At 69.6% G+C, this 57,671-nt stretch carries 45 protein-coding genes and 3 pseudogenes (1 of these 48 running past the window's edge); 30 read left to right on the plus strand and 18 right to left on the minus strand.

Going from position 1 to position 57,671, the window contains the following annotated elements:
- Positions 1 to 171 precede the first annotated feature (171 nt).
- Entirely contained in the window at positions 172 to 1,656 is a 1,485-nt protein-coding gene (locus tag ABT186_RS31900) for a sensor histidine kinase (protein WP_351229675.1), read from the minus strand.
- A 4-nt stretch (positions 1,657 to 1,660) separates the two neighbouring features.
- Entirely contained in the window at positions 1,661 to 2,389 is a 729-nt protein-coding gene (locus ABT186_RS31905; RefSeq protein ID WP_351229677.1) for a response regulator transcription factor, read from the minus strand.
- A 188-nt stretch (positions 2,390 to 2,577) separates the two neighbouring features.
- Between ABT186_RS31905 and ABT186_RS31910 the strand changes: the two genes are divergently transcribed.
- The 3 genes from ABT186_RS31910 to ABT186_RS31920 all read left to right on the plus strand — a co-directional run bounded on the left by ABT186_RS31910 (position 2,578) and on the right by ABT186_RS31920 (position 7,960).
- Entirely contained in the window at positions 2,578 to 3,801 is a 1,224-nt protein-coding gene (locus ABT186_RS31910) for a helix-turn-helix domain-containing protein (RefSeq protein ID WP_351928019.1), read from the plus strand.
- A 333-nt stretch (positions 3,802 to 4,134) separates the two neighbouring features.
- The gene (locus tag ABT186_RS31915) at positions 4,135 to 7,173 is read left to right on the plus strand and encodes an amino acid adenylation domain-containing protein (protein ID WP_351928021.1); all 3,039 of its coding nucleotides are present in this window, start codon (positions 4,135 to 4,137) and stop codon (positions 7,171 to 7,173) included.
- Between the two features lie 127 nt (positions 7,174 to 7,300).
- Positions 7,301 to 7,960: a zinc ribbon domain-containing protein gene (locus ABT186_RS31920; protein ID WP_351928023.1), complete on the plus strand. Its 660-nt coding sequence runs from the start codon at positions 7,301 to 7,303 to the stop codon at positions 7,958 to 7,960.
- A gap of 53 nt (positions 7,961 to 8,013) precedes the next feature.
- On the opposite strand, the gene ABT186_RS31925 is transcribed toward ABT186_RS31920, so the two are convergent.
- Genes ABT186_RS31925 through ABT186_RS31945 form a run of 5 tightly spaced genes read right to left on the minus strand, consistent with a single transcriptional unit; the run spans position 8,014 to position 12,948 of the window.
- Complete coding sequence (locus tag ABT186_RS31925) at positions 8,014 to 9,213, minus strand: XdhC family protein (protein WP_351928025.1); 1,200 nt, start codon at positions 9,211 to 9,213, stop codon at positions 8,014 to 8,016.
- On the minus strand, positions 9,206 to 11,344 hold the full coding sequence (locus ABT186_RS31930; protein ID WP_351928027.1) for a xanthine dehydrogenase family protein molybdopterin-binding subunit: 2,139 nt from the start codon (positions 11,342 to 11,344) through the stop codon (positions 9,206 to 9,208). Before ABT186_RS31930 ends, ABT186_RS31925 begins: the two co-directional genes overlap by 8 nt.
- On the minus strand, positions 11,341 to 12,333 hold the full coding sequence (locus ABT186_RS31935) for an FAD binding domain-containing protein (RefSeq protein ID WP_351229689.1): 993 nt from the start codon (positions 12,331 to 12,333) through the stop codon (positions 11,341 to 11,343). Before ABT186_RS31935 ends, ABT186_RS31930 begins: the two co-directional genes overlap by 4 nt.
- Positions 12,330 to 12,848 carry a 2Fe-2S iron-sulfur cluster-binding protein gene (locus tag ABT186_RS31940; RefSeq protein ID WP_351928063.1) on the minus strand — a complete coding sequence of 173 codons (519 nt, stop codon included), beginning with the start codon at positions 12,846 to 12,848 and terminating at the stop codon, positions 12,330 to 12,332. Before ABT186_RS31940 ends, ABT186_RS31935 begins: the two co-directional genes overlap by 4 nt.
- The gene (locus ABT186_RS31945) at positions 12,778 to 12,948 is read right to left on the minus strand and encodes an LCCL domain-containing protein (RefSeq protein ID WP_351229691.1); all 171 of its coding nucleotides are present in this window, start codon (positions 12,946 to 12,948) and stop codon (positions 12,778 to 12,780) included. The genes ABT186_RS31940 and ABT186_RS31945 overlap by 71 nt, the downstream gene beginning before the upstream one ends.
- A gap of 208 nt (positions 12,949 to 13,156) precedes the next feature.
- Here ABT186_RS31945 and ABT186_RS31950 point away from each other — a divergent pair, with 208 nt between their 5' ends.
- Positions 13,157 to 13,759: a TetR/AcrR family transcriptional regulator gene (locus ABT186_RS31950; RefSeq protein WP_351229693.1), complete on the plus strand. Its 603-nt coding sequence runs from the start codon at positions 13,157 to 13,159 to the stop codon at positions 13,757 to 13,759.
- 11 nt (positions 13,760 to 13,770) lie between these two features.
- On the opposite strand, the gene ABT186_RS31955 is transcribed toward ABT186_RS31950, so the two are convergent.
- Positions 13,771 to 15,228, minus strand: coding sequence for a purine-cytosine permease family protein (locus tag ABT186_RS31955; RefSeq protein ID WP_351229695.1), 1,458 nt, complete (start codon positions 15,226 to 15,228; stop codon positions 13,771 to 13,773).
- Between the two features lie 382 nt (positions 15,229 to 15,610).
- On the opposite strand from ABT186_RS31955, the gene ABT186_RS31965 reads away from it, so the two are divergent.
- From ABT186_RS31965 to ABT186_RS31985, 5 genes are all read left to right on the plus strand, one after another.
- Complete coding sequence (locus tag ABT186_RS31965; protein WP_351229697.1) at positions 15,611 to 16,696, plus strand: S-(hydroxymethyl)mycothiol dehydrogenase; 1,086 nt, start codon at positions 15,611 to 15,613, stop codon at positions 16,694 to 16,696.
- Complete coding sequence (locus ABT186_RS31970) at positions 16,696 to 17,328, plus strand: MBL fold metallo-hydrolase (RefSeq protein WP_351928029.1); 633 nt, start codon at positions 16,696 to 16,698, stop codon at positions 17,326 to 17,328. Before ABT186_RS31965 ends, ABT186_RS31970 begins: the two co-directional genes overlap by 1 nt.
- A 274-nt stretch (positions 17,329 to 17,602) precedes the next feature.
- Positions 17,603 to 17,965 (plus strand): bifunctional 3-phenylpropionate/cinnamic acid dioxygenase ferredoxin subunit, encoded by a 363-nt coding sequence (locus ABT186_RS31975; RefSeq protein WP_351229701.1) that lies wholly within the window; start codon positions 17,603 to 17,605, stop codon positions 17,963 to 17,965.
- On the plus strand, positions 17,962 to 19,125 hold the full coding sequence (locus ABT186_RS31980; protein ID WP_351229703.1) for an NAD(P)/FAD-dependent oxidoreductase: 1,164 nt from the start codon (positions 17,962 to 17,964) through the stop codon (positions 19,123 to 19,125). The genes ABT186_RS31975 and ABT186_RS31980 overlap by 4 nt, the downstream gene beginning before the upstream one ends.
- A 129-nt stretch (positions 19,126 to 19,254) precedes the next feature.
- Positions 19,255 to 20,385 (plus strand): aromatic ring-hydroxylating oxygenase subunit alpha, encoded by a 1,131-nt coding sequence (locus ABT186_RS31985; RefSeq protein WP_351229705.1) that lies wholly within the window; start codon positions 19,255 to 19,257, stop codon positions 20,383 to 20,385.
- 110 nt (positions 20,386 to 20,495) lie between these two features.
- On the opposite strand, the gene ABT186_RS31990 is transcribed toward ABT186_RS31985, so the two are convergent.
- Positions 20,496 to 21,293, minus strand: coding sequence for an IclR family transcriptional regulator (locus tag ABT186_RS31990; protein ID WP_351229707.1), 798 nt, complete (start codon positions 21,291 to 21,293; stop codon positions 20,496 to 20,498).
- Positions 21,294 to 21,444: 151 nt separating this feature from the next.
- Here ABT186_RS31990 and betA point away from each other — a divergent pair, with 151 nt between their 5' ends.
- Together betA and ABT186_RS32000 are read left to right on the plus strand one after the other, a co-directional pair.
- On the plus strand, positions 21,445 to 23,115 hold the full coding sequence (gene betA / locus ABT186_RS31995; RefSeq protein ID WP_351229709.1) for a choline dehydrogenase: 1,671 nt from the start codon (positions 21,445 to 21,447) through the stop codon (positions 23,113 to 23,115).
- 3 nt (positions 23,116 to 23,118) lie between these two features.
- Positions 23,119 to 23,952, plus strand: coding sequence for a methylenetetrahydrofolate reductase (locus ABT186_RS32000; RefSeq protein WP_351928031.1), 834 nt, complete (start codon positions 23,119 to 23,121; stop codon positions 23,950 to 23,952).
- A 105-nt stretch (positions 23,953 to 24,057) separates the two neighbouring features.
- Here the strand turns inward: ABT186_RS32000 and purU are convergent, their stop codons facing one another.
- Positions 24,058 to 24,930, minus strand: a complete 873-nt coding sequence (purU, locus tag ABT186_RS32005; RefSeq protein WP_351928033.1) for a formyltetrahydrofolate deformylase — start codon at positions 24,928 to 24,930, stop codon at positions 24,058 to 24,060.
- Between the two features lie 210 nt (positions 24,931 to 25,140).
- Between purU and ABT186_RS32010 the strand changes: the two genes are divergently transcribed.
- The 10 genes from ABT186_RS32010 (at position 25,141) to ABT186_RS32055 (ending at position 41,011) form a co-directional block, all read left to right on the plus strand.
- Entirely contained in the window at positions 25,141 to 26,610 is a 1,470-nt protein-coding gene (locus ABT186_RS32010; RefSeq protein ID WP_351229715.1) for an aldehyde dehydrogenase family protein, read from the plus strand.
- A gap of 20 nt (positions 26,611 to 26,630) precedes the next feature.
- Complete coding sequence (locus ABT186_RS32015; RefSeq protein ID WP_351229717.1) at positions 26,631 to 27,719, plus strand: quaternary amine ABC transporter ATP-binding protein; 1,089 nt, start codon at positions 26,631 to 26,633, stop codon at positions 27,717 to 27,719.
- Positions 27,719 to 29,695: an ABC transporter permease gene (locus tag ABT186_RS32020; RefSeq protein ID WP_351928035.1), complete on the plus strand. Its 1,977-nt coding sequence runs from the start codon at positions 27,719 to 27,721 to the stop codon at positions 29,693 to 29,695. The genes ABT186_RS32015 and ABT186_RS32020 overlap by 1 nt, the downstream gene beginning before the upstream one ends.
- A 13-nt stretch (positions 29,696 to 29,708) precedes the next feature.
- Complete coding sequence (locus tag ABT186_RS32025) at positions 29,709 to 30,680, plus strand: ABC transporter substrate-binding protein (protein WP_351229721.1); 972 nt, start codon at positions 29,709 to 29,711, stop codon at positions 30,678 to 30,680.
- Positions 30,681 to 31,265: 585 nt separating this feature from the next.
- Positions 31,266 to 33,704: a GcvT family protein gene (locus tag ABT186_RS32030; RefSeq protein WP_351928037.1), complete on the plus strand. Its 2,439-nt coding sequence runs from the start codon at positions 31,266 to 31,268 to the stop codon at positions 33,702 to 33,704.
- 36 nt (positions 33,705 to 33,740) lie between these two features.
- On the plus strand, positions 33,741 to 34,601 hold the full coding sequence (locus ABT186_RS32035) for a bifunctional methylenetetrahydrofolate dehydrogenase/methenyltetrahydrofolate cyclohydrolase (protein WP_351231400.1): 861 nt from the start codon (positions 33,741 to 33,743) through the stop codon (positions 34,599 to 34,601).
- A complete protein-coding gene (gene glyA / locus ABT186_RS32040; protein WP_351231402.1) occupies positions 34,598 to 35,881 on the plus strand; it encodes a serine hydroxymethyltransferase in 1,284 nt (427 codons plus the stop codon). Before ABT186_RS32035 ends, glyA begins: the two co-directional genes overlap by 4 nt.
- Positions 35,878 to 37,110 carry a sarcosine oxidase subunit beta family protein gene (locus ABT186_RS32045; protein WP_351928039.1) on the plus strand — a complete coding sequence of 411 codons (1,233 nt, stop codon included), beginning with the start codon at positions 35,878 to 35,880 and terminating at the stop codon, positions 37,108 to 37,110. The genes glyA and ABT186_RS32045 overlap by 4 nt, the downstream gene beginning before the upstream one ends.
- Before the next feature lie 12 nt (positions 37,111 to 37,122).
- A complete protein-coding gene (locus ABT186_RS32050; RefSeq protein ID WP_351928041.1) occupies positions 37,123 to 40,416 on the plus strand; it encodes a sarcosine oxidase subunit alpha family protein in 3,294 nt (1,097 codons plus the stop codon).
- Positions 40,409 to 41,011, plus strand: coding sequence for a sarcosine oxidase subunit gamma (locus ABT186_RS32055; protein ID WP_351231408.1), 603 nt, complete (start codon positions 40,409 to 40,411; stop codon positions 41,009 to 41,011). The genes ABT186_RS32050 and ABT186_RS32055 overlap by 8 nt, the downstream gene beginning before the upstream one ends.
- 70 nt (positions 41,012 to 41,081) lie before the next feature.
- Here the strand turns inward: ABT186_RS32055 and ABT186_RS32060 are convergent, their stop codons facing one another.
- The 5 genes from ABT186_RS32060 to ABT186_RS32080 all read right to left on the minus strand — a co-directional run bounded on the left by ABT186_RS32060 (position 41,082) and on the right by ABT186_RS32080 (position 45,974).
- A complete protein-coding gene (locus ABT186_RS32060; protein WP_351928043.1) occupies positions 41,082 to 41,387 on the minus strand; it encodes a WhiB family transcriptional regulator in 306 nt (101 codons plus the stop codon).
- Positions 41,388 to 41,405: 18 nt separating this feature from the next.
- A complete protein-coding gene (locus ABT186_RS32065; protein WP_351231410.1) occupies positions 41,406 to 42,380 on the minus strand; it encodes an alpha/beta hydrolase in 975 nt (324 codons plus the stop codon).
- A gap of 188 nt (positions 42,381 to 42,568) precedes the next feature.
- Positions 42,569 to 43,966: a dihydrolipoyl dehydrogenase gene (gene lpdA, locus ABT186_RS32070; RefSeq protein ID WP_351928045.1), complete on the minus strand. Its 1,398-nt coding sequence runs from the start codon at positions 43,964 to 43,966 to the stop codon at positions 42,569 to 42,571.
- A gap of 371 nt (positions 43,967 to 44,337) precedes the next feature.
- Positions 44,338 to 44,634: a Rossmann-fold NAD(P)-binding domain-containing protein gene (locus ABT186_RS32075; RefSeq protein ID WP_351231414.1), complete on the minus strand. Its 297-nt coding sequence runs from the start codon at positions 44,632 to 44,634 to the stop codon at positions 44,338 to 44,340.
- Positions 44,635 to 44,768: 134 nt separating this feature from the next.
- Positions 44,769 to 45,974: a PucR family transcriptional regulator gene (locus ABT186_RS32080; protein WP_351928047.1), complete on the minus strand. Its 1,206-nt coding sequence runs from the start codon at positions 45,972 to 45,974 to the stop codon at positions 44,769 to 44,771.
- 150 nt (positions 45,975 to 46,124) lie between these two features.
- On the opposite strand from ABT186_RS32080, the gene ABT186_RS32085 reads away from it, so the two are divergent.
- The 3 genes and pseudogenes from ABT186_RS32085 to ABT186_RS32095 all read left to right on the plus strand — a co-directional run.
- Positions 46,125 to 47,612, plus strand: coding sequence for a long-chain-fatty-acid--CoA ligase (locus tag ABT186_RS32085; RefSeq protein WP_351928049.1), 1,488 nt, complete (start codon positions 46,125 to 46,127; stop codon positions 47,610 to 47,612).
- Between the two features lie 132 nt (positions 47,613 to 47,744).
- Positions 47,745 to 48,326: pseudogene (locus ABT186_RS32090) on the plus strand (VOC family protein); the annotation flags it as partial.
- A 5-nt stretch (positions 48,327 to 48,331) separates the two neighbouring features.
- Positions 48,332 to 48,472 (plus strand): annotated as a pseudogene (locus ABT186_RS32095) (fumarylacetoacetate hydrolase family protein); the annotation flags it as partial.
- 222 nt (positions 48,473 to 48,694) lie between these two features.
- On the opposite strand, the gene ABT186_RS32100 reads toward ABT186_RS32095, so the two are convergent.
- On the minus strand, positions 48,695 to 49,162 hold the full coding sequence (locus tag ABT186_RS32100) for a winged helix-turn-helix transcriptional regulator (RefSeq protein ID WP_351231420.1): 468 nt from the start codon (positions 49,160 to 49,162) through the stop codon (positions 48,695 to 48,697).
- Positions 49,163 to 49,256: 94 nt separating this feature from the next.
- Here ABT186_RS32100 and ABT186_RS32105 point away from each other — a divergent pair, with 94 nt between their 5' ends.
- Positions 49,257 to 49,751 (plus strand): PaaI family thioesterase, encoded by a 495-nt coding sequence (locus tag ABT186_RS32105; protein WP_351928051.1) that lies wholly within the window; start codon positions 49,257 to 49,259, stop codon positions 49,749 to 49,751.
- Between the two features lie 287 nt (positions 49,752 to 50,038).
- On the opposite strand, the pseudogene ABT186_RS32110 reads toward ABT186_RS32105, so the two are convergent.
- A pseudogene (locus ABT186_RS32110) lies at positions 50,039 to 50,137 on the minus strand (F420-dependent oxidoreductase); the annotation flags it as partial.
- Positions 50,138 to 50,517: 380 nt separating this feature from the next.
- On the opposite strand from ABT186_RS32110, the gene ABT186_RS32115 reads away from it, so the two are divergent.
- The 3 genes from ABT186_RS32115 (at position 50,518) to ABT186_RS32125 (ending at position 56,200) form a co-directional block, all read left to right on the plus strand.
- Entirely contained in the window at positions 50,518 to 52,110 is a 1,593-nt protein-coding gene (locus ABT186_RS32115) for a cytochrome P450 (RefSeq protein WP_351928053.1), read from the plus strand.
- Positions 52,100 to 53,101, plus strand: a complete 1,002-nt coding sequence (locus ABT186_RS32120; RefSeq protein WP_351928055.1) for a (-)-alpha-amorphene synthase — start codon at positions 52,100 to 52,102, stop codon at positions 53,099 to 53,101. Before ABT186_RS32115 ends, ABT186_RS32120 begins: the two co-directional genes overlap by 11 nt.
- A gap of 189 nt (positions 53,102 to 53,290) precedes the next feature.
- Positions 53,291 to 56,200 (plus strand): ATP-binding protein, encoded by a 2,910-nt coding sequence (locus tag ABT186_RS32125; RefSeq protein ID WP_351928057.1) that lies wholly within the window; start codon positions 53,291 to 53,293, stop codon positions 56,198 to 56,200.
- 14 nt (positions 56,201 to 56,214) lie between these two features.
- On the opposite strand, the gene ABT186_RS32130 is transcribed toward ABT186_RS32125, so the two are convergent.
- Positions 56,215 to 56,643 (minus strand): ATP-binding protein, encoded by a 429-nt coding sequence (locus ABT186_RS32130; protein ID WP_351231428.1) that lies wholly within the window; start codon positions 56,641 to 56,643, stop codon positions 56,215 to 56,217.
- A 146-nt stretch (positions 56,644 to 56,789) separates the two neighbouring features.
- Here ABT186_RS32130 and ABT186_RS32135 point away from each other — a divergent pair, with 146 nt between their 5' ends.
- Both ABT186_RS32135 and glpK read left to right on the plus strand, forming a co-directional pair.
- Positions 56,790 to 57,557, plus strand: a complete 768-nt coding sequence (locus ABT186_RS32135; protein WP_351231430.1) for an IclR family transcriptional regulator — start codon at positions 56,790 to 56,792, stop codon at positions 57,555 to 57,557.
- A 41-nt stretch (positions 57,558 to 57,598) separates the two neighbouring features.
- A protein-coding gene (gene glpK / locus ABT186_RS32140) for a glycerol kinase GlpK (RefSeq protein WP_351928059.1) crosses the window boundary here: on the plus strand, positions 57,599 to 57,671 show its 5' end (the start). The gene runs 1,442 nt beyond the window's last position; 73 of the gene's 1,515 nt are visible here — the first part of the coding sequence; its start codon is at positions 57,599 to 57,601; the stop codon falls past the right edge of the window.

Raw genomic sequence — 57,671 nt, forward strand, 5'->3', positions numbered from 1 at the left:
GAGCTGCAGACACTCCTCACCCTCTGGGCCGGCACCTGCCCCACCTGCCACCGAGACATACCCACCCCAATACGAACCTGACCAAGCCCTACTAGGTGAATCCCTGGTTTTGCGTGGACCGGGCGGGGTCGGTCGGCCCGATGTGCTGAGTGGTGTGCCGTCGTACCCAGCTCAGGACACCGCCGCCTGTGCCGTGCTGTCGAGGCGCCGCCGCCCGTCGAGGGCGGGCAGGGTGATGTGGAACCATGCGCCGCGCTCCGACGGTTCGAGTCCGATCGAACCGCCGTGAGCCCTGACCACCGCGGCGGCCACGCTCAGGCCCAGTCCGCGGCCAAGGCGCGGGTCGGTGTCCTGTCCGGTCGGTGCGCCGGTCTCCGCGCGGAAGAAGGGCTCGAAGATGCGCTCCCGAACCGTCTCCGGGACACCGGGACCCTCGTCGATGACATCGATGACATGACGGTCGCCGTCCAGGCGCAGTCGCACCTCGGCCGGGGCGTCCTCAGGGGTGTGGACCAGCACGTTGGAGAGCAGGTTTCCGATCACCTGCTCCAGCCGGCACCGGTCGCCCTGCACGACATGGGAGGGGGACTCCACCACACAGCGCAGGGCGCGCCGGGCGCCGGGCAACTGTGCCTCGGCCACCGCCTGGACGCAGAGTGGAGCCAGGTCCACCGGACGTTGTTCGAGAATTCCGCCATGACCCAGCCGGGCCAGCAGCAGCAGGTCCTCGACCAGGCAGGTCATGCGCCGGGTCTCCCGCTGGACCTGCTCCAGCGCATGGTCCAGCCGGCGTGGGTCGTCCAGTGCTCCTATCCGGGCCAGTTGCGCGTACCCGGTGATGGTGGTCAGCGGTGTGCGCAGCTCATGACTGGCGGCGCCGACAAGGTCGTGCAGCCTGCGCTCCGCCTGCTTGCGTCGCACGGCACCCTCTTCTATACGTCGCAGTAAGTAGTTGTAGGTGTCGGCCGTGCACTGCAACTCTCTCAGTGGTTGCGTCGCAACCAGAACGCGCTCGGACGGCTGGTCACTGCTTTCCGCGATCCGCCGGGCGCTGCGTGACATGTCGCGAATGGGGACGAGGGCCCGTCGGCTGCACCACAGGGCGCCGAGCGCCAGCAGGGCGATCAACGGGATACTGATGGCGGCCTCGATGCCCATCAGTGTCCGGACGGTCGCCTGGTCCGACGCCGTCGACCGGGCGGTCACCAGGTAGTTGCCATCCGGCAGACGGCCCACCATGGTGCGCACCGGTCCGTCCACCACCGCCGTGGGGTGCCCGGCGCCGGCCCGCTCACGCAGCTCGTTCGCCGAGAGCGGCAGCCTTCGGGTGAGGGACGTGAGCCCGGTCGAAAGCCGCACGGTGCCCCGGTCGTCGGTCACCACGGCCGCGGAGCCGTCCGTCGCCGGAACCAGGCCGTGCCCTTGGCTCAGTGCCTCCAACCACCAGCGATGGCTCTGGACGATCTGCTGGTCGGTGCGCTCCTGCAAGCGGGTCGACAGTGTGAGAACGCAGTAGATGTCGGCCCCGAGTACACCGATCGTGGTGATCACGAGGAGGCCCCAGGTGAGCCTGCGGGACAGGGACTTGAGGGCCGGGCCGGACCGGGGGGCCCGGTCCTTGCGGCGACATGGGGCGGCGCCCGCGTCGGTGGGCATGGCCTCAGTCCTCCGTGGGGTGTACGGGAGGGGTCGTACGCACCAGATAGCCCGCTCCGCGAACGGTGTGTATGAGGGTCTGGCCGGTGTCGCCGAGCTTGCGGCGCAGATAGTAGATGTAGGTCTCGACGATTCCCGACTCACCCTGGAAGTCGTAGCTCCAGACGTTGTCGAGCATCTGCGCCTTCGAGATGACCTGGTCGGCGTTCTCCAGCAGATAGCGGAGCAGGGCGAACTCCGTCGAGGACAGCTGTACTGGCTGGCCGTGCCGCCAGACCTCGCGGGTGTCCCGGTCCAGCTCCACCCAACCCGCCCGCAGCCTACGGCTGTTGGATGGCGTCACCAACTCGCGCCCGCGGCGCATGACGGCGCGGATACGGGCCACCACCTCGTTGAGGTCGAACGGCTTGGTGACGTAGTCGTCGGCGAGTTCGAGGCCGTGGACCTTGTCCTCCACCGCGTCCCGGGCGGTCACGAACAGGACGGGTGCGGCGACCCCTGCGTCCCGCAGTCGTCGGCAGACCTCGAAGCCGTCCATGTCGGGCAGAACGACATCGAGCAGGATCACGTCCGGGGGGTTCTGGGCGACCCGGGCGAGCGCCTCGGCCCCGCGCGCGGCGGTGACCACCTCGAATCCCATGAACTGAAGTGCCATGGTGAGCATGGAGGCGATACTGGACTCGTCCTCAACGACGAGCACGGTCGACTTCGAGGACGTGTCGCTTTTGTTCATCGTGTGTGCCGCACCATGAAAGTGAGTTCGTAACCTGCGCTGCCGGAACCTGCTGCCGAGATGAAGGAGATGGGGATCACATGTCGCCGTCATGATGGCACAGGGGTGATCCATTGGCTTTGGATTCCGATCGCTCTCTGAGCGGACTTTGATGTTCCTCTGAGATTCGTGGTCTTTCCTGACCTGACATGACGACATACGCGGGGGCGATACCCGACCTTCACCCATTGCTCACGGCTGAAGGGAACGACGATGTCGACGAGGCACGGCGCACAGTCCAGTGGGAGATCTTCTCGGCCCTGACCGAGGTGGTGTCCGGCCAGGGCGACTGGAGCAAGGAGAGCGCGGCTCGGATCCGCGCCGAAGGCCGGGCATGGGCGCGACGCGGCGGGTCCGTCGATGAACTGCTCACCATGGTTCGCACCATGACGCGGCGTCTCATCAACCGCTGCACGGTCGGTGACCACGACCAGGACTCTCTGAGGTACGAGGTCATGGTGCTGCGGCTCGGTGATGCGGGCCGTCGGGTGGGCCGGGAGCTGAGCTGCGGCTTCTTCGAGGACGAAGGCAGCCACGAGAGGAGCGGTGAGCCGTTGGAGCACGCCTCCGCCGAACGCGCAGCGGAGCGTTCCACCAAGGCCTGCGCGGTCCTTGCTGTGCGGGCGCCGTCTTGTACGATCGCCGACATCGACCGGGTCTTCCGAGGCCACGCCGCCGCTATGGTGCTCGCCTCCGACGAAGGTGCTCATGTCCTGTTGCCCGCCGCCGACCAGGCGGAGGCCGTGGCCCTGGCGCGCAGTGCCCACAGCGACCTCCCGGGTGAGGTATGGATCGCGGTGCACTGGCAGGACTCCCTCCCCGGCCGGACGGAGGCATGGAGGGCGCCCGACGAGGGTGAACTGTCGGTGGTCGACGGCATCTGTGCCACGCTGCTCGCCCTCGCCTGCCCGCCCGGTGTGTACGAACTCGACGACGTGGTGGTCGAGTACGGTGCCGCGGAGACCCCGGCCGTCTCCGAACGACTCCTCAAGATGGTCGAGCCGTTGCACGAACACCCCGTACTCTGGGACACCCTGGCCGCCCTCGTCGCCGCCGACGGTGTCCGCCACCGTGCCTGTGAGCGGCTGGGCATCCACCGCAACACGCTCGATCGCCGACTGCAGCGGATCGGCCTGCTCACCGGGCAGCGCCCCGACGGGCTGCGAGGCCTGTGCACCCTGCGCGCGGCCCTCGCCGTGGTCGCCGTGACCCGGCTGCAGCGCAGCGCCCACCTCGCCGGAGCAAGGCAAGCCATGACGGCGGGGCAAGGGCCCCGATGGACGCCGCCGCCGCTGACCGCGAAGCCGCTCCGGCCGGGCCACCCTGTCACGGCGGAAGGGTGTCTGACCCACCCTGTGACGGCGGGAGCCTGACCGGCACTGTGACGGCGGGAGCCTGGCCCGCCCTCGTATTTCCACCGCACCCGGATCGGCACCACAACCGCTTTCGCGCACACCACAGTTCTCGCCCCGCAGGGGACACCGAGGACCGATGACGCAGGCACCGACCGGAGGCGAAGACGACCGCCCCGGAGGCGGAAAGCGCACTCCACGCCGAACTCACGGCACATCCTCAAAACGTGATCATGATCATTGTTATACCGCTTCTTGACCCATTTCGTGCGGCGCTGGAGATTCCCCTAGTTCGTCGGCCCACATCATGATGACGCCTGCCGTGCGGCATGCAGACGCCCGCCTGGAGATGCGATGAAGAACGCAGCCGTCAGCCACACGTATCAGCGCGCCGTCACTCCGGACGAGTGGCTCTATCTGGGGCTGCCCACGCCGCACGAGGTCCAGTACGTGATCCACGGCGAAGGTGACCTCCGGCCCGAGGACCTCGTCGCAGCCGTCGGTGCGGCGTCGGAGGCATCTCCGGGCACCCGGCTGGTCCGGCGGGGCAAGCTGTGGGTGGACAGCGGTGTCAGTCCGGCCGTTCACGTCATGGACCATCCTCTGGACCGGCGGCGCCTGGACTCACCGGCGCTGCAGACCTGGGTCAGCCGTCCGGGCACGACCTTCGAAGTGCTGCTCTTTCCCGGTGACCCGGCCTCCGTCGTGCTCAGGGGCCGGCACGAGGTGACCGACGCTCAGGGCGTGGCCCTGTGGGGAGCCGATGTCTTCCGGGTCCTGCGCGGGCAGCAGCCGGTGGGCGCGGCGTCGCCGTTGAACAGCACGGAGTTCCTCGAAGGGCTGCATCCTGAGGGGCTGCCCCCGATCCCTCCCGGCGCGGGTGCGCTGAAGTGGCCGTCCCCCCTCGGCCCCGTGCCGAGCGGTATCCGGAAAGTGGTGTGGCGGAACAGAACCGTCAGCGGCACACACACGGCGGCCACCGCGAAGGTCGCCGCCGCGCTCGCGGCCACCTACGGGCCCGAGGGCCGGGGCAGCTTCTTCGTCCCCGTGGACCTGCGCAGGCATGATCCGGGCATCCGGTCCACGGCCTGGCTGTCGCGGGCGCTGATCCTCGACGTGGACAGCGGCGAGGAGTGGGAGCGCGTCCACCAGAACCTGCTCGCCGCGCTGGCCGAGGGCAAGGAGGTCGCGCTGCGCACCGCGCCGTCGATGATGCGCATGCCGCTGCCGGCGGTCCGGCTGATGTCCAAGGCGGTCGCCCGCGCCGCCGCCCGCTCGGACCGCTACTGCGCACTTTCCTTCGTCACCCACCTGGGCACCTTCGGCCTCGATGAATTCAGCGCCGACGGTTTCCGGGCCACCGCCGTGTACGCCCTGGGCGGCGTCGGCCCCGGCACACCTCCGGCCCTGGACCTGATGGACGCCGGCGACCACACCGAGATCACGGTGACCTGGCTGGACGGCCCCGGAGTCGCCGAACGCGCGGAGGCGCTGCTGGACACGGTGGAGGAGGCGCTTTCCCCCTCCCGCAACCGCCTCTGGGAAGGCAACCTGACCACGCGTACGGTGCCTGCCCCTGGCCTGATGGAGCAGATCCGGGACCAGGTGCGGCGGACGCCCGACCGGGTGGCGCTCACCGGCCCCGAGGGCGAGGTCACCTACCTCGAACTCAGCCGCCGTGCCGACGCCGTGGCCCACGAGCTGCACCGCCGGGGCGTGGGCCGGGGCTCGGTCGTGGGGCTGCTCGCCGACCGTACGGTGGCGGCCATCGCGGGCATCTGGGGGGTGATCCGGGCCGGGGCGGCCTTCCTGCCGCTCGACCCGCAGCACCCGGACCACCGGCTCGCCGACGTCCTGACCGATGCCGACGTGCGCCACTGCCTGGTCCAGCAGGGGTACGAGGGACGGGACCTCTTCCCGTCCGGCTGTGAGCCCCTGCCGTTGAACGACCTCTCCAGTGCGGCGCCGGACCAGCCCGAGTTCCCGGACGTGAAGGCACGGCCGGACGACCTGGCGTACGTGATCTACACATCCGGATCGACGGGTCGGCCCAAGGGCGTGCAGATCGAGCACGGGGGCCTGCTCAACTATCTGCACTGGGCCCTGGACATGTTCCAGATCGGCGCGGAGACCAGGCTCACCCTGATGACCTCGCTGTCCTTCGACGTCTCCATGACCTCGGTCTTCGGGCCGGGCATGGTGGGCGGGGCGGTCGTGCTGGTGCCCGACCGCATCAACCACCTGACTCTGCGGAAGCTGTTGGAAGCTTCCGGCGCCACGATGCTCAACCTCACCCCCTCCCACCTCGACCTGATCGGTCAGCTGGACGTCCAGCCCGTCGGTTACACCGGTGTGATCATCACCGGCGAGCAGCTGCGGGTGGAGGTCGCCGCCCGGGCACAGCGGATGTTCGGGGAGAAGTGCCGGATCATCAACCAGTACGGCCCGACCGAGGCCACCGTCGGCTGCACCGCGCATGTCTTCGACGAGACCGGCGACAGCGATGCGACCGCGGTGCCGATCGGGCTTCCCGGGTACAACACCACGGTGCATCTGCTGGACGAGCGGCACCGGTTCGTCGCGCCCGGTGAGACAGGGGAGATGTACCTGGGCGGTGTGCAGTTGGCGCGCGGCTATCTGGGCCGTCCCGACCTGGACGCCGAGCGCTTCGTCCGGCTGGCCGACGGCACCAGGGTGTACCGGACCGGGGATTTGGCCCACGTCCTCCCCTCGGGGGAACTCGCATACATAGGCCGTAACGACGACCAGGTCAAGGTGCGCGGCAACCGGGTGGAGCCCGCCGAGGTGGCACGCGCCCTGGAGCAGCATCCCTCGGTGGACCGCGCCGTGGTGGTGGCCAGGGTCCGGCCCGGCGGGTCGGGCAAGGCGCTCTACGCGTACGTCCTCGCCCACAAGGAAGTGACCCCGAAGGAGCTGGAGGAGCACACGGCCGGGCTGCTGCCGCCCTACATGGTGCCGGCGGCGTTCCTCACCGTGTCCGAACTGCCCTACACCGTCAGCGGAAAGGTGGACGCCCGCGCCCTGCCCGATCCCTTCGCCACTGACGGGGGGCCGACCGGCGGCGGAGCGGCGGCGGGTCCGGCGACCGCGATCAGCGACCCGGTCGCACGGGCGGTGGCCGCGGTCTGGTCACGGGTCCTCGACATACCCCCGGAGCGACTGGACGAACAGGACGACTTCCACCGGCTCGGCGGGGACTCCCTGGCGCTGCTCTCCATGCTCGCCGGGGTCAGCCGTGAACTGCTGACCGATGGCGGGGAGGAGGCCTTCATGGCGAACCTGGGCGCGATCATCGACAAGCCGACGCTGGAGCATGTGGCCCTGCTCGCTCAGGGGGCAGGCGCACGGATCGGGGCGGGCTCGGCCGGCTGACCGGAAGGGAAGCCGACCAGCGGGCATCCCCGAGGGCCCGTTGCTGCCGGATCCGGGAACCCATGGGACGAGCGCAGGCGTCCCCAGGGCTGAACAACGTCACAGACCATCCCGAGGGGCCGGCACCATGAGCACCGAGATCTATTTCAGCAACAACTATCGCGACCTGTGTGTGCAGCAAGGCACAGGGGCCGGCTTTCAGTTCGAGTTCTACTGTTCACGGTGTTCCGACACCTGGCGCTCGCCGTTCGAGGCCTTCACAGCGGGCCAGATGGCCGGCTGGCTGTCGCGAGGGGTGAACGCCGCATGGTCGCTCGTGGGCGGCGCCGGCCGCGGCGTGTCCGATGCCGCGGACGGCCTGGCGGGAGCGAGTTTCGGCACACAGCGGGACGCGGCGTTCACCCGCGCCATCAGCAACGCGCAGGGCCACTTCAACCGCTGCCCCCGCTGCACGGCCTACGTCTGTTCCCGCTGCTGGAACCCGGGGCAGGGGCTGTGCCTCCACTGCTCGCCGGACACCGCGGCGGAGGCACAGGCGGCCCAGCAGAGGGGCCTGAACGACAGTGTCACCCAGCGCGCCTATGCCGCGGGACAGCAGCAGGGCGGGAGCTACGACGCAACGACCCCGCGCCAGTTGGTCTGTCCCCACTGCCGTGCGGAAACCCGCGGTGGGGCCTTCTGCCCGGAGTGCGGACACCAACTCGCGCAGACGGTGAGCTGCTCCAGTTGTCATCAGGCACTACCGGACGGCGCGGCGTTCTGCCCGGCCTGCGGCACCCGACGGTGATCCGTCACGGCAGCCGGTGTCCCACCCGCCCGTTCCGAACGGTCGCGGCGGCCCTATGACGCGGCTGCCGTGATCGTCGCCGTGGAATGACCCCGTTCTCCCTCGCCACGGTGGATCGGGGTCTGCGAGCCGGTCAGCGGAAGGCCCGACCCCCCGCGCCGGAGAGCGACGATCTCCGCCGCGATCGACACAGCGGTCTCCTCGGGCGTACGGGCGCCGAGGTCGAGGCCGATCGGTGACCTCAGCCGGGCCAGTTCCCGCTCGCTCACGCCGGCTTCACGCAGCCGCCGGTTGCGGTCCTCGTGGGTGCGGCGTGAGCCCATCGCGCCGACGAACGCGACCGGCAACCGCAGCGCCACCTTCAGGAGCGGCACGTCGAACTTGGCGTCGTGAGTGAGCACGCACAGGACCGTGCGCCCGTCGGTCGCGGTGCTCTGCAGATAGCGGTGCGGCCAGTCGACCACGATGTCGTCGGCCTCGGGGAAGCGGGTTCGGGTGGCGAACACGGGGCGGGCGTCGCACACGGTCACGTGGTAGCCGAGGAACGCGCCCACACGCACGAGCGCCGCGGCGAAGTCGACCGCACCGAAGACGATCATGCGAGGCGGTGGCACGTTCGGTTCGACGAGCAGGGTGAGGCCGCCGGGGCAGTGCGATCCTCCCCCGGACTCCGTCCGGGGGGACCCCCATCTCGCTCCGCTCGCCGAGAGCTCGATCGTGCCGGTGCGGCCGGTGTCCAGCATGGCCCGGGCCTCGGCCGCCGCCGTCCGGTCCAGCTCCGCAGGGCCGCCGAGACCGCCGTCGTACGATCCGTCGGGGTGCACGAGCAGGGCCCGGCCGAGGAGTTCGGCCGGACCCCGGGCCACCCGGGCGAGGGCGGCCGGCTCGCTCCGGGCGGCCGCCGACAGCGCCGCCCGGAGCACCGTCCCGACGGGCGTGTCCGCACGGACCGGCGTGATCATCACGTCGATGATCCCGCCGCAGGTCAGTCCGACGGCGAAGGCGTCCTCGTCGCTGTAGCCGAACCGTTCGACGACGGTCTCGCCCTCCCGGAGTGCCTGGACGCAGAGGTCGTACACCGCTCCTTCCACGCAGCCGCCGGAGACCGAACCGATGGCCGTGCCCTCGCGGTCGACGGCGAGGGCGGCACCGGGGCCGCGCGGCGCGCTGCCGCCGACGGCCACGACCGTGGCGACTGCGAAGTCCCGGCCTTCCTCCGCCCAGCGGTGCAACTCCGCTGCGATGTCAAGCATGCGGTGCTCCCGAACCGGCCGACAGGACCCGGTCGGGCCGGATGGGCAGGCTGCGATGACGGACGCCGGTCGCGTGCCAGACCGCGTTGGCGATCGCCGCCGCGGCGCCCACGATGCCGATCTCCCCGATGCCCTTGATCCCGACCGGGTCGTCCGGGTCCGGGTCGTCGATCCAGTCCGCCTCGACGGTCGGTACGTCGGCGTGCGTGGCGACGTGATACCCCGCGAGGTCGGCACCGACGTGGCCGCCCGAGGCCGGGTCCCTGACCGCCTCTTCGTGCAGGGCCATGGAGATGCCCCAGGTCATCCCTCCGACGAACTGACTGCGCGCCGTGAGCGGGTTGACGATCCGGCCCGCCGCGAAGATGCCGAGCATGCGGCGTACGCGCACTTCGCCGGTGGTGACGTCCACCGCGACCTCGGCGAACTGCGCTCCGAAGGAATGCCGTTCCTTCTTGGCCAGGGCGCCGATGGCCGCGGTGGTGTCGGACCGTACCGTGATCCCCTCCGGCGGAATCCCTGAGCCCAGGGCGAGCCGCTCCCGCAGTTCGCCGGCCGCGGCGGTGACGGCCCACGCCCAGGAGCGGGTGCCCATCGAACCACCAGCGATCATCGCCGGTCCGAATTCGCTGTCCCCGATGTGTACCCGGACGCGGTCCGTCGTCACCTCCAGCGCGTCGGCGGCGATGAGCGTGAGCGCGGTCCGTGCCCCGGTTCCGATGTCGGCCGCGGAGATCCGCACGGTGAAGGTGCCGTCCGCCTCCGCCGTGACGAGCGCCGTGGACGGTCCGGCTCCCGCGGGGAAGGAGGCCGCCGCCGTGCCGGTGCCGAGCAGCCAGCGTCCTTCACGGCGCAGGCCGGGGCGCGGATCCCGGTCCGCCCAGCCGAACCTGCGGGCGCCCTCCCGGAAGCAGGCGAGCAGATTGCGGCTGCTGAACGGCAGCCCGGACACCGGCCCCTTCTCGGGTTCGTTGCGGACGCGCAATTCGATCGGGTCGATGCCGCACTTCTCGGCGAGTTCGTCGAGCGCCGACTCCACGGCGAAGGACCCCGGTGCCTCGCCCGGTGCACGCATCCACGTCGGAGTCGGCACATCGAGCCGTACGACGTGGTTGGCCGTGTGGTGGGCGTCCGCGTCGTACATCACCCGTGCCACCCCGGCGCTCGGCTCGATGAACTCGTGCACGGTCGAGGTGAGGCTCAGGGAGCGGTGCTCCAGCGCGCGCAACCGCCCGTCGGCGTCGGCGCCGAGCCTGATCCGCTGCGTCGTGGGGCTGCGGTAGCCGGCGAGCGAGAACATCTGACGGCGCGTCATGACGACGCGGACCGGGCGCTGCAGGACGGTCGCGGCCATCACGGCGGCCACTTGGTGCGCGCGGAGGCCCTTGCTGCCGAAGCCACCGCCGACGTGTTCGGACCGTACCCGCACCGAGGACGGATCGAGCGAGAACATCTTCGCGAGTTCGCTCGCGACCCAGGTGGTGCCCTGGTTGGAGTCGACGACTTCGAGCCTGCCGCCGTCCCACAGGGCCGTCGCCGCATGCGGCTCCATCGGGTTGTGATGCTCTTCCGGTGTGGTGTACTCGGCGTCCACGACAACGGCCGACGCGGCGAGTCCGGACTCCAGGTCCCCCTTCTCGGCCACCGCCGGTCCATGGGCGTCCAGCGGATAGGCGTCCGGGTGTTCGCCGGTGAACGCTACGTCGTGCGGCTCCTCCTCGTAGTGCACCACCAGCGCTTCGGCGGCTTCCCTGGCCTGTTCGCAGGTCTCGGCGACGACCAGCGCCACCGGCCAGCCCATGTGTGGCACACGGTCGTGCTGGAAGACGGCGGCGGTCGGGTCCGGCGGGACGCCCAGGAGTCCGATGTAGTCGCTGTCGACGCGCGGGGCGTTGTGGTGGTGCAGAACGGTGAGAACGCCCGGCAGATCGAGGACGGGACCGGTCTCCAGTGACCGGATGCGGCCGCGGGCGACGGTGGACAGCACCAGCCAGCCGTGGGCGAGTCCGGCGAAGGGGATCTCGCCCGCGTAGCGGGCCGCTCCGGTTACCTTGTCCCGGCCCTCCACGCGGATGTGCGCGGTACCGACGGAGCCCTTCGCCGTCGTGGTCCCGGTCGTGACGGTGGTCATCGCGCGGCCTCCTCGGCGAGTTCGGTCAGCAAGGCCACCACGAGGTTGCGCATCAGTGTCACCTTGTATCCGTTGTGGGGCAGCGGCTGTGCCGCCGCCAGTTCGGCGTCCGCGGCGGCGGCGAAGGTCTCGGCGTCGGCCGGTGCCCCGGCCAGCACTCGTTCCGCGGCCCGGGCCCGCCACGGCCGGGACGCGACCGCCCCGAAGGCCAGGCGCACGTCGTGTACGACGCCGTCGTGCACCTCGAGCGCCGCCGCGACGGAGCCGATCGCGAACGCGTACGAGGCACGCTCGCGCACCTTCCGGTAGCGCGAATGCGCGGCGACCGGGGCGGGCGGCAGGGTGACGCAGGTGATCAGTGCTCCCGGCGGCAGGGCGGTCTCCAGATGCGGGGTGTCGCCCACGGGCAGATAGAACTCGGCGAGCGGCAACTCACCGGGCCCGTCGGCCGTTTCGTACGAGACGACGGCGTCGAACGCCGTCAGCGCCACGCCCATGTCGGAGGGGTGTACGGCCACACAGTGGCCGGAGGCGCCCAGGATGGCGTGGTTGTGGTGCTCACCATCGATGGCGGGGCAACCGCTGCCGGGGACGCGTTTGTTGCACGGTTTGGTCACATCGGCGAAATAGCCGCAGCGGGTGCGCTGGAGCAGGTTCCCACCGACCGTGGCCATGTTGCGCAGTTGCCCGGAGGCTCCGGCCAGCACCGCCTGTGCCAACGCCGGGTAGCGGCGGCGGACTTCGGGATGGGCGGCCAGGTCGCTGTTGGTGACGGTCGCACCGATGCGCAGGCCGCCGTCCTGCGTCAACTCGACTCGGTTCAGGGGGAGTTCACGTACGTCGATGAGCCGGGCGGGCCGTTCGACGCCGGTCTTCATCAGATCGACGAGATTGGTGCCGCCGCCGAGGAAGCGTGCCTCCGGGTCGTCGTCGAGCAGCGCGAGGGCGCCGGAGACGTCGTGCGCGCGCTGGTATCCGAACTCCCTCATGCCGCCGCCTCCGTGCTCTCGCCCTCGGCGGCGCGGGCGACCGCCTGGGCGATCGCCACGTACGCGCCGCAGCGGCACAGGTTGCCGCTCATCCGCTCCCGGATCTCGTCGGTGGTCAGGGGTGGGGGCCCCGCTTCGGGCCGGATGTCGTCGGTGACGGCACTGGGCCAGCCCGCCGCGTGTTCCTCGATCACCGCGACGGCCGAACAGATCTGCCCGGGCGTGCAGTAGCCGCACTGGTAGCCGTCGAGGTCGAGGAACGCCTGCTGCACGGGGTGCAGCCGCTCGCCCTCCGCCAGACCTTCGATCGTGGTGATCTCCCGGCCCTCGGCCGCCACCGCCAGTTGCAGGCAGGCCACGGACCGGCGCCCGTCGAGCAGGACGGTGCAGGCACCGCACTGCCCCTGGTCGCAGCCCTTCTTGGTGCCGGTCAGATCGAGGCGCTCACGCAGGGCGTCGAGCAGGGTGGTGCGGTGGTCGACGGACAGCGTGTACTTCTCGCCATTGATGTTCAAGGTGATGGCGCTGGACGTCGATGTGGCCATGATCAGCTTCTTTCGCGTATCCGGAATGGATCGGGGTGGCGCTTCGGCAGACAGACGAATCGGGAGACAAGCAGATGGCGCCGTACGTGGCGATATGGCTTGGGGAGCATGCAGGATGCAGGGGAGAGGCCGCCGGTGGCGGCGGACACCCGCTGTCCGGGTCGGAGCGACGCCGCTATGGTGGACCTAACCGGACAGCTGTCCTGTACTGAGAAACGTAGCGGACAGCTGTCCGCTTAGCAAGGCGGGGTCCGGCCACGAGCCCGCGAGGAGGACGTGTGCAGCAGAAGAAGGACGCGCCGCTGCGCTCGGACGCGCAACGGAACCGCGAGCGCATCCTGGAAGTGGCACTGGCCGAGCTGACATGTTCCGCCGACGCCCCGCTGAGCGCGATCGCCAAGAAGGCAGGCGTGGGGCAGGGCACCTTCTACCGCAACTTCCCCAATCGCGAGGCGCTCGTCCTCGAGATCTACCGCTACGAGATGCAGCAGGTCGCCGACGCCGCGGCCCAGCTGCTCAAGACCGGGGAGCCCGACCAGGCACTGCGGGAGTGGCTGGACCGCCTCGCCCGGTTCGCCATGGCCAAGGCCGGCCTCGCGGACGCCATCCGCCAGGCCACCAGCGCACCGGGAAGCCCGGCGAAACCGGGACACGCCCCGGTGACCTCCGCGGCCGAACTCCTGCTCCGCGCCAATGAGGAGGCCGGCACGATCCGCCCGGGGGTGACCGCGGACGACTTGATGCTCGCCATCGCCGGCCTGTGGCAGATCGACCCCCACGGGGACTGGCAGCCGCGTGCCACACGGCTGCTGGACCTCGTCATGGACGGACTGCGCGCGGGAGCACCCGGGCGGCGGGCGCGGCCCGGCTCACCCGAGTAGCCGGCGGGCCGTCAGGGCTGGGGTTCGCGATGCTCGTGGGCCGCGCGTTCCAGCTCCTCGGCCTCGGCCTCGGCGAGCCGCTGCTCGGCTTCCACATCGATCGACCGGCTGAGCAGCCAGTAGAGCAGCGCGGCGACCGGCAGCCCGACGAACAGGGAGATGTCCGCTCCGTCGAGAGCGTGGGCGACGGGGCCGACGTAGAGAGTGCCGACGGAGAAGAACGGCACCATGACGGCGAATCCGACCAGGTACGCGATGATGCCGTGCAGGCCCCAACGCCCGTAGATCCCGCGCGGATTGAAGATCTCGGCGATGGCGTAGTGCCCGCGGCGCACGACGTAGTAGTCCATGAGGTTCACCGCGGTCCACGGGATGAACAGATAGAGCACCAGCAGCAGGAAGTTGTTGAAGTTCTCCAGGAAGTGGGACGTCGCGGCCAGCGCGCCGACCAGGGACAGCACGGCCGTGAGCCCGATGGTCACCAGCCGTACGGCCAGGGTCGGCCGCACCTTCCTGAACGAGTCGATGGCACTGATGAGCGTCAGCGACCCGCCGTACATGTTGAGCGCGGTGACGGACACCAGACCCAGGGCGGCGAACAGCAGCACGATCGCGCCGAACCCGCTGAACACCTTGTCGCCCGCGGCGTCGATCGAACGAATCGTCTCGAAGTCCCTGCCCGCCCAGGCGGCGAGCAGCGCCCCGAGCGTCATCAGCCAGACGCCGCCGAGCGCCGAGCCGAAGTAGGTCCAGTAGAAGGTCTTGCGGACGGTCACGTCCGGCGGGAGGTAGCGCGAGTAGTCCGAGACGTAGATGGCCCAGCTGATCTGGTAGCCGGCGACCACACCGAACTGGGCGAGGAACGGGGTCCACCGGAAACCGCCGAGGTCGAAGGAGCCCGGCGGGTAGTGCAGGGTGACCAGGACTCCCACGGTGAAGATCCCGAAGACGACCAGGAAGGTGTACGTCAGGACCTGCTCGGCCCGGTGGATGACGTCATAGCCCACGAGCGCGATGACCAGGGCGACCACGGTGACCACGACCACCCACAGCTTGACTCCTCCGTGCAGTGTGGTGTGCAGGGCGTCGCCGGCGAGGATGGTGTTGAAGACATTGAAGCCCGCGTACTGCACATAGGCGAAGAGCCACACCAGGAGGGCCCCGACGTAGCCGAACTGGGGCCGCGACTGGATCATCTGGGGGAGCCCCAGCTGGGGGCCCTGCGCCGAGTGGAAGGCCATGAAGAAGGTGCCGAGGACGGTGCCCGCCACGATCGCGATCAGCGACCAGACGAGGTTGCCGCCTTCGGTGATGCTGATCAGTCCCACCGCCAGCGTGGCGATCTGCGCGTTCGACATGAACCACAGAGGCCCCAGATGCCACAGCTTGCCGTGACGCTCGTTCAGGGGGACATAGTCGATGGACCGGATCTCCAGGCCCGACACCCTCGGTTCTGACGATATGGTCACGGCACCTCCCTAGTGCTGATCCACCCCTGTGGCCACATTCATTCCCCCGGCGCGGCCGGTCAAGGCCGCCCGCGCCGGTTCTTTGCGCACGGATGCCGGCAGTGCGCCACTGCAGGAAGTCCGCGAGGCCCTCCAGGACCCTGTCGACGTCGGAGGAGTCGTTGGAGGGCGCGAGGCCGATACGGAGGCCGCCGGTGTCGCCCGGGCCGAGTCGGCGGGAGGTTTCCGGAGCACAGATGGATCCGGCGGGTGCGTGGACGCCGCGTTCTGCCTGCGGATCCTTGACCGCCGCTCGGTACTCCAGGATGCTGTGTTGCGACACGTGAGATGTGTGCCGCAATGAGCAACGCGGCTCCTGTCTCGTATAAGTGGAGGAGTGGCCATGACTCAGCAGGTCCGTGCTGTCGTCGCGCGGGGCAAGGGTGCCCCCGTCAGCCTGGAAACGATCGTCGTGCCCGACCCCGGTCCTGGTGAGGCGCTGGTCAGGATCGAGGCCTGCGGCGTCTGCCACACCGATCTGCACTATCGCGAGGGCGGTATCAGCGATGACTTCCCCTTCCTGCTGGGGCATGAGGCCGCGGGTGTGGTGGAGTCGGTGGGCGACGGGGTCACGGATGTGGCCCCCGGTGACTTCGTCATCCTCAACTGGCGTGCGGTGTGCGGCCAGTGTCGTGCCTGTCTGCGCGGCCGGCCCTGGTACTGCTTCAACACGCACAACGCGAAGCAGAAGATGACCTTGACCGACGGTACGGAGCTGTCACCGGCCCTGGGCATTGGCGCCTTCGCCGAGAAGACGCTGGTGGCGGCCGGGCAGTGCACCAAGGTGGACCGGGCCGCGTCGGCGGCCGCCGCCGGACTGCTGGGATGCGGGGTGATGGCGGGCATCGGCGCGGCGATCAACACCGGCAACGTCGGACGCGGCGACACCGTCGCGGTCATCGGCTGCGGAGGTGTGGGGGACGCGGCCGTCGTCGGCTCCCGGCTGGCGGGGGCGGCGAAGATCATCGCCGTGGACATCGACGACCGCAAGCTGGCCACCGCCAAGCAGCTGGGCGCGACCCACACGGTCAACTCGAAGGAGACCGATCCGGTCGACGCGATCCGGGAGCTGACCGGCGGATTCGGTGCCGACGTCGTCATCGAGGCGGTGGGCCGTCCCCAGACGTACCGGCAGGCCTTCTACGCCCGCGATCTGGCCGGTACGGTCGTGCTGGTCGGTGTACCGACCCCGGAGATGAAGCTGGAACTGCCGCTGCTGGACGTCTTCGGCCGGGGCGGGTCGCTGAAGTCGTCCTGGTACGGCGACTGTCTGCCCTCCCGTGACTTCCCGATGCTCATCGACCTCTATCTGCAGGGCCGCCTGGACCTCGACGCGTTCGTCACCGAGACCATCGCACTGGACGAGGTCGAAAAGGCCTTCGAGCGTATGCACCACGGTGACGTCCTGCGCTCGGTGGTGGTCTTCTGATGGCCGGCGTCCGCATCGAACGCCTCGTCACCTCGGGGACGTTCTTGCTGGACGGCGGCACCTGGGACGTCGACAACAATGTGTGGATCGTGGGCGACGACCACGAGGCGGTCGTCATCGACGCCGCCCACGACGCCGACTCCATCGCCCGTGCTCTCGGCGGACGGACCCTGCGCGCGATCCTGTGCACCCACGCGCACAACGACCACATCGACGCTGCACCCGACCTCGCCGCCCGCACCGGCGCCCCGATTCTGCTGCATCCCGGCGATCTGCCGCTGTGGAAGCAGACCCACCCCGACCGGATGCCCGACGCCGAACTGACCGACGGCCAGACCGTCACGGTCGCGGGCATGCAGCTGAGCGTGCTGCACACGCCCGGCCACGCCCCCGGTGCCGTCTGTCTGTACGCGCCGGACCTGGCCGCACTCTTCAGCGGCGACACGCTCTTCGCGGGCGGGCCGGGGGCGACGGGAAGGTCGTACAGCGACTTCCCCACGATCATCGACTCGATCCGGGAACGCCTCCTGGCGCTGCCGGACAACACCGTCGTACACACCGGGCACGGGGATACCACCACCATCGGCGCAGAGGCGCCACACCTTCAGGAGTGGATCGACCGCGGCTTCTGACCGCCGGGCGGCTGCCTCGCCCCGGTGATAGACCAAACCGGGGCGAGGCAGCCGTGTGCCCCCCCGCTGGGTGGTGGACGCATCACGTCGTCCCCCTGCGCGACGCGCGCCTTTTGCCTGCTCACCTTCGCTGTTGAGGGCGATTCGAGGTGCCCGGAAACAGCCGTTGGACCCGGCTCGACCCGGCCTTTGGACGCCTTGACAACGGTTCAGGCGGCCCCCAAACTGACGTTGCGCTAATCGCAATCCGTTTCGCTATACGCACCGAGGTGTCATGATGATTCCCGCGTGCCGTCTCGCGGATCTACCGCGAGGCGAGGCCCACCGGCTCGACATCGACCCGCCGGTCTCGGTGTTCCACACCGATGACGGCGAGCTCTTCGCCATCGACGACACCTGCACCCACCAGGACGCCTCGCTCGCCGACGGCTGGCTGGAGGGCTGCGAGGTGGAATGCCCGCTGCACGCCTCCAAGTTCGACCTGAGGACCGGTGCCGTCGACGCCCCGCCGGCCAAGCTCCCGGTCCGCACGCACGAGGTCGTCGTCGAGGACGGCATGATCCACGTGCGGCTGTCCACGGAGGCTCCCAACCTGCCGCCCTGTGTCGCCTCCCGCCTGGCCGGAGGCCCCGCGTGAGGACCGTTGCCGTGGTGGGCGCCTCGCTGGCCGGTCTGTCGGCCGCGCGCTCGCTGCGGAAACGGGGGTACGACGGTCGGCTGGTCGTCATCGGCGACGAGCCCCACCGCCCGTACGACAGGCCGCCCCTGTCCAAGGAATTCCTGGCCGGTGCCATCGGCGAAGCGGATCTGGCGCTGGAGCGGGACGACGAGGACCTGGCGGCGGAGTGGGTGCTCGGCACCCGCGCCACCGGGCTCGACCGCACGGAGCGCGCCATCAGGCTCTCCGACGGCCGCGAGATACGCGCCGACGGCGTGGTCGTCGCGACCGGCGCCGCCGCGCGCACGCTGCCCGGCACCGACGGCCTGTCCGGGGTGCACGTGCTGCGCACCCTGGAGGACGCCCGCGCCCTGCGGGACGATCTGGCCCGGGGCGGACGGCTGGTGGTGATCGGCGGCGGATTCATCGGCGCCGAGGTCGCCTCCACCGCGTACGCCCTCGGGCTCGACGTCACGGTGATCGAGGCAGCGTCCACCCCCTTGGCCGGACCGCTCGGCGAGATCATGGGCGGCATCGTCTCGGCTCTCCACGCGGACCACGGCGTACGGCTGCTGTGCGGCGTGGGCGTCAAGGGACTCGGCGGTGAGCGCCGGGTGGATGCCGTGCTGCTGGAGGACGGACGCAGCATTCCCGCCGACACCGTCGTCGTCGGAGTGGGTGCGCGTCCCTGCGTCGACTGGCTGGAGGGATCCGGCGTCGCGCTGGACAACGGTGTGAAGTGCGGCGCCGACGGCCGCACCAGCCTGGCCGGTGTGGTCGCCGTCGGCGACTGCGCCAATTGGTACGACCCGCACACCGGAACCCACCGCCGGGTCGAGCACTGGACCGGGGCGATGGAGCGGCCCGACGCCGCCGTGGCCACGCTGCTGGCCTGGGGCGCGACGGAACCGGGTGTTCCCCGGCCGCCGTACTTCTGGTCCGACCAGTACGGCGTGAAGATCCAGTTCGTCGGGCACGCCGCCGGCGCCGACAGCGTGACCGTCGAGGAAGGCGCCACCGACGACCGCAGTTTCCTGGCCGTCTACCGGCGTGCCGGCACACCGGTCGCCGTGCTCGGGATGAACCAGCCGCGGCTGTTCACCCGCTGGCGCAAGCAGCTCACCGCCGCCGCGTCTTGACACCACCGATGCGGCAAACCATGCTGCGTTGCATATGACACGCAGCGTTGCTCCACACACAACGCCGTCCGAAGTCGCTCTTCCCGGCGCGTGAATGACCGATCCACGACGTTTCCCGAGGAGTGCACCGTGACCTCGACCAGCCTGCCGGACAGCCTCATCGCCACCCTCCCCGGCTCCTCCTACACGGATCCGGGCATCTTCGCCCAGGAACAGGAGCGCATCTTCGAGACGATGTGGTTCTGCGTCGCGCGCGCTTCCGACCTGCCGAAGCCCGGCGCCTTCCGCACCGTCGACGTGGGCCGCGAGAGCATCCTCGTCACCCGTGCCCGCGACAACTCGATCCGCGCCTACTTCAACGTCTGCCGGCACCGTGGGGCCAAGCTCTGCACGGAGGAGACCGGCGAGGTCAAGCGCGCCTTCCAGTGCCCGTACCACGCCTGGACCTACGACCTGAGCGGCAAGCTCGTGGCGGCGCCCAACCTGACCAAGATGCCCGACGTCGGCCGCACCGAGTACGGCCTGGTGAGCGTGGCCGTCCGCGAATGGCTCGGCTATGTCTGGGTCTGCCTTGCGGAGAACCCGCCCTCCTTCGAAGAGGACGTCATCGGCGAGGTCATCACCCGCCTCGGCGACGTGGAGTCGATCGAGCACTACGACATAGCCAACCTCTCGGTGGGCAAGCGGATCGTCTACGACGTCAAGGCGAACTGGAAGCTCATCATCGAGAACTTCATGGAGTGCTACCACTGCGCCACGATCCACCCCGAACTCACCGAGGTGCTCCCGGAGTTCGCGGACGGCTACGCCGCGCAGTACTACGTCGGCCACGGTGCCGAGTTCGGTGAGGAGATCCAGGGCTTCACCGTCGACGGCTCCGAGGGCCTGGACCGCATCCCCGGGGTTTCCGAGGATCAGGACCGCCGCTACTACGCGATCACCATCAAGCCGCAGGTCTTCATCAACCTCGTGCCCGACCATGTGATCTTCCACCGTATGTACCCGGTGGCCGCCGACCGCACGGTCGTCGAGTGCGACTGGCTCTACCTCCCCGGAGTGGTGGAGAGCGGCAAGGACGTCAGCCGGTCCGTGGAGCTCTTCGACCGCGTCAACCGCCAGGACTTCGATGCCTGCGAGCGCACCCAGCCAGGAATGAGCTCCCGGCTGTACGCCAAGGGCGGTGTGCTCGTGCCGAGCGAGCACCACATCGGCGCCTTCCACGACTGGGTGCACGAGCGCCTCGGCACCCGGCAGCCGTAGTCACGGGGCATGCACCCGGGGCCCGCGCTCGCCGCCGTGCGGCCTGCGCGGGCGCCCCCGTGTGCTCCGACGCCCTGCGTCCTGCGCTCCCGTGTCCGTGGACGGAGCGTTCAGCCCAGGTGGCCCATCCGGTGACTGATCTCCTCCGCGCCCTTGACGAGCACCGGAGCGAGCTCGTGCATACGCTCCTCGGTGAACCGGTACGAGGGACCGGAGGCGCTGATCGCCGCGATGACCTCGCCGTCCCGGTCGCGGACGGGTGCGGCCATGGCGTGCAGCCCGATCTCCAGCTCCTCCAGCGTCCAGGCATAGCCCCGCTCCCTGGCCTCGGCGAGGTTCTTCTCGAGCTTGACCTTCGAGGTCAGCGTGTGCGGGGTCACCTTCTTCAGGCCGGCCTCCGACAGCAGCGCGGCGCGCTCCTTGGCCGGGAGGTAGGCCAGCAGGATCTTGCCACTGGACGTGGCGTGCAGCGGGGTCAGCTGGCCGACCCAGTTGTGCGCGGTGACGGCCGCCGTACCGCGCACCTGGTAGAGGTTGATCGCGTAGTGCTCCTGCATCACGGCGATGTTGACGGTCTCGCCGATCTCCTCGGCCAGGCGCTCACAGACCGGACGTCCTTGCTGAGTGATGTCGATCCGTCCCGTTACCGCGCCCGCCAGGCGTACGATGCCGAAGCCGAGCCGGTACTTGCCGCGCTCGCCCGACTGCTCCACGAGACCGCGCGCCTCCAGGGCGCCGAGCAGGCGGAATGCGGTGGACTTGTGAACATCGATCTCGGCGGCCACTTCGCTGACGCCTGCCTCGCCGCGCTGGGCCAGGATCTCGAGCACGCTGATGGCCCGGTCGACGGACTGTACGCCACCGGCCCCCGAGCCGTTCGTTTCGGTATCCGGACTGTAGTTGCTCATGACGAAACTATACGCGCAGTAAACAACGCCAACGCAAGTAACCAGGATGAAACCGGGACCTTGCAAGTTGCGTGGACCGCAACCTGGTGCGTATGGCGCTACTCGTACTAGCATGCCTCGCGTATCTACGGCGCGAGCGAGACGAGGCACCATGGCTCCTCTGCACTACGACTTCGTCATCGTCGGCGGCGGATCGGCCGGCAGCGCACTGGCGAACCGACTCTCGGCCGACCCCGGTAACCGGGTGCTGGTGCTGGAGGCGGGGCGGTCCGACTACCCGTGGGACGTGTTCATTCACATGCCCGCGGCGCTGACCTATCCGATCGGCAGCCGCTTCTACGACTGGAAGTACGAGTCCGAGCCCGAACCCCACATGGGCGGCCGACGCATCTACCACGCCCGAGGCAAGGTGCTGGGCGGTTCCAGCAGTATCAACGGCATGATCTTCCAGCGCGGCAACCCCATGGACTACGAGCGCTGGGCCGCCGACCCCGGGATGGAGACCTGGGACTACGCGCACTGCCTGCCGTACTTCCGGCGGATGGAGAACTGTCTCGCCGCCGACCCCGACGACGAGTTCCGCGGCCATGACGGCCCCCTCGTCCTCGAGCGCGGCCCCGCCACGAACCCGCTTTTCACCGCCTTCCTCGAGGCCGTCCAGGAGGCGGGTTACGCCCGCACCGACGACGTCAACGGTTATCGGCAGGAGGGTTTCGCGCCGTTTGACCGTAATGTCCATCGGGGGCGCCGTCTTTCGGCCTCGAAGGCATACCTCAAGCCCGCCATGAAGCGGCCCAACCTCAGCGTCGTCACCCGCGCCCTGGTCACCCGTGTCCTCTTCGAGGGCAAGCGCGCCGTCGGCGTCGAGTACCGGCGCGGGCGCGGCGCGCCGCAGCAGGTCCGGGCCGGCGAGGTCATCCTGTGCGGCGGCGCCATCAACTCCCCGCAGCTGCTGCAGCTCTCCGGCGTCGGCAACGCCAGGGAACTGGCCGCCCTCGGCATCGACATCGTCCACGACCTGCCGGGCGTCGGCGAGAACATGCAGGACCACCTGGAGGTGTACGTCCAGTACGCCTGCAAGCAGCCCGTCTCCATGCAGCCGTACATGGCGAAGTGGCGCGCCCCCTTCATCGGGCTGCAGTGGCTGTTCAGAAAGGGGCCGGCGGCCACCAACCACTTCGAGGCGGGCGGCTTCGCCCGCAGCAACGAGGATGTGGACTACCCCAACCTGATGTTCCACTTCCTGCCTGTCGCGGTCCGCTACGACGGCTCCTCGCCGTCGGGCGGCCACGGGTACCAGGTGCACGTCGGGCCCATGTACTCCGACGCCATCGGCTCCGTGAAGATCAAGAGCAAGGACCCGCGGGAGCACCCGGCGCTGCGCTTCAACTACCTCTCCACCGACCAGGACCGCCGGGAGTGGGTCGAGGCGATCCGCGTGGCCCGCAAGCTCCTCAACCAGCCCGCGCTCGCCCCGTACAACGACGGCGAGATCTCGCCCGGACCCTCCGTCGAGACCGACGAGGAGATCCTCGCCTGGGTCGCCAAGGAGGGCGAGACCGCGCTGCACCCCTCGTGCACCTGCAAGATGGGCACCGACGAGATGTCCGTCGTCGACCCGTTGAGCATGCGTGTGCACGGCCTGGAGGGACTGCGCGTCGTCGACGCCTCGGTCATGCCCTACGTCACCAACGGGAACATCTACGCACCCGTGATGATGATCGCCGAGAAGGCGGCGGACCTGATCCTCGGCAAGGAGCCGCAGGCCCCCTCCAAGGCCGCGTACTACCGCCACCGCGACGCCCAGAAGCAGGCCGGGTAGGCCTTGGGCGCCGAGGTCCTGCGGACGCTGCTCGGCCGCGTCCGCTACGAGGTGCTGCCGGCGAGGTCGACCGAGGAGAAGGTCCTCGCCCATGTCCCGCGCGACGTCGTGGTCACGGTCACGGCGTCGCCGGTCAAGGGCCTGGAGCCGACGCTCGGCCTCACCGAGAGGCTCGCGGCGTCCGGCTATCGCGTCGTCCCGCATGTGCCCGCACGGCTGCTGCGGGACGACGCGCACCTCAAGGACATCGTCGACCGGCTGCGCGCGGCGGGCGTCGACGACGTCTTCGTCCCGGCGGGCGACGCCGATCCGCCGGCCGGGGCGTACGACGGAGCGCTGCCGGTATTGCGGAGGCTGAGCGAGTTGGGCAGGCCCTTCGCCGAGATGGGGATCACCGGCTATCCGGAGAGCCATCCGCTCATCCACGACGACATCACCATCCAGGCGATGTGGGACAAGCGGGCGCACGCCACGTACATCGTCAGCAACCTCTGCTTCGATCCGCGAGTGCTCGGCGACTGGATCGCGCGGATACGGCGCCGGGACGTCACCCTGCCCGTGCACGTGGGCGTCGCGGGGCCCGTGCAGCGGGCGAAGCTGCTCTCCATGGCGACGAAGATCGGGGTGGGGGAGTCCACACGTTTTCTGACCAAACACGCCTCGTGGTTTCTGCGGTTCGCGACGCCCGGGGGGTATGTGCCGGAGAGGCTGCTCACACGCAGCGCGGAGGCGCTCACGGCACCGTCGGCGGGGGTGGCGGGCCTGCACCTGTTCACGTTCAACCAGATAGCGGAGACCGAGAGGTGGCGCCGAGCGCTCCTTGACCGGATCGGCTGAACTCGGCGAAGCGTGGCCGAAAGGTGCCGCCCGAGTCCGTACCCTCGTATACAAAAGCCGGGCGGGGCTGGAATCCAGCCCCGCCCGGCCCTTAGTGCACTGCTCTCAGCGGAAGACCACCGTACGGTTGCCGTCCACCATGACGCGGCTCTCGGTGTGCCACTTCACCGCGTGGGCCAGCACCTGCGCCTCCACGTCGCGGCCGACCGTGACCAGGTCGTCGGGGTCGAGGGAGTGGTCCACCCGGACCACGTCCTGCTCGATGATCTGCCCCTCGTCCAGGTCCGGCGTCACATAGTGCGCCGTCGCGCCGACCAGCTTCACCCCGCGCTCGTACGCCTGCTGATAGGGGCGCGCGCCCTTGAAGCTGGGCAGGAATGAGTGGTGGATGTTGATGGCGCGGCCCTCCAGCTCCTTGCACAGGTCGTCGGAGAGGATCTGCATATAGCGGGCCAGGACCACGAGGTCGACGTTCAGCTCCTGCACCAGCCCCAGCAGGCGCGCCTCGGCCTCGGTCTTGGTGGCCTTGGTCACCGGGATGTGGTGGAAGGGGATGCCGTACGTCTCCGCCAGTCCCTCGAAGTCCCGGTGGTTGGAGACGATGGCCGGGATCTCGATGTTGAGGGCACCGGTGCGGCTGCGGAAGAGCAGATCGTTCAGGCAGTGGCCGAACTTGGACACCATGATGAGCGTCCGGGTCGGGGTCGAGGCGTCCCGGAGGGTCCAGGAGATCCCGTGGGCCTCGGCGACCGGACCGAATCGGTAACGAAGTGTTTCCAGATCGACGTTTGGATCGGAAACGTCGAAGTGGACCCTCATGAAGAAACGGTCCTGAAGTCGGTCGTCGAACTGCTGGCTCTCGAGGATGTTGCCGGAGTTTCTGACGAGAAAGCCGCTCACGGCATGAACCAGTCCGGCCGTGTCCGGACACGAGAGGGTGAGGACGTACTCACGGCCGGGATGCGGTCTAGGGGACATGCACAGGCCTCCGTGTTGGTGCGTAATACACAACTTGGTGAGCGATACGCAACATAGTCGGCCTGGGAGGGGCGGCGGTCAAGAGAGGGCCCTTCGGCCCTTGTGAAATCTCCGCGACCCCTTGACGTACGTCGGCCCGTCGGCCAGGGTTCCTCCACAAGCAATTCAATGCACGATGCGCAACGCATTCCCGGTCGAAGGGCTCGGCGCGTGGCAGATCTGTATGTGGACGGACAATGGCGTGAGCCGGTGGCCGGCGGCCATCGTGAGATCCGCTGTCCGGCGGACGGCACGGTCGTCGCGACGGTGTCCGAGGGCACGCGCCCCGACACCGAAGCGGCGATCGCCGCGGCCCGGCGGGCCTTCGACGACGGCCCCTGGCCGCACACCCCCGAGCGCGAGCGGGGCGCACTGCTGCTGCGCACCGCCGACATCATCGAACGCGACGCCAAGGAGTTCGCCCGGGCCGAGTCGCTCGACACCGGCAAGCGCCTGGTCGAGAGCGAGTACGACATCGCGGACGTCGTCTCCTGCTTCCGATACTACGGTGGCATCGCCGGAACCAGCGCAGGCCGGGTGGTCGACACCGGCCGCGACGACGCCCTCAGCCGGGTCACCTACGAGCCCGTCGGCGTCTGCGGACTGATCACCCCCTGGAACTACCCGCTCCTCCAGGCATCGTGGAAGGTCGCCCCCGCCCTCCTCGCGGGCAACACCGTCGTGCTCAAGCCGAGTGAGCTCACGCCCTCCACCTCGATCCTGCTGATGCGGGCCCTGGAGGAGGCGGGACTCCCGGCCGGTGCCGCCAATCTCGTCCTGGGCGCCGGAGCCGAGGTGGGCGCGCCCCTGTCTGAGGACCCGGCCGTCGACATGGTGTCCTTCACCGGAGGCCTCGAGACCGGGCGGCGCATCATGGCCACCGCCGCGGCGACGGTGAAGAAGGTCGCGCTGGAACTCGGCGGCAAGAACCCGAATGTCGTCTTCGCCGACGCCGACTTCGAGACCGCCGTGGACTTCGCGCTCACCGCGGTCTTCCTGCACTCCGGGCAGGTCTGCTCGGCCGGCGCCCGGCTGATAGTCGAGGACTCGCTCCATGACGCCTTCGTGGACGAGGTCGTACGCCGCGCCCGGCTCATCCGCCTCGGCGGGCCCTTCGATTCCGAGGCCGAGACGGGAGCGCTGATCTCCGCACAGCACCGGGAGAAGGTCGAGGCGTATGTCGCGGCCGGACTCGCCGAGGGCGCCGTACTGCGCTGCGGCGGCGAACGCCCCGACGACCCCGCGCTGGCGAACGGCTTCTACTACCCGCCGACCGTCCTCGACGAGTGCCGGCAGGACATGCGCGTGGTGCACGAGGAGTCCTTCGGTCCGGTGCTCACCGTCGAGCGCTTCCGCGACGAGGACGACGCCGTCCGTATCGCCAACGACACGGAGTACGGACTGGCCGGTGCCGTCTGGACGCAGGACGCGGGCAAGGCCCAACGGGTCGCCCGCCGACTGCGCCACGGCACGGTGTGGATCAACGACTACCACCCCTACGTGCCGCAAGCGGAATGGGGTGGCTTCGGGCACTCGGGTGTGGGCCGGGAGCTGGGACCGACCGGCCTCGACGAATACCGAGAGCCAAAGCACATCTGGCAGAACATCCAACCCCGGCCGCAGCACTGGTTCAGCGGCTGAACGCCGAAAAGAGGTCGATCGTGACCCCAACACAGACCGAGGTGTCGCAGCGGCGCGGCACGTCCCAGGTTTCGGACCGGACCCCGGTCATCTCCGTTCGCCGGCTGTGGAAGGTGTTCGGGCCGAAAGCCGACCAGGTGCCGGAATCGGAGGAGTTGTGCGGGCTGACCCGCCGCGAGCTCATGGACCGCACCGGATGCACCGCCGCCGTACGCGACGTGAACTTCGAGGTCTCGCCCGGCGAGGTCTTCGTCGTCATGGGTCTGTCCGGCTCCGGCAAGTCCACGCTGGTGCGATGTCTGACCCGACTGATCGAACCCACCTCCGGTGAGCTCGTCTTCGAGGGCGAGGACATCCGCGGCGCCGACGCCAAGCGGCTGCGCGACCTGCGGCGCAGCAAGTTCTCCATGGTCTTCCAGCACTTCGGCCTGCTGCCCCACCGCAAGGTCGTCGACAACGTGGCCTTCGGCCTGGAGATCCGCGGCATGGGCAAGGCCGAGCGCACCAAGCGGGCGCTGGAGGTCGTCGAACTGGTCGGCCTCGCCGGATACGAGAACTCCTACCCCGACCAGCTCTCCGGCGGCATGCAGCAGCGTGTCGGTCTCGCCCGCGCCCTCGCCGGCGACCCGGACGTCCTCTTCTTCGACGAGCCGTTCTCCGCGCTCGACCCGCTGATCCGCCGTGACATGCAGAACGAGGTCATCCGTCTGCACCACGAGGTCGGCAAGACCATGGTCTTCATCACCCACGACCTCTCCGAGGCGCTCAAGCTCGGCGACCGCATCCTGATCATGCGCGACGGCAAGATGGTCCAGTGCGGCACTGGCGACGAACTCGTCGGCGCCCCCGCAGACGACTACGTACGGGACTTCGTCAAGGACGTGCCGCGCGGCGACGTGCTGACCCTGCGCTGGATCATGCGACCCGCGGAGCCCGACGACGACCTCGGCGGCCCCGAGCTGGGTCCGGACGTCGTCGTACGCGAGGCCACCCGGGCGGTGCTGGCCGCCGAGAAGCCGGTCAAGGTCGTCGAGAACGGCAAACTGCTCGGCATCGTCGGCGACGAGGAGATCCTCGCCGTCGTCGCCGGGCAGGAGGGCGGTGCGTGATGGCCGTCGCCGCCGACGCGACCGCGCCGGTCGCGACCGTACGCAAGAAGGTCAGCCGCCCCATGGTGGTGGCGGCCATCCTGATCGCCTGGCTGGTGCTCTTCGCCGTGCTGCGCGGCAGGCAGACGCTGACCCTCGCGGCGGCCGACCTCACCGGTCTGCACCGCTGGTTCAACGACGTCAACGACGCCATCGGCGCCGACCGCAACTCCAACCCGATCTTCCTCTACTTCTTCAATGAGATCCGCCTGGTCATCGACAACCTGGTGACCTTCATCCAGTCGCTGATCTCCCAGCCCACGGGCGGCCGCCCGGTCCCGCAGATCGGCTGGCTCGGCGTCGTCGGACTGACCGGCTACGTCTCCTGGGCCGTGGGCAACTGGCGGGTCGCCCTGCTGGCCGTGGCCGGCTTCACCTTCCTCGGGCTGCAGGGCCTGTGGCAGGAGAGCATGGACACGCTGGCGCTGACCCTGTCGGCGGTCTTCGTGGCGCTGCTCATCGGCATCCCCCTCGGTGTGTGGGCCGGGATCTCCGACCGGTTCAACCGGATCATGACGCCCTTCCTGGACTTCATGCAGACGATGCCGACCTTCGTCTACCTCGCCCCGCTGACCCTGTTCTTCCTCATCGGACCGGCCTCCGCCACGATCACCACCCTGATCTACGCGGCACCGCCCGCCATCCGCATCACCGCGCACGCCATCCGCTCCGTACCGGAGACCACCGTCGAGGCGGCGGACTCGCTGGGCTCGACACGAAGGCAGCAACTCCTCAAGGTCCTGCTGCCGATGTCCAAGCGCACCGTGGTCATGGGCGTCAACCAGACCATCATGGCCGCCCTCGCCATGGTGACCATCGCTGCCCTGATCGACGCACCCGGCCTCGGCAAGACCGTCGTCCAGGCTCTGCAGTCGCTCGACGTCGGAACGGCCTTCAACGCCGGCCTCGCCATCGTCATCATGGCCATCGTGCTCGACCGGGTCACCACGGCGGCGGCCGGGCGCGAGGAGGCGGCCCGCCGCTCGGGCAGCCGCTTCCTGGCCTGGCGGCGGCCGCTGCTCATCGCGGGCGGAGTTGTCACGGCGGTGCTGGTGTACCTGTCGCACACCTACGTCTGGGCGGCCGAGTTCCCGGGCCAGGGCGGTACCGGCAGCGCCATCGCGAGTGCGGCGGACACCGCGACCAACTGGTTGCAGGACCATCTGTCCGGCCTCACCAACGCCTTCCGGGACGCCATCACCAACGGCCTGCTCAACCCCTTCCAGACGCTGCTGACCGACTCCCCGTGGTGGCTGGTAGGCGCCATCCTGGTCGGCCTCGGCGTGGTGCTCGGCGGATGGCGCGCCGGAGTGACGGCGGCCGTGTGCGTGGGTCTGCTGGTCGGCACGGGAGTGTGGTCGGACAGCATGACGACGCTGGCCTCGACCGTGGTGGCGACCGTGCTGGTGATGCTGTTCGGCATCGCCTTCGGCGTGTGGATGGGACGCAACTCCCTGGTGGACCGGATCGTGCGGCCCACCCTGGACGCGGCGCAGGTCATGCCGCCGTTCGTCTATCTCGTGCCGTTCCTCGCGCTCTTCGGCGCCACGCGCTTCACCGCGATCGTGGCGGCCGTCGTCTACGCGGCGCCTGTCGCGATCAAGATCATCGCGGACGGGGTGCGGAACGTCCCGGCGACCATCGTGGAGGCGGCCACCTCCGCCGGGTGCAACACCTGGCAGATCATCACCAAGGTTCAACTGCCGATGGCACGCAGCGCCCTGACTCTCGCGATCAATCAGGGCCTGATCTATGTGCTGTCGATGGTTGTCGTCGGCGGCCTGGTAGGTGCCGGCGCCCTCGGCTACGACGTAGTGGCCGGATTCTCGCAGGGAGAGCTGTACGGAAAGGGGCTGGCGGCGGGACTCGCCATCGTACTGCTCGGAGTCATGTTCGACCGGATCACTCAGGCTGCGGCGCGACGCACCAGCGCATAAGGAGCAGGACACCATGGCAAGACACTGGCGAGCCGGCGCGGCCGGCCTGGCGGTCCTCGGCCTCACCCTCACGGCGTGCGGAGGGGCGAAGGTCGGCGACAGTTCGTCCGCGGGCGGCTCGAAGAGCTCGGGCGGCAAGTGCGGGACGTTCAACCTCGCCGTCAACCCGTGGGTTGGCTACGAGGCGGACGCGGCGGTCGTCGCATACGTCGCGCAGCACGACCTCGGCTGTACGGTCAAGAAGAAGGACCTGAAGGAAGAGATCGCCTGGCAGGGTTTCGGGACTGGCGAGGTCGACGCGGTCCTGGAGAACTGGGGCCACGACGATCTGAAGAAGAAGTACATCACCGGGCAGAAGACGGCCGTCGAGGCCGGGCAGACCGGCAACAAGGGCGTCATCGGCTGGTACGTGCCGCCGTGGCTGGCCAAGGCCCACCCGGACATCACGAAGTGGGAGAACCTCAACAAGTACGCATCCAACTTCAAGACCTCCGAGTCGGGCGGCAAGGGCCAACTGCTCGACGGCGACCCGTCGTACGTCACCAACGACGCGGCGCTGGTGAACAACCTGAAGCTGAACTTCAAGGTGGTGTACGCGGGCAGCGAGACCGCGCTCATCCAGGCCTTCCGGACCGCCGAGAAGAGCAAGCAATGGGTGATCGGCTACTTCTACGAGCCGCAGTGGTTCCTGTCCGAGGTGCCGCTGGTGAAGGTCTCCCTGCCGAAGTACACGACGGGATGTGACGCCGTAGCCGCGAAGGTCGCCTGCGACTACCCCGTGTACGACCTGGACAAGATCGTCAGCTCGAAGTTCGCCCAGTCGGGCAGCCCGGCGTACGACCTGGTGAAGAACTTCAACTGGACGAACGAAGACCAGAACGTCGTGGCCAAGTACATCGCGCAGGACAAGATGTCGGACGACGCGGCGGCGAAGAAGTGGGTCGACGCCAACCGCGCCAAGGTCGACGCCTGGCTGAAGAAGTAGCCATCGGGCGGCGCCAGGACTCCGTCTCCGGCTCCCGGCCGGAGACGGAGTCCTTCCGCGCTGCCCGGACCGCCGTTCGCGGATCCTGAACCGGGAGAGCTGGAGCACCGGTTCGGGCGCTCGCAGCTGCACGCTCCAGGACCACCCCGACTGCCGCAGCGAGCGCCGGGGCGCGTATGCCGTGCCGACGGCGCGGACGGGCTGAGTGACTTGTGGGCGGCGGAAGGCCGAGACACGGACGAGGCGTATCCCGGCATCCGCGCGTGGTTGCCGTTCGGGCCACATGGGGGCGACGGTCGCCAGGCCGTCGGCGCTCCCGGCACATCCGTGACCCGGCAATCCGCGTCACCCGAGATCCACGGACCGGCTGCGGAGCGACGACGCGTCAGCGACCCCGAAAAGACCCCCGGAGGGGCCCGGCAGGCTGCCGGCACAGCCTGCCGGGCCCCTCGGTGTTTCGGGCTGTTCACCGACGTCATGCGCCCCCTTGACACCCCTCCCCGCGGCAGGCACATTGAGTTGCGCAACCTGAATCATGTTGCGCAGACAGCAACTGGAACTGGTTTTGAATTCGGAGGTGCGGCGATGGCGGGACCCCGAGTGGTCATCATCGGAGCGGGCGTCGTGGGAGCGGCCCTCGCTGACGAGATCTCCGCGCGAGGCTGGACCGAAGTGACCGTCGTCGACCAGGGCCCGCTCCCCGCCACCGGCGGCTCCAGCTCGCACGCCCCGGGCCTGGTCTTCCAGACGAACTCTTCCAAGACGTTGACCGAACTGGCCCGCTACACCGTCGAGAAGTTCTGCTCTCTCGACGTGGACGGCAAGCCCTGCTTCCTGCAGGTCGGCGGCCTCGAAGTGGCGACCACCCCCGAGCGGCTCGCCGAACTCCGCCGCCGCCACGGCTGGATCACCGCCTGGGGCATCGAGGCGCGTCTGCTCACCCCCGAGGAGTGCGTCGAGCAGCACCCGCTCGTCAACCGCGACAGGGTCCTCGGCGGCCTCCTGGTACAGACGGACGGCCTCGCCAAGGCTGTACTGGCCGTCGAGGCACAGATCCGCCGTGCCACCGAGAGGGGCGTGCGCTTCCTCGCCCGGCACGAAGTCCTCGACGTTCAGCAGAGCGAGGGCCGCGTGACCGGCGTCCTGACCGACCAGGGCGAGATCCCCGCCGACATCGTCGTGTGCTGCGCCGGCATCTGGGGTCCGAAGATCGCCCGCATGGTCGGGATGGACCTCCCGCTCACCCCGCTCGCCCACCAACTGGCCTGGACCGGCCCGATACCGGCCCTCGCCGGCCAGACCGAGGAAGCGGTACGGCCGATCCTGCGCCACCAGGACGCCGACCTCTACTACCGCGACCGCTTCGACGGCCTCGGCATCGGCTACTACGGCCACCGCCCGATGCCCATCTCCGCGGACGACATCCTCTCCGTCGACGATGCCGACCAGATGCCCTCGGTCCTGAAGTTCACCGAGGAGGACTTCGAGGACGCCTGGACGGAAACCCAGTCCCTGCTCCCCTCGACCAGGGAGGCCAAGGTCGAGGAGGGCATCAACGGCCTCTTCTCCTTCACCCCCGACGGTCTGCCCCTCCTCGGCGAATCCCCGGACGTCAAGGGCTTCTGGGTCGCCGAGGCGGTCTGGGTCACCCACTCCGCGGGCGTCGGCCGGGCCGTCGCCGAATGGCTGGTCGACGGCTACTGCTCCTCCTTCGACCTGCACGAGTGCGACGTCAACCGCTTCGAGCCGCACCAGCTGTCCCCGGAGTACGTCCTGGCCCGCGACTGCCAGAACTTCGTCGAGGTCTACGACATCCTGCACCCGCTCCAGCCGTCCGGGCACCCGCGCCCGATCCGCACCAGCCCCTTCTACGCCCGCCAGCAGGAACGCGGCGCGTTCTTCCTGGAAGCGAACGGCTGGGAGCGCCCGCAGTGGTACGAGGCCAACGCCTCCCTCGTCGAGGGCCGCAGCATCCCGACCCCCAACGACTGGGCCGCACAGTACTGGTCGCCCATCGTCGGCGCCGAGGCCCAGGCCACCCGCGAGACCGTGGCCCTGTACGACATGACGGCCCTCAAGCGCCTCGAGGTCGCCGGCCCCGGCGCCGCCGCGTTCCTGGAGCGACTGTCCACCGGCAAGGTCGACAAGTCGGTCGGGTCGGTCACATACACCCTCCTCCTGGACCACGACGGCGGCATCCGCAGCGACATCACCGTCGCCCGGCTTGCCCGCGACCTCTTCCAGGTGGGCGCCAACGGCAATGTGGACCTCGACTGGTTCAGGCGCCACCTGCCCGCCGACAACTCGGTCACCGTACGCGACATCACCCCCGGCACCTGCTGCATCGGCCTGTGGGGGCCGCTCGCCCGCCACGTCCTGCAGCCGCTGACCGACGACGACTTCTCCAACGAGGGCCTGAAGTACTTCCGCGCCAAGCGCGCCCACATCGGCTCCGTCCCGGTCACCGCGATGCGCCTGTCGTACGTCGGTGAGCTCGGCTGGGAGCTGTACACCACCGCCGACCTGGGCCTGAAGCTGTGGGACACCCTGTGGCAGGCGGCCGAGCCGCTCGGCGGAGTCATCGCGGGCCGCGGCGCCTTCAACAGCCTGCGCCTGGAGAAGGGTTACCGCTCCTTCGGCACCGACATGACCTACGAGCACGACCCCTACGAAGCCGGCCTCGCCTTCGCCGTCAAGCTCGACAAGGACGACTTCATCGGCAAGGCCGCCCTCGAACGGCGCAAGTCCGACGTGCGGCGCAAGCTGGCCTGCCTCACCATCGACGACCCGCAGGCCGTCGTCATGGGCAAGGAGCCGGTCTACGACGGCGACCGCGCCGTCGGCTATGTCACCAGCGCCGCCTACGGCTACACCATCGGCAAGGGCATCGCCTACGCATGGCTCCCGGCGGAGCTCGCCACCACCGGCACCACACTGCACATCGGCTACTTCGACCAGCGCGTCGAGGCGGTCGTCGCCGAGGAGCCCCTGTTCGACCCGACCATGTCCCGCCTGCGTGGTTAGTACACCGCGAGAGCTTCGAGGGAAGGAACACCGCCGGTGACCGCACAGCCCCTCGACGGCAAGGCGACCGCCGCCGTCATCCGCCGCGAACTCGCCGAGCGCGTGGCCAAGCTGACCGCCGACCACGGCCGCCCCCCGGGCCTCGGCACCGTCCTGGTCGGCGACGACCCCGGCAGCCACGCGTATGTCGCGGGAAAGCACCGCGACTGCGCACAGGCCGGCATCGCCTCCATCCGCCGCGAACTGCCCGCCGACGCCACACAGCAGCAGGTCGAGGACGTCATCGACGAACTCAATGCCGACCCGGCCTGCACGGGCTACATCGTCCAGCTTCCGCTACCGCGCCACCTCGACGCGAACGCCGTCCTGGAACGCATGGACCCGGCCAAGGACGCCGACGGCCTGCACCCCGTCAACCTCGGCCGTCTCACCCTGGGCGTCGAGGCCCCGCTGCCCTGCACCCCGCGCGGCATCGTCGAACTGCTCCGCCGGTACGACGTGCCGATCGCCGGGGCCCGGGTGTGCGTGATCGGGCGGGGCATCACCGTAGGTCGGCCGATCGGACTCCTGCTGACGCGCAGGTCCGAGAACGCCACCGTGACGCTGTGTCACACCGGAACCAAGGGCCTGGCCTGGCACGTACGCGAGGCGGACATCGTCGTCGCGGCGGCCGGCTCGCCCGGACTGATCACCAAGGACATGCTGCGCCCCGGCGCGGCGGTCCTGGACGTCGGCATCACCCGCACCGACCACGGGCTGGTCGGCGATGTGCACCCGGACGCCGCCCAGGTCGCCGGATGGCTCGCGCCGATGCCCGGGGGCGTGGGTCCCATGACCCGAGCGATGCTGCTCGCCAATGTCGTCGAGGCCGCCGAGAGGAACGCGAACTCCGTATGAACGCGCTGAACATCCCGCTGGCGGAGCTGGACCCCGAGGTCCACGCCGCCCTCCGCGCAGAGCTGCACCGCCAGCAGTCCACTCTCGAGATGATCGCCTCCGAGAACTTCGCGCCCTCCGCGGTGATGGAGGCCCAGGGATCGGTCCTCACCAACAAGTACGCCGAGGGTTACCCCGGCCGTCGCTACTACGGCGGCTGCGAACACGTCGACGTCACCGAGCGGCTGGCCATCGAACGCATCAAGTCCCTCTTCGGGGCGGGCTTCGCCAATGTCCAGCCGCACTCCGGCGCCCAGGCCAACACCGCCGTCTTCTTCGCCCTCCTCCAGCCCGGCGACACCATCCTCGGCCTCGACCTCGCGCACGGCGGGCACCTCACCCACGGCATGCGCATCAACTACAGCGGCAGGATGCTCAACGTCGTGCCGTACCACGTCGCCGAGGCCGACAACCTCGTCGACATGGACGAGGTCGAACGCCTCGCCAAGGAACACCGCCCCAAGATGATCATCGCGGGCTGGTCGGCGTACCCGCGGCAGCTGGACTTCGCGGCCTTCCGGCGCATCGCCGACGAGGTCGGCGCCTACCTCATGGTCGACATGGCGCACTTCGCGGGTCTGGTCGCGGCCGGACTGCACCCCAGCCCCGTCCCGCACGCACACGTGGTCACGACCACGACACACAAGACGCTCGGCGGTCCCCGCGGCGGAGTCATCCTCACCAACGACGCCGACCTCGCCAAGAAGATCAACTCGGCGGTGTTCCCCGGTATGCAGGGCGGCCCGCTGGAGCACGTGATCGCCGCGAAGGCGGTCTCCTTCAAGGTGGCGGGGTCACCCGAGTTCGCCGAACGGCAGGCCCGCACGCTCGCGGGGTCCCGCATCCTCGCCGAGCGCCTCACCCAGCCGGACGCCTCCGCTGCCGGAGTGAAGGTGCTGACCGGCGGCACGGACGTCCACCTCGTCCTGGTCGACCTGCGCGACTCCGAGCTCGACGGCCGTCAGGCCGAAGACCTGCTCCACGAGATCGGCATCACCGTCAACCGCAATGCCGTCCCCTTCGACCCGCGCCCGCCCATGGTCACCTCGGGGCTGCGCATCGGCACCCCGGCGCTGGCCACCCGGGGCTTCACCGAGGAGGACTTCGCCGAGGTCGCCGACGTGATCGCGCTGGCCCTCCAACCCGGCCCGGATGTGGCCGCGCTGCGCGCCCGTACAGAGGCACTTGCGGCCAAGCACCCGCTCTACCCGCACCTTTCGGAAGACGGAGACGTCCGATGAGCCCCAGCACCCCCGGCGCCGACCTCCCCGACCACCCCGACTGGCTCTGGCGCACGCCCGAGCCCAGACGGTCGTACGACGTGGTGATCGTGGGTGGCGGCGGCCACGGCCTTGCCACCGCCCACTACCTGGCGAAGAACCACGGCGTCACCAATGTCGCGGTCCTGGAGAAGGGCTGGCTCGGGGGCGGGAACATGGCCCGCAACACCACCATCATCCGCTCCAACTACCTGTGGGACGAGAGCGCCGGCATCTACGAGCACGCGCTGAAGCTGTGGGAGGGACTGGAGGAGGAGCTCGACTACCCGATCCTCTTCTCCCAGCGCGGTGTGCTGAACCTCGCCCACAGCCTGCAGGACGTCCGCGACAGCGTGCGCCGCGTCGAGGCCAACCGGCTCAACGGAGTGGACGCCGAATGGCTCGACGCCGAGCAGGTCAAAGAGGTCTGCCCGATCGTCAATATCTCACCGGACGTGCGCTACCCGGTGCTGGGCGGCACCTACCAGCCGCGCGCCGGCATCGCCAAGCACGACTACGTGGCGTGGGGCCTGGCCCGCTCCGCCGACGCGGCCGGCATCGACATCATCCAGAACTGCGAGGTCACCGGCCTGGACGTGGTCGGCGGCCGGATAGTCGGCGTACAGACGACATTGGGCCCGATCGCGGCGGGCAAGGTGGCTCTCTGTTCAGCAGGCCACACCTCGGTACTGGCGGCCATGGCGGGCATCGAACTCCCGCTTCAGAGCCACCCGTTGCAGGCGCTGGTCTCCGAACTGCTGGAGCCGGTCCACCCGACTGTCGTCATGTCCAACGCGGTCCACGTCTATGTCAGCCAGGCGCACAAGGGCGAACTGGTCATGGGCGCGGGCATCGACGCCTACAACTCCTACACCCAGCGCGGCGCGTTCCACATCATCGAACATCAGATGTCAGCCGCCCTGGAACTCTTCCCGGTCTTCGCCCGCGCCCATGTGCTGCGCACCTGGGGCGGCATCGTGGACGTCAGCCCCGACGCCTCGCCCATCGTCGGCCTCACTCCGGTCGACGGCCTCTACCTCAACTGCGGGTGGGGAACGGGCGGTTTCAAGGCCACCCCGGGTGTCGGCTGGGTCTACGCCCACACCATCGTCCACGACACTCCCCACCCCCTCAACGCCCCCTTCTCGCTCGACCGTTTCACCACCGGCGCGCTCGTCGACGAGCACGGCGCGGCCGCGGTGGCCCACTAGGGAGCCGAACCCATGCTGCTCATCCCCTGCCCGTGGTGCGGGCCCCGCGACGAGGTCGAGTTCCACTACGGTGGCCAGGCGCACGTGCCGTATCCCGAGGACAACGCGGCCCTCACCGACGAGGAGTGGGCGCGCTACCTGTTCTTCCGCGACAACCCCAAGGGTCCGTTCGCCGAGCGGTGGAGCCATACGGCGGGCTGCCGCCGCTGGTTCAACGCGGTGCGGGACACGGCGACGAACGAGATCCTGGCGGTGTACCGGGCGGGGGAGGAGCGTCCGGCCGTTACGGAACTGCGGCGTCCGTCCATCACCCAGCCAGGTCCGGCACCATCAGCCCGTCATGGGGGTCCCCCCTGCTCGAGCGAAGCAGAGAGCTTGGGGGAGATTGAGGACGAGCCCGTTCAGGGCGACGTGGGTCTGGGGGCGGAGCCCCCAGCGGGGTCCAGGGGCGGGCCCCTGGTTACGGGAAGGGGTGGGGTGGGGGAAAACAACCAGCCGTTCCGCCTGCCCGCCGGCGGCCGAGTCAACCGAAGCGCACCCCTGACCTTCACTTTCGACGGCACCCAGTACGTGGGCTACCGCGGCGACACCCTCGCCTCCGCCCTCCTCGCCAACGGCGTCATCCAAGCGGCCACCAGCATCAAGCTCGGCCGCCCCCGAGGCATCTTCTCCGCGGGCGTGGAGGAGCCCAACGCGGTCGTCCAGATAGAGGAACCGTTCCCGGAGCCCATGCTCCCGGCGACAACGATCGAGCTCCACGACGGCCTGGCCGCAAGCAGCCTCCCCGGCCAGGGCCGCCTCGCCACCGAGCCCGACCCGGCCCGCTACGACGCCGTACACGCCCACTGCGACCTGCTGGTCGTGGGCGCCGGCCCGGCCGGTCTCGCCGCCGCGGCAGCCGCCGCGCGCTCCGGCGCCCGCGTCATCCTCGCCGACGACCAGCCGGAGCTCGGCGGCAGCCTGCTCGGCACGGGTGAACACCTCGACTGGGTGGAGGCGACCGGCGCGCTGCTCGACGCCGCCCCCGAGGTACGCGTACTGCGCCGCACCACCGTCTTCGGCCACTACGACGACAACCACCTCCTCGCCGTCGAGCGCCGCACCAACCACCTCGGCGCCGAGGCCCCCGAGAACGTCTCCCGTGAGCGCGTCTGGCGCATCCGGGCCCGTCGCGTCGTGCTCGCCACCGGTGCCCACGAGCGTTCGCTGGCGTTCGCGGACAACGACCGCCCCGGCGTGATGCTGGCCGCTTCGGCCCGGACCTACGTCAACCGGTACGGAGTCCTGCCCGGGCGCCGCGCGGTCGTCCTCACCACCAACGACAGTGCCTACGCCGCCGCGCTGGACATCGCTGCGGCTGGCGTCCAGGTCGCCGCCATCGTCGACACGAGGCCCGAGCCCGGGGATTGGGCGAGCCGTGCCCGCGAGGCAGGGATCGAGGTGCTGACCGGCCACGCCGTCACCGGTACGGAAGGCGACACGCGGCTCACCGCCGTGCGGGTCGCGCCGTACGGCGAGCCCGCGGGTCAGCGGGAGTTCACCGCCGACCTCCTTCTGGTCTCCGGCGGCTGGAACCCTGTGGCGCACCTCTTCAGCCAGGCAGGCGGAAAGCTCCGCCACGACGAGGCGCTCGGCTCCTTCGTCCCCGACACCTGCCGCCAGGCGGTGGAGGTCGCAGGCAGCGTGACCGGCGCACTCGACCTGGTCACGGTCCTGGCCCAGGGAGCGGCCGCCGGGGCCCGCGCGATCGAGGCGGAGGGGTACACCCCCGAGACGCCCGCCCTCCCCGCAGTGACCGCACAGCCGCAGTCGCCACCCATGCAGGTGTTCACCCTCCCGGCCCCCGCCGGCGCCCCCCGTTTCGTCGACCTCCAACGCGACGTCACCGTGGACGACCTGTCCCGGGCGACCGGTGCCGGTCTGCGCTCGGTGGAGCACACCAAGCGCTACACCACGGCCGGCACCGCCAACGACCAGGGCAAGACCTCCGGGGTCCTGGCGAGCGGTATCGTCGCCGAACTGCTCGGCGTCGACATCTCCGCGCTGGGCACGACCACGTTCCGGCCGCCGTACACACCCGTCTCCTTCGCCACCCTCGCCGGCCGCGACCGCGGCGCGCTGCACGACCCGATCCGGGTGACCGCCCTGCACCCATGGCATGTTGCGCACGGTGCCCTGTTCGAGAACGTCGGCCAGTGGAAGCGTCCTTGGTACTACCCGCAGGACGGCGAGGACATGGAGGCCGCGGTGCTGCGCGAGTGCCGGGCAGCCCGCGAGAGCGTCGCGTTCATGGACGCCTCCACCCTCGGCAAGATCGACGTACAGGGCCCGGACGCCGCCGTCTTCCTCGACCGGCTCTACACCAACATGATGAGCACCCTGAAGGTCGGCATGATCCGCTACGGCGTGATGTGCCGTCCGGACGGCATGGTCTTCGACGACGGCACCGTCATCCGCCTGGCCCCGGACCGTTTCCTGGTCACCACCACCACGGGCAATGCGGCCGCCGTACTTGACTGGATGGAGGAGTGGCTGCAGACGGAGTGGCCCGAACTGAGGGTCCACTGCACCTCCATCACCGAGCAGTGGGCCACCGTGGCCCTGGTCGGCCCCCGCTCTCGCGAGGTCCTCGGCTCGCTCGCGCCCGACCTGGCGGTGGACAACGACAGCTTTCCCTTCATGGCATGGCGGGAGACGACCGTCGCGGGCATCGAGGCCAGGGTGTGCCGGATCAGTTTCTCCGGCGAACTCGCCTACGAGATCAACGTGTCGCCCTGGGACGTCCTCGCCCTGTGGGAGGCGCTGTACGAGGCCGGCGCCCCGTACGGCATCACCCCGTACGGCACCGAAACCATGCACGTCCTACGGGCCGAGAAGGGCTACCCGATCATCGGCCAGGACACCGACGGCACCGTCACCCCGCACGATCTGGGCATGAGCTGGGCGGTGTCGAAGAAGAAGCCCGACTTCATCGGCAAGCGCTCCTACGCCCGCGCCGACACTGTCCGTCCCGACCGCAAGCACCTCGTCGGCCTGCTCCCCGAGGACCCGGACGCGTTCCTTCCCGAAGGCACCCATCTGGTCGCCGACAGCGTGCTGCCCGCCCCGCCCGTCCCGATGCTCGGCCATGTCACCTCCAGCTACCGCAGCGCGGCGCTCGGCCGGACCTTCGCCCTCGCCCTGATCAAGGGCGGCCGGGACCGCATCGGCGAACGTCTCTACGCACCGGTGGGCGGCCGGCTGCTCCCGGTGATCGTCGCAAGCCCCGTCCTCTACGACCCCGAGGGAGCCCGCCGCGATGGCTGACACCGCCCTGACCGCACAGCCCCGCAGCCCCCTGGCGGACGTCGCCGAAGGCCTGGCCGCCGTCACACGCTCCTCCGCAGGCGCGATCCGTCTGGCCGAACTACCCTTCCTGGCCCAGGTCAACGTCCGCCTCGACGCCAAGGGAGCGGCAGCCGACGCCGTCGGACTCGCCCTGGGGTTCCAACTGCCCCTGGAACCCAACACCGTCGTACGAACCGAGGACCTGACCGCGTTGTGGCTCGGTCCCGACGAATGGCTGGTGGTGGGCAGGCCCGGCGACCAGCGGGACCTGGAGAGCCGGATCCGTTCGGCGGCCGGGGACGAACCCGTCTCCGTCACCGATGTCTCCGCCCAGCGCACCACCGTCCTCGTCGCGGGACCCCGCGCCCGCGACCTGCTGTCCCACGGCTGCCCGCTGGACCTGCACCCGCGCGCCTTCGGCCCCGGCCGCTGCGCCCAGACGACGCTGGCCCGCACCCAGGTCGTCCTGGTCGCCCGCGAGGAACCCAGGGCCGGTTTCTGGGTCCTGGTGCGCTCGTCCTTCGCCGGTTATCTGACGGACTGGCTGCTGGACGCGGCGGTGGAATACATCTGAGAGCTGGTTCACGTCTCGCGACGCGTGGAATCTCGCGGGCCCTCCGTGACGGGGTGTACCGGCGCCGGTCTCAACCAGTGGCATTGAGGCCGGTGTCGGTGCCGTCGGACTCGAGGATCTGCCGGCGTTGGCTCTCGGTCATCCCGCCCCACACGCCGTAGGGTTCATGAGCCCCCAGGGCGAAGGCGCCACAGGCCTCCAGGACCGGGCAGCGCGCGCAGATCGCCAGGGCGCGCTGTTCTCTGGCCCGCCGCGACCTGCCACGTTCCCCTTGCGGGGAGTAGAAGTAGGACCCCAGGCCGCGGCAGGCGGCCCGTTGCTGCCAGTCCCACAGCGCTTCCACGGGCCGGGGCCCTGCATCCGGTTTCCTCCTCATCGGGCCTTCGCCGCCCGTTCAGTCGCCGTGCAGGGCGTTTCCGACGGCGTCGATGGCGAGTTTGCGGGCCACCTTGGTGGCGTAGCAGTCGCGGAGGCTGTCGAGCATCATGAAGTCGTGCACGATGCCCAGGACGCGCACGGCGGTGACCGGGACGCCTGCCTCCAGCAGGCGGGCGGCGTAGGCCTCGCCCTCGTCGCGCAGCACATCGGCCTCGTCGGTGATCACCAGCGCGGGCGGGAGGCCCTTGAGGTCGTCGAGGGAGGCGAGCAGCGGGGCCGCGTAGCGTTCCTTGCGCTGCGAGTCGTCGGATGTGTACTGGTCCCAGAACCAGATCATTCCGTCCCGGGTCAGGTAGTAGCCCTCGGCGAACTGCCGGTAGGACGGGGTGTCGAAGTTCGCGTCGGTGACCGGGTAGAGCAGCACTTGCGCGGTGACCCGGATGTCGCCGCGGTCCTTGGCCATCTGGGCGAAGACCGCGGACATGTTGCCGCCGACGGAGTCGCCGCAGACGACCAGGCGTGAGGCGTCGAGCCCATGATCGGCGCCGTGGGCGAGAAGCCACTGGGCGACGGCGTAGTTCTGTTCGATCTGCGTGGGGTACTTGGCTTCGGGGGCCCGGTCGTAGACGGGGAACACGGCGGCCGCGTCCGCTCCGACGGCCAGTTCCCGTACGAGGCGGTCGTGGGTGTTCTCGTCGCCGAAGACCCAGCCGGCGCCGTGGATGTAGAGAATCACCGGCAGCGGGCCGACGGCGCCCTTGGGCTTGACGATACGGGCGCGGACGGTTCCCCACTGGCCGGCGTCGACCTCGGCCCAGGCCTCGTCGATGTCCGGCCTGGGCACTCCTTCGCCCTGCTGCAGACCGGCGAGGATGTCACGCCCCTGGGCCGGTGGGACCTCGTAGATGCGCGGGTGGGGCGCGGTGGCGTCGACGAGTTCCTTTGCCGCCGGTTCAAGCTGCGGAGTGCGCGGCGGGGGCAGTTCCGACATGACGAACCTCCACGAGTTACCGGTCGGACACGCGGGTCCGACCGATCGGCAGGAACGCGCGTCGGCAAGTGCCTTTCAGTATCTCGCGCAGGAACGACATGCTCAAACGGGTCGCGGAGCGCATAGTGGAAAAAAGAGAGAAAAAGGATCGAAAAAGGACGAACCGTGCATGGCTCGTGATGGTGCCATCAGAGATTGATCATGTGCCCCGCCAGGCCGTGAATGGCGTCCTGGACCGCTTCGCTGAGCGTCGGATGCGCATGGACGTTCCTGGCGAGCTCATTCACCGTCAGATCCCACTTCTGCGCCAAGGTCAGCTCCGGCAGCAGCTCCGTCACATCAGGACCGATCATGTGGGCGCCGAGCAATTCGCCGTAGCGCCCGTCACTGACCAGCTTCACGAACCCGACCGTGTCGCCGAAGCCGTGCGCCTTGGCATTGGCCGTGAAGGGGAACTTCGCCACATGGACGTCGAAGCCCTCGTCGCGTGCCTCGCTCTCCGTCCAGCCGAAACTGGCGATCTGGGGCTGACAGAACGTGGCGCGCGGAATCATGCGGTAGTCCAGTTCCATCGTCTCCGCACCCGCGATGGTCTCGGCGGCGACGATGCCCATGGCCTCGGCGGTGTGGGCCAGCATCTGCTTCGCAGTGACATCGCCGATGGCGTAGATGTGCGGCCGGCTGGTGCGGCAGCGCCCGTCGATGTCGATGGCACCTCGCTCGGTGAGACGTACACCCGTACTGCTCAGCCCGTAGCCGGCCGTCCTCGGCTGGAAGCCCGTGGCCTGCAGGACCTTCTCCGCCTCCAGGACCTGCTGCCCGCCGCCCTGCTGGACCACCACACGGACGCCGTCCGCGGCTTCCTCGATGGACTCCACGCGGGCAGAGGTGAGCACACGGATCCCTTGGCGTTTGAAGCGCTTAGTGAGCTCTGCCGAGACGTCTTCGTCCTCCAACGGCGCGATCCGGTCGAGGAACTCGACCAACGTGACCTCAACGCCGTAGGCCCGAAGCAGGTAGGCGAACTCGACCCCGATCGCCCCGGCGCCGGCGATGATCAGGCTCGCGGGGAGACTGTCGGCGAGAATCTGTTCTTCGTAGGTGACGACGCGCTTGCCCAGCGTCGTACCGGGAAGCAGCTTCACGGTTGCGCCGGTCGCGATGATGCAATGGCGGAAGGACAGCATCACCTCCTCGTCACTCATGCGCACCTGCATCGTGTGCGGGTCGAGGAAAGTGCCCTGGCCCTCGAACTGGGCGATCTTGTTCTTGCGCATGAGATAGGTGACGCCCTTCGAGCGTCCGTCGGCCACCACACGGCTTCGCGCATAGGCGGTCCGGTAGTCCAGGGTCACGTCCCCGCTGATCTTCACACCGAACTTCTCGGCGTCATGCAGGACCAACTGCGCGACCTCGGCGTTGCGCAGGAGCGACTTGGCCGGGATACAGCCGATGTTCAGACAGACGCCGCCCCAGAAGCGTCCCTCCACGATGGCTGTACGAAGTCCCAACTGGGCCGCGCGGATGGCCGCCACGTATCCACCCGGACCCGCTCCGAGGACGACCACATCAAAGTCTGCGTTCATCACTCCACCTCTGCATTCCGACGTTCACGACGTACAGATCGAAACGACGTACAGATCGAAACGACGTACAGAGTCCTACCCATCATGGTCTCGCGTCTGCTCGCGCAGCACATCACGTGGGGCTTGTGGTACCGGTGCGCGGGTGACTACGTGAGGGGTGGCGTCTGTTCCGCCCTCAGGTCGCCGTCCGGAACAGTTCGGGGTTGTCCTCGACGAATTCCCGTACACCGGACGCCGGTCGGCCGAGTGTCCGGTGTGCGGAGACGGGTCGACGAGGACGGCGGCGACGACATGGGCGACATCGTGCGCCGTCACGGGCGAAGTACGCGTGCGGGACGGAACCCTCAGGCTTCCCTTCGGGACAGGGTGAGTCAGTGCTGACGCTGCTGCTGTGACTCGGCCGTGCGGGTGAGGTCCATCTGGGAGACAGTCATCTGCGACATGTTGACGAAAGCCTGCAGACCTCCGTAGGCGCGTGCCGCAGCAGCGGTGACCAGCGCCGCCTCCAGATACTGGGACGACACGCTCATGCCGAAATACATGCGCTGACAGCCGTCCAGTGCCTTGGTGACGTCGGCGGCGAGCGAAAGGTCCCCCACGACCAGGCGGCCCACCGAACCCACGCTCCCTGCCGCGCCGGTCACGAGAATCAGTGGGGTGTCGACCATGATCGCTCCTGCACGTCTCGAACGGATCCGAGTGACCGGCGTGCGAGCCGACGGGGAAGCCGGTAGCAGCCCGGCCAGCCTAAATCGGGCAAAGCGTTCGGGATGTCGTCGACACGGCGTGAACAACGGTCGGGTTACTGCTCTCTCCGGTAGGGCGGCACCGTGAGGGCGCCGTCCCTTGCCGCGGAGCTGCGAACCGCGACGAGAGCCGCGCCGAGGTCTGCCGCTGTGCGCGGATCGGACAGGGAACGGCCGGTCAGCTCCTCGATGCGGCGCAGCCGGTAGCGGACGGTGTTGGGGTGGACGAAGAGGCTCTGGGCCGCCGCAGTGGCGGACCCGGCGGCGGCGAACCAGTGTTCCAGGGTGTCGAGGAGGCGAGCGCGTTCCGGGGCCGGCAGGCCGAGCAGGGGTTTGAGGACCACTTCCACCAGGTGGGCCGCCTCGGCCGGAGCGGCGGCGACCAGCATGGCCAGCGGGTTGTCGTCGAACCGTGCGACGCCCGGGCCGGTGCCGGGCAGACCGGCCAGGGCCAGCCGCGCGAAGCGCAGTGCCTGCGGGGTGTCCCGCAGCGAGTGGAAGAGGGGACTGACGCCCACGCGGGCGCGGGCGCGGCGCAGGATACGCAGGCCGGCCTTCTCCGCCTCCGCCGTGGCCAGGGCGACCAGGCCTATCTGCTGGTCCGGCAACAGCCGCCAGGCGGACGGGATATGGGCCTGGCCCAGTGTCGCCTCGGTACCCGCCAGCGGCTCCTCACCCGGAGAACCGGCCGTCGCCGCGACGACCGTGTAGGGACCGCGCTCCGGCAGGCCCAGCTCCCGGGCGGCCTCCCACAGCGTGGTGCGTTCGGCGATCACGCCGGTGAACAGCGCCTCCACCAGCGCTGAGCGTCGCGCCTCGCGCTGCAGGGTCAGCTCGGCGGTGGTCTCCCGGTGGGCCGCCACCACTGCCTCGGCGTAGAGGCCGAACAGCGCCCAGATCTCCGCCGACTGGTCCACCAACTCGGCGTCGGAGACCCCATGGCCTCGCGCCTCCTCGAGGATCTCCGACCACACGAACTCGAAGCCGATCCGGTACGCGTGCAGGGTGTCGGCCAGTGGCATGCCCTGCTCGGCGCGGATACGACCGGTCTCGCGGGCGGGTCCCGGGTCCGGGGCGCCGTCACGGTGCAAATGGCTCAGCACGAGGTCCGCGTTGGCGGTGCACGAGCGGCGGAGCGAGTCGAAGGGGATCAGCGACTCGTCCGTGTAGGAATCGACGTCCGAGCGGATCCGCAGGGCCATCCGCTCGCCCAGTTCCGGAAGCCGCGCATGTATCGCCGCGACCACATCCGAGAGGTCCATTCCTGCAGCGTACTGCCCCTGTTTTGGTCTCAGGAACAATCCTGGACGGGGGATGGTGTCACCCCGCCCATAGGACGTCGCAACCGAGCGCAGCACGATGTCGGGAACGTGAACAGCGGATTTCAACGATGACGTTCGTGGAGGCGGGCCATGGCCAATCTGGCGGAGTTTCTGGTGGAGACGGCGGGGCGGCAGCCCGGACGTCCGGTGCTGCGCCTGGGGCCGCAGGTCACCACCTACGCGGAGCTGGACGAGCGCAGCGCCCGCGCCGCCGCGCTGCTGCGGGCCGAGGGTGTGCGGCCGGGGGATCGCGTCGCTCTGATGCTGCCCAACGTTCCCGAGTTCGTCGTCCTGTACTACGGCGTGCTGCGCGCCGGGGCGATCGTGGTGCCGATGAACCCGCTGCTGAAGACGCGGGAGACCGAGTACCACCTGAACGACTCCGGGGCGGTGCTGCTGTTCGAGTGGCACCAGGCGCCCGGCGAGGGGGCCCAGGGCGCGGCCGCCGCCGGGGTGCGGCACATCGCGGTGGAGCCTTCCGTCTTCGCCGAGCTGCTGGCCGGGCACGAGCCGCTGTCCGGGGTGACGGAGACGGCCGGCGAGGACGTGGCCGTACTGCTGTACACGTCGGGCACCACCGGGCGTCCCAAGGGCGCCGCGCTCACCCACGCCGGACTGCGGCACAACACCGACGTCAACGCGACGCTCATACAGCGGATGACGTCGGAGGACGTGGTGGTGGGATGTCTGCCGCTGTTCCATATATTCGGCCAGATCTGCACCATGAGCGTGGCCGTCCGCAGCGGCGCCTCGCTCGTCCTGATCCCGCGCTTCGACCCGGGGACCGTGCTGGACGCCATCGCCCGCGAGCGTGCGACGGTGTTCGAGGGCGTGCCGACGATGTACGCGGCGCTGCTGCAGCACCCCGCGGAGGCGGATGTGTCGACGCTGCGGATGTGCATCTCCGGTGGGGCCTCGCTGCCGGTGGAGGTCCTGCACGGCTTCGAGCGGCGCTTCGGCTGCATGGTGCTGGAGGGTTTCGGCATGTCAGAGACCAGCCCGGTGGTCAGCTTCAACCACCCCGACCGGCCGCGCAAGGCCGGGTCCGTCGGCACCCCGATCCAGGACGTGGAGGTGCGGCTGCTGGACGAGAAGGGCCAGGATGTGGCCTTCGGCGAGATCGGCGAGCTGGCCGTGCGCGGGCCGAACGTGATGAAGGGGTACTGGAACCGTCCGGAGGAGACCGCGGCCACCATCCCGGACGGCTGGCTGCGCACGGGCGATCTCGCGCGGCAGGACGAGGACGGCTACCTCTACATCGTCGACCGCAAGAAGGACATGATCATCCGCGGCGGTTACAACGTCTATCCGCGCGAGATCGAGGAGGTGCTGCACGAGCACCCGGCGGTCGCGCTCGCCGCGGTGGTGGGGGTGTCCCACCAGGAGCTGGGCGAGGAGATCGCGGCCGCGGTGGTTCTGCGGCCGGGCGCGCAGGCCGCGCCCGAGGAGCTCCAGCAGTACGTCAAGGACCGGGTGGCGGCGTACAAGTACCCGCGCGCGGTGTGGCTCGTGGACAAGCTGCCCACCGGGCCCAGCGGCAAGATCCTCAAGCGGGAGATCAGCGCGCCGGCGCAGTGACCACACGGTTCCTCGGTGCCCAGGTACGGCGACGCCTGCCGCAGTTCTGATGAATCCATCATTTGGATAGCTGTCAACTATTGACGATGAGATGAACAGAGTTGATGAAGGCAATGATGCTTGGAGGACGTCATGTCCCACACCCAAGGCGGCAGGGCCGAGGCCGGCACCGCTCACCAGAACCTGCACAGTGAGCGGGGTGCCCTGCGCGGCGAGCACCAGGGACGGGCCCGCAACCCGGTGATCAAGGTGGCGGACCTGGCCTGGCTCGAGTTCGAGAAGCCCGATCTGGGCGGGGCCGAGGTGTTCGCCCGGGATTTCGGGTTTTCGGTGGCGGCCCGCACTCCGGACAGCCTCTGGCTGCGCGGCACCTTCGCCGGCCCGCCCTGCATGGTGATCCGCAGGGGCCGTACGTCCCGCTTCATCGGCCCGGCGTTCCGTGCGGTCGAGCGGGCCGACCTGGACCGGCTGGCCCGCGCCACCGGCTCCGCCGTACGCGACCTGGACGTACCCGGCGGCGGGAGGGCGGTCGACCTGCTCGATCCCTCCGGCTTCCCGGTGCGGGTGGTGCACTGTGCCGGGCAGCTGCCCGCGCTGCCCGAGCAGCGGCCGCTCACCCTGAACACCGGTACCGAACACCGTCGTACGAATGCCGCGCAGCGCCCGCCGCGAGAGCCGTCCCGAATCCAGCGCCTGGGACATGTGGTGCTGGAGCGCGGTCCGGTTCTGTCAGCGGGCCGCGCGACACGATCGTGCGGCCGTCGCACGTGAAGTTCCTCGACTACGAGGTCGAACTCGGCCTGGTCATGGGTGCACCGCTGCCCGTGGGCACCGTGGTCGAGGAGCGGGATCTGCCGTCGTAAGTCGCCGGTCTCGTCCTCACCAACGACATCAGCGCCCGTGACGTACAGCTGACGGTGATGATGTAGCCCGCAGCACCGCGGCTGCTACAGGGCGCGCCCGCCGACCAGGTGGTCAACCCCGCCGCCGTCGACAACCCGGACCTCATTGAGTACTTCGCCCGCCTGGGGGCCAGGCGCCGACGCCCCGACCGATGACCCGGCCTCCGTTGCGGGCCCGCGTCATGCCTGACGACGGGCCCCCGGCCCCGGCCGGGCGGTGACATCCGCCGGGGTCAGCGCGGTGTGCTCGGCCGAGCACTCGACGACGACGCGCACCGGGGCACCGCACTCGGTATGGCGAATGTCCAGCAGGGCGCCCTCCGGGGCGGCGGCATACGTCTCGCCCCACTGCCGCAGCGCGATCAGGACGGGCCACAGGTCCCAGCCTTTACGGGTCACGTGGTACTCGTTGCGGGAGCGACTGCCCGGCTCCCGGTAGGGCACGGTCTCCAGGATGCCGGCCGAGGTCAGCTTCCGGAGCCGGTCGCTCAGGACCGCCTCCGACAGGCCGATATGGCGGTGGAAGTCGTCGAAGCGGCGGACTCCGTTGACGGCGTCCCTAAGGATCAGCAGCGTCCACTTCTCGCCGACCAGATCGAGCGTGCGCTGGACGGAGCAGTTCTCCGTGCTCACCTCAAGCCAGTTCATGCCCTCATGGTACGGAGTCTGGCTTCGTCATTGACAGTCAGAGCAAGCGAGAGCTAGCTTCGGCTTTCGAAGGCAGAGAGGGAGGCGCCAGAGCGTGGGACGGATCCGTACGTACGAGTGGGAAGATCCGGCGATCTCGGCAGCGGCCGCCGGACGGGTCCCCGGCATGGACTTCCTACGCGACATCCAGGCGGGGCGTCTGCCCGGTCCGCCCATCACCGCCACCCTGGACATCGCACTCGACGAGGTCGAGCCCGGCAGAGTGGTGTTCTCACTGGCCCCGGGCGAGGAGCACTACAACCCGATCGGCAGCGTGCACGGCGGCGTCTACGCCACCCTCCTCGACTCCGCGGCAGGCTGCGCCGTCCATTCCACGCTGCCCGAGGGCATGGCGTACACGTCGCTCGACCTGACCGTGAAGTTCCTGCGCCGGATCACGGTGGACACGGGGAGGGTGCGCGCCATCGGCACGGTCGTCCACAGGGGCCGCCAAACCGCCCTCGCCGAGGCGAAGTTGGTCGACGCGACGGACCGCCTGCTGGCTCACGCCACCAGCAGCTGCATGCTTTTCCCGGTACCCCCCTCGTAGCCGGTCCCAGCACGGGTCACTCCTCGGCCGTTACCGGCCAGGACCTGGAAGACCTGATCGACGGCCTGGTCCATCACACCTGGCCCACGGGCCGGCACACCGACGACATCGCGGTGCTTCTCCTGCGCGCCACCTGCACACAGCCGTGAGCCAGAGCTGCGGCACGTGCCCTCACGCCGGTCGAGCGGCTCATTCCGGGAGAACGGGTGACCAAGGTGCCGGCGACGCCGTACGCGGCCCGGCGAAGAAGCCGTCACGGTGACAGTACCCGTGACCTCGCCCGCAGTGATCATGTGTTCGCCGACCATGGCGGCGTCGAAGCCGGCGTCCTCGGCCTCACGGGCCCAGCGCACGGCGGCGGGCAGGTCGGCCCGGCCGCCGGTCAGCGCTCAGAGGGGTAGGCATGTCGGGTGTCCTTCGCCGCCAAGGGTTACCGGTGAGCCGTACGGGATGGACAGTTGCTCAGGTGCCGACACCGCCACCCCGAGCAGCAACGTCATATCATTTGAGTCCGAATGATCCAAGAGGTGTGCGGCCATGTGGTGCGGTGGGTGGACGTAACGCGGCCCGTGCAGAAGCAAATCCTCAGTCGGTGTAGCAGGCATCTACGGCGGTTCGCCGATGCTTCTCTGTGCTCCTGTGCGCCCCCTCGAAAAAGGGATTCCGGGAGGCCTCAACGGGTTGGACTGGGCAGGACATGACTCAGGTGTCCAGCCGGTGGGACATTCACCGATTTCCCCGGTTCGAATGAGGAAGGTGGCATTCCATGAGCGGTGCCGAACCCAAAGCAGAGCGAATATGGTCCGTGGGTACTGCGCCAGGCATATTCCCAATCGTCGGTCACGGTATCACCCTGTTCCGTCGCCCGTTGGACTTTCTGAATTCCCTGCCCGTGTACGGGGATCTGGTCGAGATACGCCTCGGCCCGCAGCGCGCGTGGCTGGCCTGCCACCCCGAGCTGGTCCACCGGATCCTCATGGACCCGCGTACCTTCGACAAGGGCGGGCCGCAGTACGACCGGCTCCGGCCGCTGATGGGAAACGGCCTGGTCACCTGCGGTCATGAAGAACATCGACGGCAGCGCAGGCTCATCCGGCCCACCTTCCACCCGTCCCGCATCGCCGACTACACGCGGGTGATGGGGGAGGAGGCCGAGTCGGTGTTCCGTGCGTGGCGGCCGGGGGAGAAGGTCGATGTCAGCGCGGCGATGCTGGCGCTGACCACCCGCGTGACCAGTCGGGTCCTGCTCTCCGACGCACTCGACGCCGCGACCGTCGCCGAGGTACGGGACTGCCTCGCGGCCCTCGTCCGGGGCCTGTTCATCCGCACGGTCGTACCGCTCGGCCCACTGTTCCGTATTCCCACGCCCGCGAACCGCCGCTACCGGCAGGCCTTCGACCGCCTGCACGCGATCATCGACGCGGCCATCGACCGGCGCCGGCAGGGCTCGCCCCGCGACGATCTGCTGGGCACCCTGCTGAACGCCGAGGCGGACCACGGCGGAGACGGTGCGGCGGCTGCGGTCAGCGGGCAGGAAATCCATGACCAGCTGATCACGCTCCTGCTCACCGGAGTCGAGAGCACGGCGATGTGCCTGGGCTCCGTCTTCAGCCTGCTGCCCCGTCACCCGGAGGTCGAGCGCCGGCTGCACTCCGAGGTCGACGCGGTGCTCGCCCACGCAGGGCGGCCGGGCCTCGAGGAACTGCCGCGCCTGGTCTACACCCGCAGCGTGGTCACCGAGACCCTGCGCGCGTATCCGCCCGGCTGGCTCTTCACCAGGGTCACCACCAGGGAGACGGACCTCGCCGGAATCCGGCTCCCGAAGGGAGCCACCGTCCTGTACAGCCCCTATCTTCTGCACCACGATCCCGCGTCGTTCCCCGACCCCGACCGATTTCTCCCCGATCGCTGGCTTCCGGAGCAGGTCACGGCCGTACCGCACGGTGCGCTGCTGCCTTTCGCGGCGGGCAGCCGCAAATGCGTCGGGGACACGTTCGCCATGGCGGAGGCCACGCTGGCCGTCGCGACGATCGCCAGTCGCTGGCGCCTGCGTCCGCTCCCCGGGCATGTCGAGCAGCCGCGTCCAGCGGCGACCCTCGGACCGAGGTCGTTGGTGATGATCTGCGAACCCCGCTCATGTACGGGGTCCGGGGAAGCCCCGGCACAGGTTTCACGGACCGCGGGCAAAGGCCGTCCGCACCCCGCGCAATCATCTCCTCCGCCCCGGCCGGAAGGCCCGTGTACTGCGCGCGAAATGTTGTCGCGGTCCGAGCAGATGTCCCTCACAACCGGAATGACACAGACACCTCGGCCACGGGGCCGGCGAAGGGAAGGCGACAAAGGTGACCATGACGCATGAGGGTCTCCCGCCCGCATCGCACAACGGAATTCATGTCGGAAGTCTGAAGGAACAGATCCAGGCCGAGCTCTACATGCCCTTCCCCTTCCTGAGTAATCCCCATGAACCCGAGGCCCTGGCCGGTGTGGAGAATTGGTTACGCAAATGCGGGCTGACGGACGACCCCGCGGTGGCGGCGATGATCGCCTACACCCGCCCCGCCCAACTCGCCTCCTACACCAGCCCCACGGTGAACGCCGACATCCTCCGGATCGTGGCCAACCAGATCGCCTACCAGTTCGTCTTCGACGACCGCGCCGAGGACGTCGGCCGACGGTCGCCGAGCCGACTGCTGCCCATGCTGAGCGAGAGCATCGCCGTCCTGCGCGACGACCGACCGCCCAGCACCCTCCTTGGAGCCGCCCTCGCAGATCTCCACCGGCAGGTCAGGGAACACTGCACCCCCGCACAGTCCGCTCGATGGGCCTGGTACAGCCGCGAGTATGTGCACGGCCTGTTGTACGAGGCGGTGGCCCAGACCGACCCGCTCCGGCTGGGGATCCGGCTGTGCGGTTCGATACGGTCGCTCACCGCGGGCGTCGAGCCCTTCCACCCGCTGTGCGAGGCGGCACAGCCTCACGAACTGACGCCCGCGGAGCTCGGTCACCCCGCCATGCGGCGTCTGCGGCGGCTGTCGGCCGACGCGGCCGTGTGGATACCCGACCTGTTCTCCGCGGTGAAGGAGCAACGGGCGGGCGGAGTGATCAATCTGGCTCTCGCCTACCGCCATGACCACCGCTGCTCCCTGCCGGAGGCCGTCACTCTCGCGACCAGGCGGATCAACGACACCATCCGGGAGTTCGAGCGGCTCGCCGGAGAGACACTGCCGGAGCTGAGCCCCGCCGGCCGGGGCTATGTGGAATGCATGGCCGGCTGGATCCGAGGCTGCTACTACTGGTCCCTCGGTGTGCCGCGCTACGCGGACACCGCGACCGTGCCCGCCGGCCAATGACGAACGGCTGGGCTCCCCGAAGGAGCCCAGCTCAGCCGCGTTACCCGAGGTGCTGACGGGCAAACCGGCGCCGTGAACGATTCACTCTTTCCATATGCGCTGACCTCCCAAAGCCTCTACCGGGCGGCCACCGGGGCGTACGCTCGACGCTGTCTTCCAGGAGCTGACAGCAGGAAGCGACAGGGGCACATGGCGGACGGAACACGGCAACCGGTCACCGGGCGCCGGGCGTTGCTCGAGCGCCATCGGGAACTCGAGGCGGTCGACTCGGCATTGTCGGACCTTCACGACGCCGTGGACGGCGTCGCGCGAGCGCGGCAGGGCGGGCTGCTCGCCTTCACCGGTTCGGGGGGATTCGGGAAGACGACACTCCTCGGGGAAGTGCGTACCCGCGCCACGGCGCAGGGGTTCACGGTGCTCTCGGGCAGGGGCGGCGAGAAGGAACAGGGCCTGGCGTTCCGCGTGGTGCGCCAGCTCGTGCAGCCGGTCCTGGCAGCGATGGACGAGGCGGAACGCCGGGAGGTGCTGGGGAGTTGGTACGACATCGTCGCCGCCGCCCTGGGACTGGAGGCGGAGGACACTGCCCGAGTGCCGGATCCGACCGGGGTGCGCGACGGCCTGGACTGGGTCATGACCCGGCTGACGGTGATCAAGGCTCCGGTCGTCCTGCTCCTGGACGACATGCACTGGGCCGATGAGGAGTCCCTGAGCTGGCTCGCCTCCTTCGCGCCACGGGCGGAAGGCCTTCCGCTGCTCATCGTCGTCGCCTACCGGCCCGACGAACTGCCGCCCGAGGCGACCGCCTTCCGCTCGCTGGCCGAACGTCACGGAAACCGTCCCTACGCACTGGCGCCGCTCACCGCCGAGGGCGTGGCGCGGATCGTGCGGGACGAAGTCGGTGAGGGAGCCGAGGACGATTTCTGCGACGAATGCTGGGCGATCACCGGCGGAAGCCCGTTCGAGACGGTCGAGCTCGCCATCCGGCTCCGGGAACGGCAAGTACGGGGCACCCAGGGCGAGTTGCCCGTGGTGCGAGACCTCGCCTCGGCGGTCAAGGGTGCCGGAATGATCGAGAGCCTGCAGCGCCTCGGCGGCCCCACCGTCCGGTTCGCCTGGGCCGCTGCCGTACTGGGATCCCCCATCTCGCCGGAACTCGCCGCCACCATCGCGGTGCTCGGCAGCGAGCAGGCCGCCGAGGCGGCCGAGAAGTTACGTGCCGCCCGCATCCTGGCCGACGGCCCCGGCCCCGGGGGCGGCCTGGAGTTCGTTCATCCCCTGATCGCCACGGCCGTCTACCGGGCCATCCCCTCCGGCCTGCGGGTGGGGATGCACAACGCCGCCGCTGAGGCCGTCCGCGCGGCGGGACTCGGAGCCACCGCGGCGGCCCGGCATCTGCTGGAGGTCCCCTGCGAGGGCAACGCCGAAGCGGTCCAGTGCCTGCGGGAGGCCGCACGTGAGTACCTCCGTGCCGGAGCTCCGGAGGCCGCACGGCGTGTGCTGACCCGGGCACTGCGGGAGCCACCCGCTCGGGAGGAGCGCGCGGCGATTCTCTACGAACTCGCAGGCTCGACGTTTCTGATCGAGCCCACGGCGACCGTCGGCCATCTGCGGGCGGCGCTGACGGAACCCGTGAACGACGACGAGCTGCGCGCCCGTATCGTCTACCGGCTGACCCAGGCACTGGCCCACACCGATCGAGTGGCCGAGGCCGCGACCGTGGCCGAGAACGAGGCGCGGCAGGCCACCAATCCGCGTACGCGGCTGCGTATGCAGGCCGACCATTTCCAATGGAGCCAGTGCCGGGCCGACGAACCGGACTCGCCGGCCCGTTCGCGCAGGCTGGCACGGCTGGCCGAACGCCTGACCGGTCGCGGTCCGGGGGAGCGTTACATCCTCGGGCTGAGGGCCTGGGACGCCCTGCTGCGCGGCGAATCGCGCAGAACGGTCCTCACATACGCCGAGGAGGCGCTGCGCGGCGGACTGAGCTGGACCGACGAGAACCGGGGCTTCGAGGTGCCGGTCTCCGTCGCCCTGACGTTCATGTACTGCGACCAGCCACGACGGGCCGAAGAGCTGTTCACCCGGGGCATCGCGGAATGCGAGGCGAAGGGCTGGCGCGGCTCCCATCTGGCTCTCGGTCAGACCCTCTTCGGCTACATCCGCCACCGCCGCGGCTGTCTGGCCGAGGCGGAGGAACTGGTACGGGAGGGCCTGCGCATCGCCGTCCGGGTGGAGGGGGCGGTGCCCGCCCAGTTGTTCGCCATCGGCATCCTCATCCAGATCCTGCTGGCCCGGGGACGGACCGCCGACGCGCGCCGGCTCGCCGACTCCTACCACTACGGGGAGATCGTCCCCAATGCCGTCGTCTACCCCGATCCCCGCACGGTGTACGCCGAACTGCTTCTGGCGGAGGGGCGACACGAGGAGGCGGAGGAACTGCTGTCCGCCGTCGGGGAGTGGCTGGAGTCACGGGCCTGGCGCAATCCTGCGTGGTGTCCCTGGCGCCTGGACCTGGCGTCCGCCGTCGCTCCCAAGGCTCCAGAGCGGGCGGTCCGCCTGGCCCGGGACGCCGTCAAGCTGGCACGGGACTTCGGCGCGGCCTCCGCGATCGGCCGGGCGCTGCACGTCGAGGCCGAGATGACCGGCGGACCGGCCGCGCTGGACCTCCACGCGGAGGCCGTCGGGCATCTGGAGCGTTCACCGGCCTCGTACGAGCTGGCCGAGGCCCTGGTCGGCCATGGCGCCGCGCTGTTCCGCAACGGCCGGCTGCAGGAGGCCGCCGACCGGCTCTACCGGGGCCTGGAGGGCGCCGTCCACTGCGGTGCGGAGGCCCTGGCCTCCCGAGCCAGGGAAGAACTGTCCGCGGCGGGGCTGCGGCCCCTGCCCCTGCGCTACGCGCAGACGGACACGCTCACGGCTCATGAGCGCAAAGCCGCCGAAATGACGGCCCAGGGCCATCCCGAGGCGGTGGTCGCGAAGGATCTGTGTCTCACCGAGCAGGGCGTCAGGCAGCTGCTGTGCTCCGTCTACCGGAAGATCGGAACCGATGCCACCGGCCTCGCGAGCGCCCTGGAGACCTTTCCCCGCCCCCGATCGTGACCGCCGGAGGGAGTTCACCCCACGAGCACGTCCGCCCACCAGCTGGTGCCCCCGGAGTGCTCGCGTACACCGGACCGGGCCGCCAGCGTGGTGACGATGTCGATGCCCCGGCCGTGCTCGTCCGGGTCGACTTCTCGGGCCGGCAGCCCGGCCGTAGCCGCAGCCCCCATGTCGGTCACATCGACGTGTACGGCCCTGCAACCGTCCACCAGGACGCGCGAAAGCCGCAGTGTTGCCGGGGGCAGGGCATGGACGACCGCATTGGTGATCAGCTCCGAGACCACCAGGAGCACGTCGTCGGCGCCGTCGGGGGGCAGGTCCCAGGTGCCGAGAACCGCGGTCACGCGTCGCCGTACGGCCGGGACGGCCTTGGGGGCGTGCGGCAGCGGAAAGACGTATTCGACTTCCGCGCCGGGCGCGGCGTTGAGCTGCGCTACAGTCATATGCCCTCCTCCAACAGTCCCCGCTTCCGGCCGCAGGCCGGGCGTTATGGCACGCTAAGGAGGGATCCGCGGGCGGTCAATGAACATGGGTCGGCATTACCGAACGGAAGTCTGAAATCAGGGCGAAATCGGACTAGGATCGCATCATGGCCGGCCCAGTCCAGTCCATAGAACGGGCGGCGGCGATCCTGCGTCTGCTCGCCGGCGGTCCGCGTCGGCTGGGCCTCGGCGAGGTGGCGTCGTCGCTCGGGCTCGCCAAGGGCACCGCCCACGGCATTCTCCGCACCCTGCAACACGTGGACTTCGTCGAGCAGGACGCCGCGACCGGAAAGTACCAGCTCGGGGCGGCGCTGCTGCACCTCGGCACCAGCTACCTCGACGTCAATGAGCTGCGGTCGCGCTCCATCAACTGGGCCGACGCCCTGGCCGCCCGCAGCGGGGAGGCCGTCCGCCTGGGCACGCCCCTGGAGGGCAAGGTGCTCGTGGTCCACCACGTCTTCCGGCCGGACGACACCCTTCAGACCCTGGACGTGGGCACGCTGCTGCCGCTGCACGCCTCCTCGCTCGGCAAGGTCCTGCTCGCCTTCGGGGCCGAGCCGGTCGAACCCCTGGTCGCGGCCGGACTGGAGGCGTACACCCGGCACACCCTGGTCCTCCCGGACGACCTCAACCGGACGCTCGCCGAGATCCGCGAACTCGGGTGGGGCGCCGAGGTACAGGAAATGAGCATGGGCGAGGCCGGCATCGCCGCGCCGATCCGGGGGTCGGGCGGCCTCGTCGTGGGCGCGATCGGCGTATCCGGCCCGGTCGAGCGGATCTGCGACTCCAAGGGGCAGCCCCAACCGGCCCTGATCACCCTGCTGCGGGAGGCTGCACGGGCGATCTCCAGAGACCTGGGCGCGGCCCGCTGGTAGGTACCGGCGCCCCCGCGACGCATCGGAAGGCAGGCCCGATCATGGTTGAACGGTATGTGATGTCCATCGACCAGGGCACCACCTCCACACGATGCATCCTGTTCGACCACCGCG

Source organism: Streptomyces sp. NPDC001634, from assembly GCF_040298185.1.
GTDB lineage: Bacteria > Actinomycetota > Actinomycetes > Streptomycetales > Streptomycetaceae > Streptomyces.

Excerpts from the sequence above, each read along its gene's own strand:
- ABT186_RS31910 (WP_351928019.1), top strand. The coding sequence starts at position 2,578 with ATGACGACATACGCGGGGGCGATACCCGACCTTCACCCATTGCTCACG.
- betA (WP_351229709.1), top strand. The coding sequence starts at position 21,445 with ATGGCTCCTCTGCACTACGACTTCGTCATCGTCGGCGGCGGATCGGCC.
- ABT186_RS31970 (WP_351928029.1), top strand. The coding sequence starts at position 16,696 with ATGGCCGGCGTCCGCATCGAACGCCTCGTCACCTCGGGGACGTTCTTG.
- ABT186_RS31990 (WP_351229707.1), bottom strand. The coding sequence starts at position 21,293 with ATGAGCAACTACAGTCCGGATACCGAAACGAACGGCTCGGGGGCCGGT.
- ABT186_RS32100 (WP_351231420.1), bottom strand. The coding sequence starts at position 49,162 with ATGAACTGGCTTGAGGTGAGCACGGAGAACTGCTCCGTCCAGCGCACG.
- ABT186_RS31975 (WP_351229701.1), top strand. The coding sequence starts at position 17,603 with ATGATGATTCCCGCGTGCCGTCTCGCGGATCTACCGCGAGGCGAGGCC.
- glyA (WP_351231402.1), top strand. The coding sequence starts at position 34,598 with ATGAACGCGCTGAACATCCCGCTGGCGGAGCTGGACCCCGAGGTCCAC.
- ABT186_RS32050 (WP_351928041.1), top strand. The coding sequence starts at position 37,123 with ATGCTGCTCATCCCCTGCCCGTGGTGCGGGCCCCGCGACGAGGTCGAG.
- ABT186_RS32020 (WP_351928035.1), top strand. The coding sequence starts at position 27,719 with ATGGCCGTCGCCGCCGACGCGACCGCGCCGGTCGCGACCGTACGCAAG.
- lpdA (WP_351928045.1), bottom strand. The coding sequence starts at position 43,966 with ATGAACGCAGACTTTGATGTGGTCGTCCTCGGAGCGGGTCCGGGTGGA.
- ABT186_RS31905 (WP_351229677.1), bottom strand. The coding sequence starts at position 2,389 with ATGAACAAAAGCGACACGTCCTCGAAGTCGACCGTGCTCGTCGTTGAG.
- ABT186_RS32060 (WP_351928043.1), bottom strand. The coding sequence starts at position 41,387 with ATGAGGAGGAAACCGGATGCAGGGCCCCGGCCCGTGGAAGCGCTGTGG.
- ABT186_RS32130 (WP_351231428.1), bottom strand. The coding sequence starts at position 56,643 with ATGACTGTAGCGCAGCTCAACGCCGCGCCCGGCGCGGAAGTCGAATAC.
- ABT186_RS32115 (WP_351928053.1), top strand. The coding sequence starts at position 50,518 with ATGAGCGGTGCCGAACCCAAAGCAGAGCGAATATGGTCCGTGGGTACT.
- ABT186_RS32055 (WP_351231408.1), top strand. The coding sequence starts at position 40,409 with ATGGCTGACACCGCCCTGACCGCACAGCCCCGCAGCCCCCTGGCGGAC.
- ABT186_RS32075 (WP_351231414.1), bottom strand. The coding sequence starts at position 44,634 with ATGGTCGACACCCCACTGATTCTCGTGACCGGCGCGGCAGGGAGCGTG.
- ABT186_RS31925 (WP_351928025.1), bottom strand. The coding sequence starts at position 9,213 with ATGCTTGACATCGCAGCGGAGTTGCACCGCTGGGCGGAGGAAGGCCGG.
- ABT186_RS31930 (WP_351928027.1), bottom strand. The coding sequence starts at position 11,344 with ATGACCACCGTCACGACCGGGACCACGACGGCGAAGGGCTCCGTCGGT.
- ABT186_RS32025 (WP_351229721.1), top strand. The coding sequence starts at position 29,709 with ATGGCAAGACACTGGCGAGCCGGCGCGGCCGGCCTGGCGGTCCTCGGC.
- ABT186_RS31920 (WP_351928023.1), top strand. The coding sequence starts at position 7,301 with ATGAGCACCGAGATCTATTTCAGCAACAACTATCGCGACCTGTGTGTG.
- purU (WP_351928033.1), bottom strand. The coding sequence starts at position 24,930 with ATGTCCCCTAGACCGCATCCCGGCCGTGAGTACGTCCTCACCCTCTCG.
- ABT186_RS31915 (WP_351928021.1), top strand. The coding sequence starts at position 4,135 with ATGAAGAACGCAGCCGTCAGCCACACGTATCAGCGCGCCGTCACTCCG.
- ABT186_RS32080 (WP_351928047.1), bottom strand. The coding sequence starts at position 45,974 with ATGGACCTCTCGGATGTGGTCGCGGCGATACATGCGCGGCTTCCGGAA.
- ABT186_RS32120 (WP_351928055.1), top strand. The coding sequence starts at position 52,100 with ATGACGCATGAGGGTCTCCCGCCCGCATCGCACAACGGAATTCATGTC.
- ABT186_RS32135 (WP_351231430.1), top strand. The coding sequence starts at position 56,790 with ATGGCCGGCCCAGTCCAGTCCATAGAACGGGCGGCGGCGATCCTGCGT.
- ABT186_RS32030 (WP_351928037.1), top strand. The coding sequence starts at position 31,266 with ATGGCGGGACCCCGAGTGGTCATCATCGGAGCGGGCGTCGTGGGAGCG.
- ABT186_RS32125 (WP_351928057.1), top strand. The coding sequence starts at position 53,291 with ATGGCGGACGGAACACGGCAACCGGTCACCGGGCGCCGGGCGTTGCTC.
- ABT186_RS31965 (WP_351229697.1), top strand. The coding sequence starts at position 15,611 with ATGACTCAGCAGGTCCGTGCTGTCGTCGCGCGGGGCAAGGGTGCCCCC.
- ABT186_RS32065 (WP_351231410.1), bottom strand. The coding sequence starts at position 42,380 with ATGTCGGAACTGCCCCCGCCGCGCACTCCGCAGCTTGAACCGGCGGCA.
- ABT186_RS31935 (WP_351229689.1), bottom strand. The coding sequence starts at position 12,333 with ATGAGGGAGTTCGGATACCAGCGCGCGCACGACGTCTCCGGCGCCCTC.
- ABT186_RS32085 (WP_351928049.1), top strand. The coding sequence starts at position 46,125 with ATGGCCAATCTGGCGGAGTTTCTGGTGGAGACGGCGGGGCGGCAGCCC.
- ABT186_RS32045 (WP_351928039.1), top strand. The coding sequence starts at position 35,878 with ATGAGCCCCAGCACCCCCGGCGCCGACCTCCCCGACCACCCCGACTGG.
- ABT186_RS31900 (WP_351229675.1), bottom strand. The coding sequence starts at position 1,656 with ATGCCCACCGACGCGGGCGCCGCCCCATGTCGCCGCAAGGACCGGGCC.